Source organism: Flavobacterium aureirubrum (assembly GCF_038739835.1).
Taxonomy (GTDB): Bacteria; Bacteroidota; Bacteroidia; order Flavobacteriales; family Flavobacteriaceae; genus Flavobacterium; species Flavobacterium aureirubrum.
On the sequence record NZ_JBCGDO010000001.1, the window covers coordinates 346,029 to 403,699 of the forward strand.

The window sequence follows — 57,671 nt, forward strand, 5'->3', positions numbered from 1 at the left end:
GTTTTTCATTGGGTTACAAACAACTACTACAACAACTACAACACAACTAACCTAATAGTTTAACGAATAAATTTTATGATTCCAAAAGTAACCCAAGAAACAATCGATTTAGGCGATGGAAGAACCATCACAATCGAAACAGGTAAATTAGCAAAACAAGCCGATGGTTCAGTCGTAGTAAGACTAGGCGATTGTATGCTTTTAGCAACGGCTGTGTCAGCTAGAACATCTAATCCTAATGTTGACTTTTTACCTCTAACAGTTGATTACCGTGAAAAATTTGCAGCAGCAGGACGTTTTCCTGGCGGATTTTTCAAAAGAGAAGCGCGTCCAAGCGACAGCGAAGTTTTAACAATGCGTTTGGTTGACCGCGTTTTGCGTCCGCTTTTCCCTGATGATTACCATGCAGAAACCCAAGTAATGATACAGTTAATGTCGCATGACGAAAATGTTATGCCAGATGCATTAGCAGGTTTAGCAGCTTCAGCAGCTTTAGCTGTTTCAGACATTCCTTTTTATAACTTGATTTCTGAAGTTCGCGTGGCACGAATCGACGGAAAATTTATTATCAATCCGAGCAAAGCACAATTAGACTTGTCAGATATTGACATGATGATTGGTGCATCTTTAGACTCTGTTGCCATGGTTGAAGGTGAAATGAAAGAGATTTCAGAACACGAAATGGTCGAAGCTATCAAGTTTGCTCATGAAGCAATCAAAGTTCAAATTCATGCGCAATTGCGTTTACAAGAAGCATTTGGTAAAAAAGAAATTAGAACTTATGATGGTGAAAAAGAAGATGAAACTGTATATGCCAAAGTAAAAGCACATGCTTATGACAAATGTTATGCAATTGCTCAAGAAGCATCAGGAAAAAGTGAAAGAGGCGAAAAGTTTTCAGCAGTAAAAGCAGAATGTCAAGCGCTTTTTTCTGAAGAAGAGTACGCCGAAAATGCTGATTTAGCTGGTTTAGTTGGAAAATATTTTTACAAAACTAATAAAGAAGCTGTTCGCAACGTAATCCTTGAAAAAGGAATTCGTTTAGATGGAAGAAAAACAACCGAAATCAGACCAATTTGGTGTGAAATTGACTATTTGCCTTCTGTTCACGGTTCATCTCTATTTACACGTGGAGAAACTCAAGCTTTGGCAACGGTAACACTTGGAACCTCAAGAGAAGCCAATCAAATCGATTCACCATCAGAACAAGGAGAAGAAAAATTTTACTTACATTATAATTTCCCACCATTTTCAACTGGAGAAGCTAAACCTTTAAGAGGAACTTCAAGAAGAGAAGTTGGTCATGGAAACTTGGCTCAAAGAGCTTTAAAAAACATGATTCCTGCTGATTGTCCATACACCATTCGTATTGTATCTGAAGTTTTAGAATCTAACGGTTCGTCTTCTATGGCAACGGTTTGTGCTGGAACAATGGCATTGATGGATGCTGGAGTTCAAATGACGAAACCAGTTTCTGGGATTGCTATGGGATTAATTACAGACGGACAAAAATTTGCAGTACTTTCAGATATTTTAGGAGATGAAGATCATTTAGGTGATATGGATTTTAAAGTAACTGGAACAGCAGATGGAATTACAGCTTGTCAAATGGACATCAAAATTGATGGCTTGCGTTATGACATTATGGAGCAAGCTTTAAACCAAGCTCGTGATGGTCGTTTACATATTTTAGGAAAATTAACTGAAACAATTGCTACCCCAAGAGCGGATGTTAAAGTTCATGCTCCAAAAATTATCATGAGAACCATTCCAGGCAACTTCATTGGTGCTTTGATTGGACCAGGTGGAAAAGTAATTCAGGAATTACAAAAAGCTACTGGAACTACAATTGTAATCAACGAAGTTGACGAACAAGGAGTTGTTGAGATTCTTGGTACAGATCCAGATGGAATTGCAGCAGTTTTAGCTAAAATTGATTCTATCATTTTCAAACCAGCAATGGGAGAAGCTTATGAAGTGAAAGTGATTAAAATGTTAGATTTTGGAGCAGTTGTAGAATATACTGCAGCTCCAGGAAATGAAGTTTTATTACACGTATCGGAATTAGCTTGGGAAAGAACAGAAAATGTTACTGATGTTGTAAACATGGGTGATGTGTTCATGGTGAAATATTTAGGTGTTGATCCTAAAACTAGAAAAGAAAAAGTTTCTAGAAAAGCACTTTTACCAAGACCTCCAAGAGAAGAAAATAAAATTACTCCAAAATCGGAATAAATTAAATTTTTCAAATATATCAAACCCCAATTCATTTAGTTGAATTGGGGTTTTTGTTTTTAGAAAAAATTAAAAAAATACATATAGTTGATATTCAATTAGTTAATTTTATATAACAAACAAACTATAATTTTTTAAACAAGAAAATAAATTCATTCTAATTATATACAAAAATAAATTTTTATTTTTTTAAATTTTTTTAGCAAGATTTTTTTTTATTTTTCAATAATTATATATTTTTACAACTAACAAAATAATTTTTATATGAAACTAAAATTTTTATTTACACTGTATGCACTATTGTTTGTATCAGTATTCGCAACACAGGCTTCTTTTCCTGTTGAAAGAACGTCAACCATTACAACAACAAAAACCGCTGAGGTTAGAAAAGCAACTGAAGACTATTCTTCTCCAGCTGCAGCCGGAAGTGGTAAAAGTCAAGTTACAGCATTGATTTTAGTTGCTTTAGTTGGTGGTTTAGGGATTCACAGATTTTATTTAGGCTACACTTGGCAAGGAATTGTTCAATTGTTGACTTTAGGTGGATGTGGTGTTTGGTCTCTAATTGATTTAATTAGAATCATCACAGGAGATTTGAAACCAAAAAATGGAGCATACTCTAAAACACTGTAAAGAATTAAATGATAAGAAAAATTGTTTTTAAGATTAGAGTATGGACTACCATTCTTATACCGTTCATTCTCATATTACTTCCCGCTGATTTTTTTGATAGAGGTGAGACCGTTTGTCTTTCTAGACTTTTAGCTGGAATTGAATGCTATGCTTGCGGCTTAACGAGAGCAACTATGCACTTCATTCATTTTGAATTTTCAACAGCATGGTCATACAATAAACTTGTTTTTATTGTGGTACCAATGTTATTTCCACTTTGGGTAAAAGCATTTTACGAACTTAATGGAAAAACTTTACCAGGAATTTGGGGTAAGTTGACATAATTTTCAACAGTTTTCTTATTGAAAAAGTCACAATTTAAATTAAATTGTGACTTTTTTTATGCTGAATTTATTTAGTTTTTAATAATAGTAATAGATGTAGTCTCGCCTTTTTTCAAATTTGTAGTCAATTCAAAATTCCTATCCCCGTCAATTAACCTAATCATAGCCGTATTTAGGGTACGCTCACCTTCATTCAAAGCAACTATCTTAAATTTATTCTCATTCTCAATTAAATTTACCTTAATTGTTTTTTTCTTATTTGTTACTTCAATATTATCTAAAATACGTCTTGTATTATGGAATAAATCAATTCTATCACCGTCTTCGATTTTTGCATCCCAAACTTCAATTTCAATTTCGTTTGATGAAACAAAAATATTTAAATTCTGATTTTTTGTCAAACTATTAACTTTCAAACTATCTAGTATTGAAATTGGATTGAAATTATCTTTTATACTTTGTTCTACTTTTTTTGACTTTTGAATTTTCTCTTTAAATTTGGTTGCTATTTTTTCAATCTTTTTAATTCCAAACAACTCCAAACTACCATCAATACATTTCGATTTATTTTGAAAAAGTCCTTTGAAATTTCCTGACAACTTGTTATTATCATCAACAAGCTTGACTCTTCCAGCAAAATTTACAAAACAGAAGGAATCCTTACTCAATGGAGATTTTGTATATAAAATATTCTCTTCTTTAAACTGTATTTCTTTAGTTTTTGAATTATATGTTCCAGAAATTTTATTCTTTGTTTCATGATCACCCAAAAAATCAGTGATAGAAAACCCGTTAATTTTACCATTATTTACAGAAAAAAAAATCCTGTATGTTATTATAGTTTTTTTATCACCATTTAATTTAATCGCACCTATATACTCATAATTTTGTTGAGAAAAAGATAATGAAAAACTAAATACTAATAATAAAAGAATTTTTTTCATAGACAATTAAATTTAGGATGCAAATATATAAGTTATTACTACTATTTGAACTTGTTTAAATAAAAATTATAAAAATCCTAAACTAAAAAAAGAAATGAAATAACTGATTTAATTTATACATTCTGATTGAAAAATTAAGACTTAAAATAAATTATAAAAAAACAAAAAAATCAATTGACCTTTAATGAAGTTCATATACACAGAATTCAATTAAATACAATTATTCACAACTACCTTAATTAACTAAACCCACAATTAATAAAATATTATAATAAATATCTATTACCTGTAAGAATATTTGAAAATACATAATAACGTATTGTTGATATTAAAAAATTATTACCTTATTTGTAACTTTTTCATAATCTATAACGTATAACAACCTGAACACTTTAAAGTATAGGAGACAAAATACATGAGACAGCTTAAAATCACCAAGCAGGTAACCAATCGTGAGACCGCATCGTTAGACAAATATTTACAAGAAATTGGAAAAGTAGACTTAATCACTGCTGACGAAGAAGTAGAATTAGCACAACGAATTAAAGCCGGCGATCAACGTGCTTTAGAGAAATTAACCAAAGCCAATCTGCGTTTCGTGGTATCGGTAGCAAAGCAATATCAAAATCAAGGGTTAACGCTTCCTGATTTGATTAACGAAGGAAATTTAGGATTAATTAAAGCTGCGCAACGTTTTGATGAAACTCGTGGTTTTAAATTTATTTCATACGCGGTTTGGTGGATTCGTCAATCGATTTTACAAGCACTAGCTGAGCAATCTCGTATCGTTCGTTTACCATTAAACAAAATTGGTTCAATTAATAAAATCAATAAAATGTACGCTTTGTTAGAGCAATCTAACGAACGTCCGCCAAGCGCTGAAGAAATTGCAAAAGAACTAGACATGACAGTGAATGACGTAAAAGAATCGATGAAAAATTCTGGTCGTCACTTATCAATGGATGCACCGCTTGTGGAAGGAGAAGACTCGAACCTATATGATGTTTTACGTTCTGGTGAATCTCCAAATCCTGACAGAGAATTGATACATGAATCATTACGCACCGAAATAGAACGTTCATTAGAAACCCTAACACCAAGAGAAGCTGACGTAGTTCGTTTGTACTTTGGTTTAGGCGATCAACATCCAATGACATTAGAAGAAATTGGTGAAACTTTTGACTTAACTCGCGAACGTGTTCGTCAAATTAAAGAAAAAGCAATTCGCAGATTAAAACATACTTCAAGAAGCAAAATCTTAAAAACATATTTAGGCTAATCACCTATAAACGCAACAACAGTCTGATTAACTGTTTGTTTTTTGATTGATGATTGAAACTCCGGCTGATTACCGGAGTTTTGTTTTTTTAATCTGAACTCGTTTCAGATTCTCATGGAACTTGTTTCGAATTATTTAATTATAATTTACCTTTGTATCTAGAACAATTGCTGAAATATTTACAGAAAATCAGCATCAATACAACTAACTTTTTCAGCATTTTGTATGCTGAAGTAAATTCAGCACAAATGAAAAACACACTAATTGCGCCATCCATTCTCGCCGCCGATTTTGCCAATTTGCAACGAGATATCGAAATGATCAATACCAGCGAAGCAGACTGGTTTCACATTGACATCATGGACGGTGTTTTTGTACCAAACATTTCCTTTGGAATGCCAGTTTTAGAAGCAATTAAAAAACACGCAAAAAAAACAATCGATGTGCATTTAATGATCGTAGATCCTGACAGATATATTAAAACTTTTGCCGATTTAGGCGCAAATATCTTAACTGTTCACTATGAAGCTTGCACCCATTTACACCGAACATTACAAGCTATAAAAAAGGAGGGAATGAAAGCTGGAGTGGCATTAAATCCACATACGAATATACACTTACTAGAAGATATTATTAACAATATTGATATGGTGTGCCTAATGAGTGTAAATCCCGGATTTGGCGGCCAATCATTTATTGAAAATACGTATCATAAAATTGAAAAGCTAAAAGAATTAATCATCAGAAAAAATGCTTCAACCCTAATAGAAATTGATGGTGGTGTAACCGATAAAAACGCAAAGCAACTTATACAATATGGTGCAGATGTTTTGGTAGCAGGAAATTTTGTGTTTAAATCCGAAAATCCAATAAAAACAATTAGCGAGTTAAAGGCTTTATGCTCGTAACTTTTGCTGTCTAAGATTTAACATTCTGCCGACGTTTTCAAATAATTCAGGAAATTCGGTAGCAAACTGGTCTGGAGTTTCAAAATAATGTTCAATAATTACTGATATAAATTCAAATTGGTTGGTAAAGGCGTAAATTCTGAAGTAATTTGAATTTATCAGCCTTTCTTTATTTGGCAAATGAAAGACTTCTTTTAAAAGTTTTTCGTATTGTTTTTTAAAATTTAATGCCCCAGAGTCTTGACTTCGTAAACTATAGTGATGGATTACATGTGTAAACTCATGAATTCCTAAATTCAAATTATCATCACTAATCTCTTGTCCTTCTATAAAATGCTTCCACGAGAACACTACGGCTTTCAATCTTGGATTAAACTCACCTTTATGATTTTGTGTATTAATTTCGGAATAATATTCGTCGGGATAAATAATTATTTTATCAAAAACCGATACCAGATATCGCCGCATTCCAAAAGTTAACATTACATAAGTTGCCGCAATTATAGTTTTCATTTCATCAGTTATAACCAAATTTTCTCTCGGTATAAATTGATATCTATCAATAAATTTTACCAGTCGGTGATTGAAATACGTGCTTTGCTTGGCATTCAGCTTCGCATAAAAAGGCATGTTCTGCATTAAAATTGAACGTTGGGTTGAAGATATTTTCTTCGGATTTAGGTAGAAATGAACGTATAATGGTCTGTTTAAAAAAGCAATAGTTATATCATCAAGTAAGCTTAATAGAAATAAAAAAGCAAAATAAACTACTGTAAGTAGCAGCAATATTATAACTATTACTAGAATTATATAATCCATTTTTTAAAGATATAAAAAAAGCCCAAAATAAATTTGAGCTTTTGTGACCTCGGCAGGGTTCGAACCTGCAACCTTCGGAGCCGAAATCCGAAATTCTATCCAGTTGAACTACGAAGCCATTTTTTTTTAGCAAATAGTAAAAAAAAAGTTGCTCATCATTATTTGCAAATTACTTTTCACTAAACTAATAATTTTTTTACAATTGTAGAAATAGTTTTTCCCTCGGCTGTTCCGCCAAGTTGTGCTGTTGCTAATCCCATGACTTTTCCCATAGCTGCTATGCCTGATGCACCAGTTTCTGCAATAATTTTTGCAATTATGGTTTCTACTTCTGCTTCGCTCAATTGTGCTGGTAGAAATTTCTCGATGACCGCTATTTGCGCCAATTCTGGTTCGGCTAAGTCAGGACGATTTTGTGTAGTGAAAATCGAAGCACTGTCTTTGCGCATTTTTACCAATTTTTGAAGAATTTTGATTTCTTCAGATTCGGTTATTTCTTCTTTTGAACCACTCGAAGTTTGGGCTAATAGTAATTCTGATTTAATAGCACGAAGAGCTTCCAAAGCAACAGTATCTTTAGAACGCATGGCGTTCTTCATTTCGTCCATTATTTTAGTTTGTAAACTCATTATTATTGTAGAATTAATTAAAAATATTACAAATGCCTTTGCTTTTGTTTTTACAATTTTAAAGCCATGCGAAGATAAAAAAAATAACCCGAAAATTTCAATGAAATTTTCGGGTTAAGTATTTTAAAATTTATTGCAGACTAATCTACATTATCGTGCAAGAATGAATTGTTGTTACGAATTTGCAAATCATCGTTGCTATCAATACCTAATGACATTCTTGAGCTATTATTGCCGGTTTGGCTATTGTTTGACACATCAATACCAAGGCGCTTATACGCTGGTTCTTTTTCCATTTCGTCAACTCTAGAAGGATTATTATGGAATTTATAGTTAAACTCTTTTAATTTTCTTCTTCTCTCATCAGCTCTGTGTTTAAGTGTTTCTTCAATTGTCATTTCTACGGGAGAAACATCCTCAAAATGATTTACAGATGAAAGTGGTTTCTCTATTTCAACATTTTTCATCGTAATTTTTAACTCATCAGCGATTGGTTCCTCAACTACTTTTGCAACTGGCTTTGAATTTAATAGGTCGTTCTCTAATTCCATATATTCTTCCAAAGAATATTTGATTACACCTTCTTCATTTAACTCAGTAACAGGGACAAATTGAACTGCTTCGTTTACTTCGATATTGCGAGTTTCTGCTGTTAAATCAAAAATAATTCTGCTTTCTTCGGCTTCTGTAAGTGCTTCTGCTCTTTCGAAAGTGGGAGAAGCAGGCATATCAAATGTAAATGTAATTTGTTCGTCTACTTCAATGGTTTTTGGTTCAGCAACATTCATTTGCAATACTTCAGGCGTTGTTACGTTAAAATCGATATCGTTTATTGGCGATACAATTTCAAAAGTTACGTCGAGATTTCTTATAAAGTGATTCATAGCAATCAACTCATTTTGGTCGATGCTCGAAGTTACATTTGGCGCTTTAATTTCCTCATCAATTAATTCAAAAACAATTTTTTCTTCACTAACTTCTGCTGGACTTTCAATTTTAGTTTGGAAAATTTCGACTGGTTTTTGAGTTAAGTCACGTTCTAATTTATGTTCGCCATCAAGAGAATGGATGATTTTCGTGGCTTCGGTATTTACAATCCCGTTCTGTTGTTCAACATTAAAACCTGTAGCAATAATGGTCACTGCGATGGATTCCCCTAAATTTTCATCTTCACCAACACCCATAATGATGTTAGCATTGTGACCGGCTTCACTTTGAATGTGGTCATTAATTTCGCCAATTTCGTCGATAGTAATTTCGCTAGAACCAGAAACGATAAGCAACAATACGTTTTTAGCTCCTTTAATTTTATTGTCGTCTAATAGTGGCGAATCCAAAGCAGTAATAATTGCCTCTTTTGCACGATTTTCTCCAGAAGCAGTTGCAGAACCCATTATAGCTGTACCGCTATCAGAAAGTACTGTTTTAGCGTCTTTTAAGTCGATGTTTTGAGTATAATGATGAGTAATTACTTCTGCTATTCCGCGTGATGCTGTCGCTAAAACTTCATCAGCCTTCGAAAAGCCGGCTTTGAAACCAAGATTTCCATACACTTCTCTTAGTTTGTTATTGTTGATTACAATTAAAGAGTCAACTTGCTTTCTTAACTTTTCAACACCTAACATGGCTTGCTCGTAACGCACTTTTCCTTCAAACTGGAAAGGTTTTGTTACAATTCCAACCGTTAAAATGCCTCTTTCTTTTGCCAATTGAGCGATTACCGGTGCCGCACCAGTTCCTGTTCCACCACCCATTCCTGCAGTGATAAATACCATTTTAGTATTTGTATCTAACATTTTTTCGATGTCGCTTACGCTTTCTAATGCCGACTGCTGACCTACATCAGGATTTGCACCAGCACCAAGACCTTCTGTTAAGTTAACACCTAATTGAATTTTATTGGGCACAGGACTATTCTGAAGTGCTTGAGAGTCTGTATTACAAACTATAAAATCAACTCCATTTATTCCCTGTTTAAACATGTGATTGATAGCATTGCTTCCGCCGCCACCAACTCCGATTACTTTAATCACATTTGACTGATTTTTTGGTAAATCAAATGAGATGTTTCCAATTTCTGAGTTGCTTATCATACTATTTTGGTTTTATTTAATTTTATTCCGTTATTCTATTCTGCGTTGTCTAAAAAATCTTTAATCTTATCTACATAACGATCAAAAAATGACCTTCTTATTTTGTTTTCAGTTGTTTCTGTTTCTCTTTTCGCTTCTACTTCTTCATACACATTTGAAACTTCAACTTTTGGCTCAATAATAGGTTGTTGCACTACCTGCTTTGGCATTTCCTTTTCTACTTCTTTTAGTTCTATTTTGTAGGCACTATTTGAATTATTTTGAATACTATTCATAACTAATCCTACAGCTGTTGCATACAACGGACTAGAGATTTCTTCACCTGAATTTCCAGCTAAATGTTCGTTTGGATAGCCAATTCTAGTGTCCATTCCTGTAATATATTCTACTAATTGTTTGATATGTTTTAACTGCGAACCACCACCTGTTAAAACTATTCCTGCAATTAATTTTTTGCGCGGATCTTCGTGTCCGTATGCTTTAATCTCTGTAAAAACATGCTCTATAATTTCTACTACACGTGCGTGAATTATTTTGGATAAATTTTTTAAAGAAATCTCTTTAGGATCTCTTCCGCGCAATCCCGGAATTGATACTATTTCATTGTCTTTATTTTCACCTGGCCACGCAGAACCAAATTTAGTTTTTAACAATTCGGCTTGCTTTTCTATGATTGAACATCCTTCTTTAATGTCGTCTGTAATTACATTTCCACCGAATGGAACAACTGCAGTGTGACGAATGATTCCATCTTTAAAAATGGCTAAATCTGTAGTTCCGCCACCAATATCTATTAATGCAACTCCCGCTTCTTTTTCTTCTTGACTTAGAACTGCATCTGCCGAAGCCAAAGGTTCCAAAGTTAGTCCTGATAATTCGATCCCCGAACTTTGAATACATCTTCCTACATTTCTTATTGATGATGCTTGACCAACAACAACATGAAAACTCGCTTCCAATCTTCCACCATACATTCCGATTGGTTCCTTAATTTCTGATTGACCATCAATTTTAAATTCTTGAGGCAAAACATGAATTATTTCTTCACCTGGAAGCATAGCCAACTTATTCACTTGATCAATTAGCAACTGAATGTCTTTGCCGCTAATAACTTCCTCAGGATTTGCTCTAATAACATAATCTGTATGTTGAATACTACGAATATGTTGCCCAGCAATTCCGACCACAACATCATTTATTTTGTATCCAGAATTATTTTCTGCTTCGAGAACCGCTTGTTGGATAGATTGAATAGTTTGTGTAATATTATTAACAACGCCACGCGCAACTCCAAGACTCTTAGATTTTCCTACTCCCAAAATCTCTAGCTTGCCATACTCGTTTTTCTTGCCAATCATGGCAACAATTTTGGTTGTTCCAATGTCTAATCCAACGGCAATTTTTTCTTTTTCCATAATCAACTATTTAATGCAAACCACTTGCTTGGTAAACTTCAAATTAATCCTTTTGTATTTGTTCAATGTGCTATCCAAAATAGCATTCTGAAAAAATGCTTTATAATTTTTAAATTTTCTATCGATGTTAATAGCTTTTCCAAAATCGATTTGAAAATCGTAATTTCTATTTTTCATAATTAGACTTCCGCTTGGCAAAACTTCTACTCCAATGATATTTTTATTCAAAAAATCATCATGTATAATTTGCTTCAAAACTTCAGCTATTTTTTCTTTATCCAAAACCGCTATTTCCCCAGAAATCAAAGGCACTCTAGCCGAAAAATTCTCTGATAATGGCATCTTATTTCCCTCACTGTCAATATAAAAAGAACCTACTTCATTAAACACTCTTCCGATAGGTGATTTTTGTTCTACTACAGCTTTTAAAACCCCATCAACACTGACAAAAACATCAGCTTTTTGAACCACCTCTTGTCGGTTCACAGACTTTTCCAATTTGTTCAAATCTAAATCAACTTTATTGATTGTTTTTAGGTCTGTATTTTTTTCTATTAACAATTTATTAACCATTTCTTCCTTCAAAAAAAGAGTGTTTTTACCTTCAAAAACAACCACTGTTTTCTTAATTTTTCTCGTCTCATTTCGATGTGAGGTGAAGGAATACAAGAAAATTACCATCGCTATCATTACGATTAATCTAATGTTTATCCAACTAAAAAATTTCATAATAATGCTTCTTTAATTTTTGGAACTAATTCACCAATATCTCCAGCACCAATGGTCACAATTATTTTTGCATCACTTTTTAAAATTGCTGAAATTAAGGCGTCTTTTGAAACTAATTTCTTGTTGTTGTTTTCCATTTTTGACAATAACCAACTTGACGTTATTCCTTCCATTGGCAATTCTCTTGCTGGATAAATATCTAACAAAATCACTTCGTCAAATTGTGACAAGCTTTTAGCAAAATCATCTGCAAAATCTTTGGTTCTACTAAACAAATGTGGTTGAAAAACAGCCAACACTTTTTGGTTTGGATACAATTCTGAAACGGCTTGATACACCGCATTAATTTCGGTTGGATGATGTGCATAATCATCGATATAAACCAAATTATTCGACTTAATTTGATACGAAAATCGGCGTTGAATTCCTTTAAATGATGCCAAGGCTTTAGCAATGGACTCGGTTGGGGTACCATAAGTTTTAGCCATCGCTAAAGCCATCAAGGCATTCATTAAATTGTGTCTTCCTGGCAATCCAAATTGTAAATTTTTAATAATTTCTGAAGGCGTTTGTACATCAAAAACATAAAAACCATTTTCAATTCGGATATTGAAAGCTTTAAACGTGGATTCTTCCTCAATTCCAATTGTGAGTGCTTCGAGAGGCAAACCTTTTGGAACAAATAATTTAGTTTTATCTTCGACTTTGTCTGCAAATTCTTTAAAGGTGTCTTCTATTGCAGTGGCATCACCATAAATATCTAAATGATCAGCATCCATTGAGGTTATGCAAGCAATATTTGGATACAAATGCAAAAAGGAACGGTCAAATTCATCCGCTTCAACAACAGTGATTGTTTTTCCGCTACCAATTAAATTAGAATGATAATTTTCGACAATTCCACCAAGGAAAGCTGTTACATCAGCACCACTTTCATACAATATATGCCCAAGAATACTTGATGTTGTCGTTTTTCCGTGTGTTCCCGCAACTGCGAAACAAAAAGTATCTTTAGTAATAATTCCTAAGACTTCAGCACGCTTTTTTACTACATAATCCCTTTCTAAAAAATAATTCCATTCTAAATGCGAAACTGGAACCGCTGGAGTTATAATTACAAGCGTGTTTTCAACATAATATTCTGCTGGAATTAAACCAATATTATCTTCAAAGTGAATATTCATTCCGCCAGCTATCAATTCGTCTGTCAATGTTGTAGGTGTTTTGTCGTAACCCGAAACATTTTTGCCAATGTTTTGGAAATAACGAGCCAAAGCACTCATTCCGATGCCTCCAATTCCGATGAAATAAACGTTATGTATTTGGTTTAGGTTCACTTTATTTTATCAATTTTATTATTTGCTCAACTATATCTTTTGTAGCATTTGGCTTTGCCAATTTTTTCATGTTTTCACTTAGACTTTTTTGCAAATTTTCATCATGAATTAGTTGGTTAAAGACCGTTTCAAATTTTTCATCCAACTCACTTTCTTTAATTAGTAATGCGCCATTTTTATCCACAATTGCCTTAGCATTTTTGGTTTGATGATCTTCGGCTACATTGGGCGATGGAATAAAAATAGTTGGTTTTCCCACCAAACATAATTCCGAAACCGATGATGCTCCAGCTCTGGATATCACAAAATCGGCTGCGGCATATATCAAATCCATTCGGTCAATAAAAGCTACTACTTGTACATTTTCTTTTTCATTGAAATGTTTGTACTCTTCAAAATATAATTTTCCGCATTGCCAATAAATTTGAATTCCTGTTGACAAAAGAAAATCTAATTCTTTTTCAATTAATTGATTCACTCTTCTTGCTCCAAGACTTCCGCCAAGGACTAGTAGTATTTTTTTATTAGAATCTAATTTGAAATAGGAAATTCCCTCTTGCCTTTTATTTTCGATATCCAATAAATCTTGTCGCACTGGATTTCCTGTGAAAACAATTTTAGCTGACGGAAAAAATCGCTCTAAATTTTCATAGGCCACACAAATGGCGTTGGCTTTTTTGCTCAATAATTTATTGGTAATTCCAGGATAGGAATTTTGCTCCTGAATAACCGTTGGGATATCCATACTATTGGCTATTTGTAATAAAGGTCCGCTTGCAAAACCGCCAGTTCCTATAACCACATCGGGCTTGAAATTTTTTATAATTTGTCGCGATTTCCACAAACTACTTACTAGTTTCAAAGGAAACATTGCATTTTGCAGTGTTAGTTTTCTTTGCAAACCAGCAATCCACAATCCTTCGATTTTATAGCCAGCTTGCGGTACTTTTTGCATTTCCATCTTGTCTTTGGATCCAACGAAAAGAAACTCCGCTTCGGGAAAACGAGACTTTAATTCATTAGCAATGGCAATCGCAGGATAGATATGTCCTCCAGTTCCGCCACCGCTTAATATGAATTTCAGTTTTCTCATTTTTAATTTCTTTTTAAAATTGGTTCCAATGGGTTTGCTTTATCTTCAATAGAAAAACTTTCCTTCTCTGCTTCTTCGTCTTCTTTCAATTGCTTGTCAATCATTCGTTGCAATGCTTCATCCCGTTTTTTACTCTCGGCTTGTTCTTCGGCAATTTCTTCGTCTTTTTTGGTTACGCTTAAAATAATTCCAAGCGCAATACAAGTCATCCAGATAGAACTTCCGCCCGAGCTAATCAGTGGTAAGGTTTGTCCGGTAACAGGTAATAATTCTACGGCAACGGCCATATTGGTCATGGCTTGAAAAATAATGGGGAAACCCAATCCCACGACAACCAATTTTCCAAAAAGCGAATTGGCTTTATGAGCTGCAACCACAAATCGGAATAAAAGCAACAAATACATGCTCAATACCAAAAAACCACCAAAAAGCCCATATTCTTCGACGATGATGGCATAAATAAAATCGGATGAGGATTGTGGTAAAAAGTTTTTTTGCACGCTTTTTCCAGGACCAAGACCATAAACTCCACCCGACGCAATAGCAATTTTTGCTTTCTCTATTTGATAATCATCTTCATCAGGTTTATCCGTAGTAAAATTATCAATACGCGCGATCCAAGTATCCACGCGATTAGGGAAAGCATCAGGAAATGCTTTGGCTACCAAAATAAAAAACAGCAAGCCAATAATGCCGGCACCTAGAATAACCGCGATGTATTTTAAAGGATATTTTCCAATAAAAACTAACATAATTACCATGGAAAAAATGAGTGCTGCCGTCGATAAATTGGCCGGAAGTATAAAAAATATCGTGATGAAAACGGGAGTCCATAATTCCCATAATGAATTTTGAAAAGTGATAGGTGTATCTCGTTTTTTTGATAAATAGCGCGCCACGAAAACAAATAAAACTATCGCTGCCAAAGTGGATGTTTGGAATGTAATCCCGATAAACGGAATTTGTATCCATCTACTTGCATTTGCACCATCAATTATAGTTCCTTTTAATAAAGTATATGCCAATAAAATCCAAACTATTGGCAATACTATTTTTGAAATGGTCTTGAAATAGTGATAGGGTATTTTGTGTACTTTATAAATAATATAAAACCCGATGAGCACTTGTGCGCCGTGTTTTAACAAATAAGTTAAGGCATTTCCTGAACCATGACGCATGTAGGCTAAATTACTACTCGCGCTAAAAACAGGCATAAACGAAAATAGCGCCATCAAAGCGACGAATGCCCAAATGACTTTATCTCCTTTTAAACTTGTTATTAGTTCTTTCATTGTTGCTACTATATCTTAAATTTTCAATTTCAAATAGTGCTATTTCAATTTCAAATAGTGCTTTTTCAATTTCAAATAGTACTATTTCAATTTCAAATAGTGCTATTTCAATTTCAAATAGTGCTATTTCAATTTCAAATAGTACTATTTCAGTTTCAAATAGTGCTATTTCAGTTTCAAATAGTGCTATTTCAGTTTCAAATAGTGCTATTTCAATTTCAAATAGTGCTATTTCAATTTCAAATAGTACTATTTCAGTTTCAAATAGTGCTATTTCAATTTCAAATAGTACTATTTCAGTTTCAAATAGTACTATTTCAATTTCAAATAGTGCTATTTCAATTTCAAATTATAAATTTTGTACTGCCACTTTAAATTGATTTCCTCTGTCTTCATAGTTTTGAAATAAATCAAAACTGGCACAAGCTGGTGATAGTAGAACAGCATCACCTTTTTCGGCAATGTGTTTAGCAGTGATTACAGCATCACGCATATTGTCAACCTCAACCATCATATCAACCACATTTCCAAAGGCGTCAATAATTTTTTTGTTATCAACACCTAAGCAAATAATTGCTTTTACTTTTTCACGAACCAACGACATTAATTCGGTGTAATCATTTCCTTTATCAACACCACCAACAATCCAAACCGTGGGCACAGTCATACTGTCCAAAGCAAAGAAAGTTGCATTCACATTAGTTGCTTTGCTATCGTTGATGTACTGCACGTTTTGAATTTTCAATACTTTTTCTAAACGATGAGTAACACCTTGAAAATTGGATAAACTTTCACGAATAGTTTGCTTTCTGATTTTCATCAATTGGGCCACAGAAGCAGCTGCCATTGCGTTTTTCATGTTGTGTTTTCCCTCTAGAGAAACTTCTTCAGTTTTCATTTCAAATTCTTCGTTGTTGATGATAATGTCCATAGTGTCGTCGTTTTTTATAAATGCCCCATTTTCAAAAGTTTGTGTTAGTGAAAACGGAATTAGTTTTGCTTTTGTTTTATGCTGTTGTAACCAGATTGAAATTGCTTCATCGTCTGCATCGAAAATGAGGTAATCATTCTCTGTTTGGTTACTTGTTATTCTAAATTTTGATGCGATGTAATTTTCATATTTATATTCGTATCGATCTAAATGATCTGGACTTATATTGGTAATTAAAGCGATGTCTGGTCTGTATTTAAAACATCCGTCTAATTGAAAACTACTCAATTCTAGGACGTAACAATCATAATCCTCTTCGGCCACTTGCCAAGCGAAGCTTTTACCAATATTTCCTGCCAAACCCACATTTAATCCTCCAGATTTTAGCAAATGGTAGGTCAACATGGTTGTGGTTGTTTTACCGTTACTTCCTGTAATTCCAATGGTTTTCGCTTTTGTAAATTGAGCGGTAAACTCAATCTCAGAAACTACAGGTACTCCTTTTGCTAAGAGTTTTTGAACAATTAACACTTTATCTGGAATACCTGGACTTTTCATCACTACGTCAGCATTTAGAATTAAATCTTCTGTATGCTTTTCGTCCTCCCATTTGATATCATATTGTTTAAGAACGTCTTTGTAATTGTCTTTAATTTTTCCAAAATCAGAAAGAAAGACCTCGTAACCCTGCTTTTTACCTAAAATAGCTGTTCCAACGCCGCTTTCTCCACCACCAAGAATTACTAATCTCATATGAATTAAAAATTAAAAATCAATAGATAGTATGATCTACTTTTTACCTTTAAGGGTAATAATAATTTTTGCTAATATTCTTCAAACTTCGTCTGCTTCCTTGTAAATACTGTCAAATTCAATTTTTGAAATATATTCAGTTTCTTTTAGAAGTTTTAACCAGTATATTGTTTCTCTAGCTTCTTTATAGGAAATACTTAATTTTGCTAGAAAATCTTTTGCAGAATATCCACCAATTGATTCTTCAATATTAGCCCCAATAGATGTTCCACTTCTCAACAATTGTTTACTTAGAATAAATTCTTTTTTATTATTAATTAAATATTTGTAAAGGTTAATTATTCTTACTGCAAACTGAAAAGACTTGTCTTGAATAATATTATCTTTCATATTCTTAATTTTTAATTCTTGATTTTTGATTATCATTTTTTAATTATCGAAGCTTTAATGTTACAATAGAAACAATAGCCAGTATGATCGCAACAATCCAAAAGCGCGTCACAATTTTACTTTCGTGATAACCTTTCTTTTGATAATGATGATGTAATGGCGACATCAAGAAAATACGTCTTCCTTCGCCAAAACGTTTTTTGGTATATTTGAAATAAGAAACTTGAATGATAACCGATAAATTTTCAGCAAAAAAGATGGCACACAAAACAGGCAACAACAGTTCTTTTCTAACAGAAATAGCTAAAACTGCAATTATTCCGCCAATAGTTAGACTTCCGGTATCGCCCATAAAAACCGTTGCCGGATAAGAGTTATACCAGAGAAACCCAATTAAGGAACCCACAAAAGCCGATATAAAAACCGTCATTTCGCCTGAATTGGGAATGTACATGATGTTCAAATAATCGGAAAAAAAGATATTTCCGGAAACAAAAGTGAAAATACCCAGTGCCAAAACGGATATCGCCGAAGTTCCAGCAGCTAAACCATCTATTCCATCGGTAAGATTAGCACCGTTAGAAACCGCAGTGATAATAAAAATTACGATGGGAATAAATACTAGCCAAGCCCAGTTTTGATAATCATCTGTAAATGGTTCTAGAATTTTTGCGTAATCTAACTCATTGTTTTTTGTGAACGGAATAGTAGTCGTTGTTGATTTAAGTTCTCTCGGTGTTTGAGAAATTACATTTTGCGTTTGATTGTAAGTTAAAGGCACATTAGTTTTTTCTCTTACCGTTACGCCAGGATGAAAATATAATACTGAGCCCACAATTAGTCCTAAACCTACTTGTCCAATTACTTTGAAAATTCCTTTTAAACCTTGTTTATCTTTTTTGAAAATTTTGATATAGTCATCAATAAATCCAATGGTTCCCATCCATAATGTAGTTACAATCAAAAGAATAACGTAAATGTTATTTAATTTTGTTAACAAAATCACTGGAATCAAGGTAGAAATAATGATGATTAATCCACCCATTGTTGGTGTTCCTGCTTTTTGAGTTTGTCCTGCAAGACCAAGTTCGCGAACGGTTTCACCTACTTGTTGATTTCTCAAAAAAGTGATTATTTTTTTACCATAAATAGTTGAAATCATCAAGGATAAGATTATTGCTAAAGCAGAACGAAAGGTGATATATTGAAAAACTCCAGTTCCTGGAACATCCATTGTTTTATCGAGGTATTCAAATAAGTAGTATAACATATTGGTTATGTGTTAATTTGGTTATTTGCTTAATTGTTCTAAAAAATCTTTAACTATTTTCATATCGTCAAAATCATAGCGAACACCCTGAATTTCCTGATAGGTTTCGTGTCCTTTTCCGGCGATAAGAATGATATCATTTGGATTGGCCAATTGACAAGCCGTTTTAATAGCTTGTTTTCTATCAACGATTGACAAAGTTTTTTTATGATTTTGTGGTTCTACCCCTTTTTCCATATCGGCAATGATATCAATTGGATCTTCCGTTCGCGGATTATCAGAAGTTATAATGACCTTATTGCTCATGCTACTGGCAATATGTGCCATGATTGGTCTTTTCGTTTTGTCTCTGTCGCCACCACAACCTACGACTGTGATCAGTTGTTCGTTATTTGTTCTGATATTGCTGATGGTACTCAATACATTTTCCAAAGCGTCAGGCGTATGAGCATAATCAACAATAGCAGTGATTTTTGAATTAGAAACAATAAACTGAAATCGTCCAGAAACACTTTCTAATTCTGATAGTAATCGTAATACTTCTAGTTTATCCAATCCTAGTTCAACTGCTGTTCCAAAAATTGCTACTAAATTGTAAGCATTAAAAGTCCCTATCAACTTTACCCAAACCTCATTGTCATTGATTTTTAGCAATAATCCTGATAATTGATTTTCTAAAATTTGAGCTTTATAATCCGCATAGGACTTTAAGGCATAGGTCAATTTTCGCGCAGCAGTATTTTGCAGCATAACCAATCCATTTTTATCATCAATATTGCTAAGAGCAAAAGCTGTTTTGGGTAAAAAATCGAAAAATGATTTTTTTACATCGCGGTACTCGGCAAACGTTGGATGATAATCCAAATGATCGTGTGATAAATTAGTAAAAACGCCACCTGCAAACTGAAGTGCTTCAGTTCGTTTTTGATGAATTCCATGAGAACTCACTTCCATGAAACAATATTCAATCCCAAAAGCATTCATTTCTGCGAGGTAATAATTGATAGTCAACGAATCGGGTGTGGTGTGCGTTGCTTTATACTCTACATCATCAACCATTATTTTCACCGTAGACAACAATCCCACTTTATAGCCCGCTTTTTTAAATAATTGGTACAAAAGTGAAGCAATAGTTGTTTTTCCATTTGTTCCGGTAATTCCAACTAATTTTAGATTTTGAGATGGATTTCCATAAAAATTAGCAGCTAAATAGGCCAATGCTGAGTTGGTATCTTTGACCTGGATATAAGTTATTCCGCTAACAATTATTTCGGGAAAAGTATCGCAAACTATTACAGTAGCTCCAAGATTTATAGCTGTTTCAATAAAGTCGTGCCCATTGGAAACAGTGCCGCGAATAGCTACAAAAACATCGTTGTCTTGAATTTTACGCGAGTCAAAATCAATTTTATTAATTTCAATTTCGGTCGAGCCTTTTACAGCATCAATAGCTACTTTATATAATATGTCTTTAAGGATAATCACGATAATTCTAGTATAATTGTTTTGCTTTTATCTAAGGCTTGTCCTGCGGCAATCGATTGTTTTTTTACTTTACCAACGCCAATGACTTTTACTTTTACTTTCAAATTTTCCAAAAGTGCTACTGCATCCATTCCTGCCATTCCTTTTAAATTTGGAACGACTTTTAACTCTGATTGTGAGTTAGCATAAAAGGCATTGAATGATTTCTCTTGCGCATTAATTTTTTTATTGAGATTTTTAATTTCATTAGTCGAAGGCGAGTCGGTAAATATTTTTTGGGCAATACGTTTGAAAACAGGTCCAGCAACATCAGCGCCATAATAATTATTTCCAGATGTATTAGGCTTGTGAACTACAACTATGCACGAATATTTTGGCGTATCAGCAGGAAAATATCCAACAAATGATGAAATATAGTGCTTATCTGCACCGCCATTTTTGCCGTAATTAGCTTGAGCCGTTCCTGTTTTTCCGGCCATAGAAAAATCTTTAGAATACAACTTTGACGCTGTTCCTCGTTTGACAACATTTTCTAAAATTGCTTTAAGTTTTTTATTAGTTTCTGCTGAACAAATCTTAGGATTGATAACTTCCTTGTTGTACTTTTTTACGATTCTATTCCACTCTTTTATTTCGGAAACAAATTGTGGTTTCACCATTTCACCATTATTGGCAACAGCATTATATAAGGTCAATGTTTGCAATGGTGTTATCGAAACGCCGTAACCAAACGCCATCCATGGTAACGAAATAGCACTCCAATTTTTATCTTCAGGTTGCGGAATATACGGCTGTCCTTCTCCTTTAAAGGGCAATCCCAGTGGCTTATTCAGTCCCATTCTGTCAATTCTATCTACAAACTCCGTTGGATTATTTTTATAATTTTCATAAACTGCTTGAACCAAAACAGTATTTGAAGATACCTCAAAACCTTTGGCTAACGAAATTCTACCATAACCGCCTTCTTTGGAGTCTCTAACTTTTTTTCCTCTGTAATCAATAACGCCGCCATTACTGTCATACACTTTGCTTGTATCTACTTTATTGTCGTCGAGTAATGCAATCATGTCGACTAATTTGAAAGTAGATCCTGGTTCATGCGACTCTTTAATTGCGTAGTTTTCGGTTTCAAAATAAGTGGTATCGGTTGCTTTCAATTTACCAAGGTTGGAAATTGCTTTAATTTTTCCTGTTTTGGTTTCCATCACAACAACACAGCCGTGGTCTGCTTTAAATTCTTTGAGTTGTTTTAACAAAGCATGATGCGCAATGTCTTGAATGTAAACATCAATTGTTGAAATCACGTCATAGCCGTCTTGTGGTTCCACTTCATTGATATCGCGAATAGGCTTCCATTGTCCTTTGGCGATTTTTTGTTTCAGCACTTTACCATCTTTACCGTTCAAATATTTTCTAAACGACCATTCAATTCCTTTTCCGTCTAATTCGCCATCTGGTTTCACACGCTCGTAACCAATAGTTCTCTCCGCAATTTTTCCAATTGGATGTTCTCTTACTGTCTTTTGCTCCACAATAATTCCGCCTTTATTTGCACCTAAATTAAAAAGCGGGAAACTTTTAATTTTGATGTATTGCGTGTAACTTAAATCACGAGCTATTAGTAAATATCTGTTTTTGTTGGTTCTGGCAATGTTTAGTTGCGAATGATAAAAAGAATAGGGTTTTCCTAAGAGTTTTGATAACGAGTCGGCTAATGGTTTTACATTTTTTTCAAAAGCCTCATTTTTAGGAGCAACAGCATCAAATCGGATATTATAATTTGGGATTGATGTAGCTAACAAACTGCCATCCGCTGAATAAATATTTCCTTTATTGGCAGGAATCAAAAAACTCTTAACCGTTTCTTTTTTGGCCAACTCACGAAGTCTTGGTCCTTCTACTATTTGAATTTTTGACAGCTTAAAAGCAATAGCCACAGCCATTATAAAGATGCAAAATGCAACTAGATAAATTCTGTTCGAGATATGTTTATCGTCTACTGCCATATTTTTTGAAAAAATGATTTTTCTATAGGTTTTTTTACTTTTATTTTCTTCGGTGGTGTTTGTGAAGGCACTATTTGTCTCTTCTTCATTTTCTCCGAAACGGTTGACTCCATTTTTAATTTCATCAACTCTGACCGCTTGTCCACAAATTCTGAACGTAATTCTTTAACTTCCCCTGTCAATTCAGCTATTCGAAAAACTTTTTGTTCAAAAGTGTGTGTATTGGCAATCATCAAAATGGCAAGAATTATTACAAAAACTATAAACTGCCAATTTTTTGATGCATCTTCATTTACTAAAAATCGAGCTTTTAAAATGCTATAAACTCCTTTTTTCATAGTTTCTCGGCAATTCTTAACTTGGCGCTTCTGGCTCTATTGTTACTCTTAATTTCAACTTCATCTGGAACTATTAATTTGCCAACTAATTTGAAAGGCACAGTAAAATTTCCAAAAAAATCACGCTCTGGTTCCCCTTCAAATAGACCATTTTTCATAAAACGTTTTACCAACCTGTCTTCTAAAGAATGATAAGAAATAACACTTAATCTTCCTTCTGGCTTTAATATTTCGAGAGACTGTTCTAAAAATTCCTTTAAAACATCCATCTCTTGGTTTACTTCTATTCGAATGGCTTGATAGATTTGAGCTAATATTTTATTCTTAAATTGTTCAGGCAAAAACTTAGTCAAAACCGTTTTCAATTCTTCAGTTGTACTGATGGTTTTCTTTTCTCTAGCTTCTATAATTGTTCTCGCTAAAGCTGGAGCCACTTTCAACTCACCATAATCGAGAAACACTCTTTTTAAATTGGCTTCATCATATTCATTAATCACTTTGAAAGCGTCCAAATCATTTTTCTTACTCATTCTCATGTCTAAATCGGCATCAAATCGCGTAGAAAAACCTCTTTCTGGAACATCAAATTGGTGTGATGAAACCCCTAAATCAGCCAAAATTCCGTCAACAGTTTTTATACCGTGAAACCTCAAAAACCGCTTGATGTATCTGAAATTTTCTTCGATTAATGTAAATCTTTCATCTTTCAAAGTATTTTCCCAAGCATCTTCATCTTGATCAAAACCAAATAATTTTCCATTTGGACCTAATCTTTTTAAAATTTCTTTGGAATGACCACCGCCACCAAAAGTCACATCAACATAAACTCCGTCGGGTTTAATATTTAATCCGTCAACGGTTTGTTTTAGCAAAACAGGGCTATGATACTCCATCGTTGTCATCATTACTATTTCCCATTACATCTTCGGCTAAATCTGCAAAGTCAATATCATCGCCTGCAATCGATTTTTCATACAAATCTTTATCCCATATTTCAACAATGTTTACTGCAGACGAAAGAACTATGTCTTTTGAAATATGACTAAAAACAACCAAATCTTTCGGAATTAACAATCTTCCTAAATCATCCACTTCAACAACCTTTACACCAGCTGTAAATCGACGAATAAAATCATTATTCTTTTTCACAAAACGATTGAGTTTATTGATTTTTTGCATCATCAAATTCCACTCCGTCATAGGATATAACTCTAAACAAGGTTGAAAAACGGAACGCTTCAAGACAAAGCCATCTTGAATCGAATTAGCAAGTTGCTTTTTTAAAGCCGATGGAATCAGTAGCCTTCCTTTGACGTCAACTTTACATTCATATGTTCCAACTATGGAGTTCAATTGTTTTTTGGTATTGGTTAGTAGCAAAAATATAAAAATATTTACCACAAAATACCACTTAATACCACTTTGTTAATAAGTTTTACCACTTTATCACATTTTAGTGGCGAAACCGAAAGAAAACAATCGAAATAATTGTTTCACATCCATTAAGAAATGTTGATTACTATATTTTGCTATTCAATAAAAAGTTACTTTTTGGTGGTATTATAACTTAGCTTCAAGTGTTTAAGCAACTTGAAAGCAATTTGTACATATTTTTCTGAACGCTTACAATACCCGAACAAAAGGCAAATTGTAGGCAATTATTTTAAATTAAAACAACAACCAAAAATGATTTTTAGGTATAAAATCATATATTTGCTTCCGATGTAAAAGTCAAAAAACATATGGAATCAAATTTTAAAAAAGAAGGACGATACTCTTATTATGAAGCGGGCGAAGGAACGCCAATTCTTGTCTTACACGGTTTGATGGGAGGATTAAGCAATTTTAATGACGTTGCCGAGTATTTTTCGGCAAATGGTTACAAAGTTATTATTCCTGAACTACCTCTTTACTCACAAAATATTCTGAAAACCAATGTCAAAGCTTTTGCAAAATATGTTAAAGATTTTATCACCTTTAAAGGGTTTGACCGAGTGATATTGCTGGGCAATTCACTAGGTGGTCATATTGCTTTATATCATTCAAAAATGTATCCCGAAAAAGTAGCTGGACTTGTAATCACTGGAAGTTCAGGCCTTTATGAAAGCGCTATGGGTGATAGTTATCCAAAAAGAGGCGACTATGAATACATCAAGAAAAAAACGCAAGTTGTTTTTTATGACCCAAATGTGGCGACGAAAGAAATGGTAGATGAAGTTTTTTCGATTGTAAATGACCGTATTAAAGTCATTAAAACGTTAACAATAGCGAAAAGTGCTATTCGTCATAACATGGCCAAAGATTTACCAAAAATGCATGTAAAAACATGTATTATTTGGGGCAAAAACGACCAGGTAACGCCACCAGAAGTAGCCGAAGAATTTCACAAATTGATGCCTAATTCTTCTTTGTATTGGATAGACAAATGTGGACATGCAGCTATGATGGAACATCCGGCTGAATTTAATAGGTTGTTGCACGAATGGCTTAAAGAAGTACATTTATTAACAAAGTCCTTCTAGGACTTTTTATTTTTAAGAAATCCATGAAAATTGATTCAGCCGAATTTATTATCAGCAATTCAGATGTTAGTAAATGCCCATTGGAGCGTTTACCAGAATATGCGTTTATTGGTCGTTCCAATGTTGGAAAATCATCACTAATTAACATGTTGACCAATCATAAAAATTTGGCTAAAACTTCCGGAAAACCTGGAAAAACGCAACTAATTAATCATTTTAAAATTAATTCCAACTGGTTTCTCGTTGATTTACCTGGTTATGGTTATGCTCGAGTTTCCAAAAAAACAAAAGAAATATTTCAGGATTTTATAACTGATTATTTTGAGAAAAGAGAACAATTGGTTTGTGCCTTTGTACTTATAGATATTCGCCTTGAAGCGCAAAAAATTGACCTAGAGTTTATCGAATATTTAGGAGAAACTGAAGTCCCTTTTTGTATTATTTTTACTAAAGCTGATAAAATTAGTAGAGGAAAAGTGGACGCTCATGTTGCAGCTTACCGAAAAGCTTTATTGGCTAATAACTGGGAAGAAATGCCACAATATTTTGTAACCTCAGCCACAGAAGGTACAGGAAAAGATACCGTTTTAGACTTTATTGACCTCATTAACGAAGAAGTTTTTAAAGATTTAAACCAGTTTTAGAATGAAAAAAACAACGCTATTGTTGCTATTATCTTCCTTGTTATTTTCATGTAATTTACCGAGCTACGTTTTTACAGACAATGCAGTGGCAACTGGATTGGATTTTAGAGAAGGCAAATGGCTTTTAAATGAAATTGTAGATCCAACAACTTCTCGCAGTACTGCCAAAAATCTCGTAGTAAAAAAACTGAAAGATAGACTGGGTAACAGATTGATTTATAGTAATGATAGTAACAGCTTATTGCTCCCAAAAAATATAAAATCCAATCCCACGAAGGAAATTTTAAAAGATTTAAAGAAAGGCAGTGGCGTTGATTTTTTTATCAATGTAAAAATTAATGTGATAAGCAATTCGTTGTCAGACATTAATTTGACTAATCATCGATTTAATGAAAATTTATCAAAATCGGTGGAAGTACTATTTGAAGTTTATGATTTAAACATGCCCAATATTATTTATTCTAAAAAAGTACTTGGAAGAGTTAGTATTGCAGAAAATAATAACAGTGATGTCAATTTTAGTGCCTCAACTACAAAATTAGTACTTGGATGTCTAAATAAAATTTTACGAGACATCGAAAAAAAATCGATAAAGTAATTTTTTACTTTTTCAACTCCAGTTTTTCTGCAAAATAATCACAAAAATCCTTCATCGTATTAGCCATTTTTTCATCGGCAGTCGCACGTTGAAACGTATCAGCCATAGCTACTAGGGTTTGATGAAAAAACAGCTTCATTTCGTCTACAGGCATATCTTTTGTCCATAAATCTATACGTAATGTTTCTTGGGCATTGCTATCCCAAATAGAAAGCATCATAGCCTTAGCTTCTTCTGCTTCAACTCCGCCATCTTGTGCTGTCCAAGTTAGTTTTTCGGGAACACGATTGGCGTCTAATTCGATATTGAACTTGATTTCGGATTTTATAATTTCACTCATGATTTCTTTGGTTTGTATTTTGATCTTTCAAATAATTGTTTTGCATCCATTTTAAGCATATCCTGCAAACTTACTTCATTGTTATTCATAAACGAACGAACAATTTGCCAACCTACCCATTGCCCAACTCTTCCAGGAGATTCGTTATCTATTTCGAGGTAGAACTTAGAAAATGGGGCTAAATTTATAAAGCGATTTGCCAATCTTGAGTCGGATTCGAAAAGCAGATTTTCATCAATAAAAAACCGCCACATATAACTTTCGTTTTCTACGCACCACGTAATTTGCTCAGGTTGGTAGCCAATTTTTTCTGCATCAGTATAATTAGGAATAAGAACATCTTTTAGATACAATTCTTTTCCTGCATAAATCATGTTCGACAATAAAGTATTATCGGCTGGTGGCACGGATTTTCTCAAATAAAAACTCGAAACGATATCGGGCATCATTTGTCTTTCCTCAAAATTTTGTTTCAAATATTCGGGAAATTGGTAAAATTTGTGTTGCTTGCCCAAATACAATTCTAGTGCAATAATTAATTTATCATTGGCATAAATGGCCTTGTTATTATAATCCATTTCAGCAATTACAGTATATACTTTTGGAACAACAGTTTTTGGAAAATAATACTTAATGTGTTGAAATAAATCTTCAATTTCTTGCGTTTGCTTGTTAAAATCAGGAAACTTATTTTGAACTTCTTGATATAAATCACGCCAATCTTTATTCTCCATTTTTTCAATCCAAACGCTATCTGACACACCTTCAGGAAAGAAAAAAGGGTAAATTGCCTTGAGGTTTTGTAAATCCTTAGGTTTGGTTTCAAAAAAAGCTTCGTCAAATCGTTCGACTTTAATTTCAATTGGGATTTCCTCCACTTCTTTTTCAACTTTAGATTTTTGATTGCATGAAACTAGGGAAAACGCAATCAGTATACCTAGAATATATTTTGTCATTTTAAGAAATTTATAGGAATTTATTAAAGTTTATAACCTAGCGATTTATTTACATTTGCAAATATACATTGGAGTGTTTAAAAAAAATCATAAGAAATGGCTAAAAAAAGTAACATCAAAGTAAAAGAAACAAACGATTATATTGTTTCATGGTTAAAAGAGTATGCCAAAAATGCTAAAGTCAATGGTTTTGTCATTGGTATTTCGGGTGGTATTGACTCTGCTGTAACCTCAACACTATGTGCACAAACGGGATTAACTACTCTGTGTGTTGAAATGCCAATTCATCAACATGCTAGTCAAGTTTCTCGCGGGCGAGAACACATTGCGCAATTAAAAAAACGTTTTTCTAATGTAAAAAGTGTTGAAAGTGATTTGACTTCGGTTTTTGAAACTTTTCAAAAAGTTGTACTTAGTATAGAAGATGATAAAAAAGTTGATTTGTCTTTAGCTAACACAAGAGCACGATTACGAATGACCACATTATATTATTATGCAGGAATTTATGGATTGTTGGTGGCAGGTACAGGAAACAAAGTGGAGGACTTTGGTGTAGGTTTTTATACAAAATATGGTGATGGTGGTGTTGATTTAAGTCCAATTGCTGACTTAATGAAGAGCGATGTTTATGCTTTAGGAGAATTTTTAGAAATTCCAGTTTCAATTCAAAATGCAGCTCCAACAGATGGTCTCTTTGGGGACTCAAGAACAGATGAAGAACAGCTTGGCGCAAGCTATGACGAGTTGGAATGGGCAATGACTGTATCTGAAAGTAATAGTAGTCATGATCGTTTTTCGGAAAGAGAAAGAAAAGTTTTTGAAATTTACTCCTATCTAAATGCAGTAAATCAACATAAAATAAAACCAATTCCAGTTTGCGAAATTCCAGAATTTTATAAAAAAATTTGATTAATGTTAAAATATTACTAAAATGTTCTTAACTTTACATCATATATCTATTAATTTTTATCAAAAACCACTAATATGATAAATGTATGTGTAGCAGACAACTTTCCAGTTGTTCATTTTGGAATAAAAGCGTATTTTAAAGATCATCACGAGATTAGTATTGCTTCAAACGTTGGGAATTTTTTCATGGTGCCTGATGCGCTAAGAAACAAAGAAATTGACGTTTTAGTTATTGATTTAGAACTTGACGGTCTGAAAAGTATCTATGAACTAAAATCAATTATTAAGAATTTCCCGAAAACAAAGGTAATTGTTTTTAGCGCCTTATCAGAACATGTTTATGCCCCAAACGCTATTAAAGCTGGATGCGCTGGATATGTTCATAAGACTTCTAAACTCGAAAATTTGGGAATTACAATTGTCAAAGTAAGTCAAGGACAAATCATCCTAAATGATGAAATCAAAAAAAGTTTAGCTTTAATTGCTAAACAAAACAAATCGGAACGTTTGTACAGAAAACTTTCAAATAGAGAAATTGAAGTACTGCGTTTTCTAAGCGATGGAAAGAAAAATAATGAGATTGCAAAAATTTTAAATCTTAACGAAAAAACAATTAGTACTTACAAACTTAGGCTTTTAACAAAGCTTAACGTAACAAATCTTGTTGATTTAGTTAATAAGGCAAGAACTTTAGAAATCGTTTAAATGTTAAAAACCTCGTCCTGCTTCTTCGAGACGAGGTTTTTTTATAAGTATGTAGATCGTATTCTTCCTATTTTATTAGTTAAGTTCACTTTCAATTTGTTATAATCATTGATAGTAGACATTAGTTCTTCAAGGGAATTTTCATTTTCTTTATCAAAACTGTTCATCATATCCATGATTAGCTTGTTTATGAGATATTCCCTCAATGACACTATTGTTTCAGAAACATATTGACTTACATTTTGCGTTTTTGTTTTTACATAAATATGTTTGACTTCCCAATTATGCAATAACTCTTTTTCTTCAGACATTAAGATATCAGTGACTAACTGGGAATGTTCTGGTGTCAATTTCATTAAATAATGTTCGATATTAAAACTTTCGTTTTGGTTGTAATAGTCAATTAAATCATTGTAAATATCTTTAAAAAAAGGATTAGCTAATTCTACTTCATCTTCTTGTAAACTTAAATAAATTCGTTCAAAAACTTTTACTTTTTTCACTTCCTTTTCTTCAATCATTTCTCCTTCATCATTGGATTTTAATATATAGTCTTCAAAATCAGCCTCTAAACTTCCGTACAACAAAAGCATCTCAATTATTTTTCTTTCGAGTTCATAAATAATATTGACGCTATCTGGTGAAACTTGCGTATCATTTTTTACAATTTCGAGCGAATTACTATTGCTGATTGACGCTTCTTGATTTTTAAGTTTTTTTCCAGCTTCTGCAATGTCTTTTTGAACTAGCTGAGCTAAAGTATTTTGTAAAACTTGCTCGGAAATATCCATGATGCGCGAACATTCTTGAATATATACTTCCCTTTTTATTCTGTCTGGAATTTTGGAAATACTTACAACCATATCCCTAATTAAATCGGCCTTTTTAATTGGGTCGTTTTGCGCTTCGTTCATTAAAAGAGACGCTTTAAACTGAATGAAATCTTTAGCATTATTTTCTAAATAATGTACTAAATCATCATAAGAATTTTTTCGCGCAAAACTATCGGGATCATCTCCATCAGGAAATGTACACACTTTTACATTCATTCCTTCTTCGAGAATCAAATCAATTCCCCGAATAGAAGCACGAAGTCCCGCAGCATCGCCATCAAAAAGAACAGTAATATTTTTGGTCAAACGATTAATCAATCGAATTTGGTCAGGAGTTAAAGCTGTTCCCGATGAAGCGACAACATTTTCAATTCCGGCTTGATGCATTTGAATCACATCAGTATAGCCTTCAACTAAATAACAATTGTTCTGTTTAGCAATGGCTTGTTTGGCATGAAAAATACCATATAAAACCTTACTTTTATAGTAAATTTCGCTCTCGGGTGAATTGAGATATTTGGCAGCTTTTTTATCATTGGTTAAAATTCGTCCTCCAAAACCTAGATTTCTTCCCGATAGACTCTGAATAGGAAACATAACTCGTCCTTTAAAACGATCAAAGTGTTTGCCGTCTTCGCGAACAATGGTCAAACCTACTTTTTCGAGATAATTTAACTGATATCCTTTTGACAAGGCTTCTTTTGTAAAAGCGTCCCAAGTTTCGGGTGAATAACCCAAACCAAATTTAGCAATAGTATCTGTTGTAAATCCTCTTTCTTTGAAATAAGTTAGGCCAACAGCTTTACCTTCTTCTGAATTTAAAAGTATATCCTGAAAATAGGATTTAGCAAATTCTGAAACCAGATACATACTTTCTTTTTCATTAGCTTCTACCTTATCTTCAATAGAAACTTCGGTTTCTTCTATTTCGATGTTGTACTTTTTTGCTAAATAGCGAATGGCTTCTGGATAGGTAAAATGTTCGTGTTCCATCAAAAAAGTGACAACACTTCCGCCTTTTCCTGAACTAAAATCTTTCCAAATTTGCTTCACCGGAGACACCATAAAAGATGGCGAACGTTCATCAGAAAATGGACTCAAACCTTTATAATTACTTCCTGCACGCTTGAGTTGGACAAAATCGCCAATGACTTCCTCTACGCGAGCAGTTTCAAAAACTTTATCTATGGTTTCGCGAGTAATCACAATATTGGTTTTGGGTATAAAGTTACAAAGTTTTTCTCAGTAAAAAACCCTGTCAGAGTTTCAAACTCTGACAGGGTTAACAACTAACCGAACTAAATTAATTAAAGTCGAAACGAACACCAAGTGAAATGTTGTTTTGCTTTACTGCATTATCCTGAAACATCGGATTTAAATCATATTTTATATACAAACTGGTTTCTTTATATCCAATGTAAGTGCTGACTCCATAAATAAAATCATTCACATTGAAATCGCCTTTTTCTTTTGTTGAAATATCATTTCCGTCAATTTCATAACGCAACTTTTGTTTCGATTTTACCCGCAAACCTGCGTAACCACCAATTCCTAAACGAAAACTTCTGTGTGTTTTGAATATATTTTTCCCGGTATCGTCGATTTTTTTCTTAGTAAAATCAAATTCGAGATGCACTGGCGCAGTTATAAACACGTTTCTTAATCGTGATTCTTCAAGATTAATAGCGCTAGTTTCAAGAATAGTTTGATTTCCATTTGTCACAAATAATCTATTATCAGTTGGACGAAGATTATTGTACATCACTGAAAAACCATATTTAAAATGCAATAAATTATCATTTTTAAAAACTCGAGTGTTGGATGTAAAACCCCATTCGTAGAAATGTGAACCCCAATATCTGTAGTCAGAATTGGCTACACTTTCATTGGTAACCAAATTGTTAAGTCCAGCTGCAAAAACAAACTGCGATGTAGTTCTTCGTTCACCTCCAGTTTTTTTCTTAGCGAACGATTTTTTCATTCCTTTTAAGTCAATATAGATACTATCCGTAATAGTGAAAGTAGTTTCATCTATTTTGCCATCCACTTTTTGTTGTACCAAATCTTCTAATTTAGATTGCTCAACAGCAACACGTGTTTCAATATTTTTAGAACGTGTGTCAGCAAATACTAATTTCTTTGCGTCAGCTTGTTCTTTTGTAATTGTTCCTGCTTCCAACTCTTTATTAATAGCTTCGATTTCTAGTTTTAAAGCTGCTTTTTCTTCTTTGGTAATACTTTCGATTTTATCTGCAATAGCTTTTGCTTGCGACTCAAAAGATGGTTGTATTTTTTCGACTTTAAAAGGTTTTTCTTGTGCCACTAATTGAGTTGCTACTAGTGAAAATGCCATGGCGATGTACATAGTAAAATTTTTCATGTGTTTTTGATTTAAATTTGATTAATGATTGAAACTCTATTATTGATTATTTCTATTGGCCAAAGCCACTTTAACTTCTTGATAATTCTTGTTTATTTTTGATAAAACTTTTTCTCTAAAACTTTGCTCTACTTCCCCATCAACCTCCGAAAGTAGGCTTTTTACATCCACCTTGATAGCTACTTGTTTATCGGACTTCTTTTTTACTGGGTATTTTAAATTAGCTACCAAAAAATCATCGAGCACTACACTTTCTTCTTTAAAGGTTATAGTTGTTTTTGTATCAACAACTTTTGGTATGTCTTTTTGAGCAACGTTTTGATGAAGTAAATACTCAATTTCTTTATCACGATTGATAGCTGGATTTTTTGCTTGCGGGTTGCGAATTATAAGCTGCGAGTTGCGGGTTGCGGGTTGTGCATTTTTTGAAATAACAACAACTTGCTTTGATGCACTTACTTTCGCAGGTACTTGAATTGACGTTTCGTTATTAGAATTTGAATTTTTTGTTGTTGAATCCACTTTTGTTTCAGTTTCCACAACCGTATTATTGAGTTCTATTTCACTTCCTTTTTGATTGAACAAAAACAGACCAAGTGTTACTAAAACCAATACGCTGGCAGCAATTCCAATATATGTAAAAGAGAAAAAAGAACGCTTTGTTTTTTTTTCTTCGGCAACGGTTAGCATGGCATCCAATCGATCCCAAGCTTGATTAGAAGGCTGAATTTCTCTCGAATTCAACTTTTCTCTGATTTGATTTTCTATATTATTCGGTTCCATTTTAATTCGTTTTTAATATTGTTTTTTTTTGTCTCATTGAATTCGCTAAGCAAATAATTCATTATAGATTCCTTTTCGATACGCTCATTTCATAATTTTTTAATTTTAAAACATTGTCCTGAAGCATTTTTCGAGCATGAGACAATTGTGATTTTGAAGTTCCTTCACTTATTCCCAGCATCGAAGCAATTTCCTGATGCTTATAACCTTCTATACAATAAAGATTAAAAACCATTTTGTAACCATCGGGCAAATTGTCTATCAAAAACTGAATGTCTTCAACTGAAAACTGGCTTTCTATATTGTTTGCTTTTTCCTCAACAAAGTTTTCGTCTTCTAGAAACTTTACTTTCTTTTGAACTCTGATGAATGAAATGCATTCGTTAATCATTATTCGTCTAATCCAACCTTCAAAACTTCCTTCGTGTTTGAAATGGTGCAAATTGGTAAACACTTTCATAAAAGCAGTTATCATTATATCTTCCGCCTGATGGACATCTTTAATATATTGACGGCAAACGCTTAGCATTTTTGGAGCATATTTAGAATAAATCTGATGTTGTGCATGACGATTATTTTCGACAGCCATTTCGATTACTTCCTTTTCCTCTTTATGTAAGTTGATTACTTTCATTTAAAATTTCAAATTCAATTTCAAATCTCAAAATTCAATTTTAAAAATATGACATTGAAATTGTCGTTGATTTTTGATATTGGTTAAGACTTCTATTAGCATAGACGACTGTCGATGGAAAATGGTTGCATGACACAATTAAAAATTTTGAATTAAAGTTAAAAAATAATTCAAATCACTAATTATCAGTGTGTTTTTTATTTAAAAAAATTGAGATTTCTACGGAATTACCAACTGTAAAGAAAAGTATTAAATTTAACTTGAATTAGGAGATTCCTACGGAATGACAAAGTTTACGTTAAACTATTGCAATTGAAATTGACTTTTGAAGTTGATTTTCTATTTTTTTCTATCGATAACATAGTTAACCATTAAAATCAGACTTTCTTTATAGGTAGAATTTGGAAAATCTTGAAGTAATGAGAGTGCTTCTTGTTGGAATTGTGCCATTTTTTGTTCAGCATATGTTAGTCCGTTTTTGTCTTTTACAAATTGGATTACTTCTTTTACGCGTTTTTTATCTTTGTTGTGATTTTTAATAGAATTGATGCACCAACTTTTTTCTTTTGGTGAACAATTATTTAACGCATAAATCAATGGCAATGTCATTTTTTGTTCTTTGATGTCAATTCCGGTTGGTTTCCCAATGGCATCATCGGTGTAATCAAAAAGGTCGTCTTTAATTTGAAAAGCCATTCCGATGAGTTCACCAAAAAGTCTCATTTTTTCTACTAAAATTGCATCTTCGGAAACTGATTTTGCTCCAAGCGCACAGCACGAGGCAATTAAAGTGGCTGTTTTTTTCCGGATAATTTCATAATAAACATCTTCAATTATGTCTAATCTTCGTGCCTTTTCTATTTGAAGTAATTCGCCTTCACTCATTTCGCGAACGGCTACGGATATTATTTGAAGTAAGTCGAAATCGCCGTTGTCAATGGAAAGCAATAATCCTTTTGACAATAAATAATCACCAACTAAAACGGCAATTTTATTTTTCCACAACGCATTAATAGAGAAAAATCCGCGACGCCGATTACTATCATCCACAACATCATCGTGAACCAATGTTGCTGTGTGAATAAGTTCGATTACACTTGCTCCACGATAGGTTCGTTCGTTTACTTGATCAGAATCAGAGAGCATTTTGGCAACCAAAAAAACAAACATCGGTCGCATTTGTTTTCCTTTTCGGTTAACGATATAATAGGTAATTCTGTTTAACAATGCCACTTTTGAGGACATTGACTCAAAGAACTTTTTCTCGAAAAGTTCCATTTCCTCTTGAATGGGTTGTTTTATTTGGGCGGTGATGTTCATTTACGAATACAAAAATAGGAGTTTTGCTCGAAGTAGCGTCAGTGTTATAATAATCTTAACGGTATTCTAGTTCTAATTTCTAGATATACTTTGTATTTGTCACCAAGTCGCAAAGAAAATTATATTAGATACTAAATTTATCCAATACAGAAACTGAATTAGCCCTGATTATCTCACTTTATTAATAATTTTCATAGGAGTTCGATGAATTTCATTTGCAATGAAAATCCTTTTATGAATTGCGACGGGTTTAAACGTGGCAATTCATAAAAGATTGAACTGGAAAGCAGGAAAATGGTGGATTACAATGCGCAAACGTATCGCTCCAAATAATTTAAAATTTATGATTTATTGGCTAATTGTCCACAAGCAGCATCGATGTCTTTTCCGCGACTTCTTCTTACTTTTGCAACGATGTCATTTTGCTCTAACGCTTTGATATAGTTTTCGATAGATTGATCAGAAGCTTGTTGGAATTCGCCATCATCGATTGGATTGTACTCGATTAAATTGACTTTGCACGGAACGTATTTGCAGAATTTTACCAAAGCATCAATCGACGCTTTATCGTCATTAATTCCTTTCCAAACCACATATTCGTAGGTGACTTTGCTTTTGGTTTTTTGATACCAATATTGCAAAGCTTCTTTCAATTCGGGCAATTGGAAGTTTTTGGTAAACGGCATAATTCGATTTCTAGTTTCTTCAATAGCAGAATGTAATGAAACCGCTAATTTGAATTTTACCGCATCATCAGCCATTTTTTTTATCATTTTTGAAACTCCCGAAGTCGAAACCGTAATTCGTTTGGGTGACATGCCTAAACCTTCTTCCGATGTAATCATGTCAATGGCTTTCATCACGTTGTTGTAATTCATAAACGGTTCGCCCATTCCCATAAAAACGATGTTAGAAAGCGGCCGATTGTAATACAAACGGCTTTCTCTATCTATTGCCACGACTTGGTCGTAGATTTCGCCAGGTTCAAGATTTCGCATTCGTTTTAATCGAGCCGTAGCACAAAAACTACAATCCAAACTACAACCCACTTGACTAGAAACACATGCAGTAGTTCTGGTATTTGTTGGAATTAAAACACTTTCTACAATAAGTCCATCGTGCAAACGAACCGCATTTTTAACCGTGCCATCTTCGCTACGTTGCATGGTATCAACCTTGATATGATTAATCACGAAGTTGTTTTCGAGCATCGTTCGCGTTTCTTTAGAAACATTGGTCATGTCATCAAAACTATGTGACGCTTTACTCCATAACCATTCATACACTTGATTGCCACGAAAAGCTTTGTCACCATTGGCCACAAAAAAATCGCGCAATTGCTCTTTGGATAAACTTCGGATGTCTTTTTTCTCGATTTCCATAGCGCAAATTTAGGGTATTTTGATTAGTTGTTAATTTGTATTTTTGTGAAAAGATTCAATAAATGAAAAAATTACTACAGTCGTTAATTTTACTTTTTTCTTTAACTTGTTTTAGTCAATACGATTCTATATCAGTTGTTGATAATAAAAAAGTTACCAAATCGTATAAGCTAATGAATAATGGGAAATGGGAAAAATTTGCAAGAACAGATGATTATTTTGTAAGTCATTGTGAAACATTCAAAGACGAGAAAAACACTTTTCTTGAATATAGAAAATTGGATCCTAATAAAATAGTTTTTACAAACGGTTCTAAATTAAATTTAAAAAGTTTAAAAGAATTAGATTTAGAATTTTTAGATTATTTAAATAAAAATGATATTGAAATAGTGGCTAAAGTGATTGGACCAGAAAAAAATTATTATCTATATAAATTGAAAAAAAAATCAAAATTAAAACCCGACGAGAAAATATTAATAAATTACTTATTAGGTGTAAAAAATAAATTTGAATATAGATTTGCTCTCTATAATTATGATTTAGAAATTGAAAATTCATTTGATTTTTTAGCCAATTTATTTAATCAAAAATAACGTTATGAACTTCATTTCCGACGAACTAGATATTTATGTAACCAATCATTCTGAAAACGAGCCTGAATTATTGGCGCAATTGAATAAAGAAACCCATCAAAAAATTCTGCAACCACGTATGTTGAGTGGCCATTTTCAAGGAAGAGTACTGAGTATGCTTTCTAAAATCATTCATCCGACAAACATACTTGAAGTAGGTACTTATACTGGTTATGCTACACTTTGTTTAGCCGAAGGTTTAGCCGAAAATGGCACCATCGATACCTTGGACATTGAAGAGGAACTTTTTGATTTTCAAAGAAAATATTTTGATAAAAGCCAGTGGAAAGCCCAAATCATTCAACATCTAGGTAATGCATTGGAAATCATTCCGACTTTAAATAAAAAATATGATTTGGTTTTTATTGACGCTGACAAGGAAAACTACATCAATTATTTTCATCTAATTGTACCAATGATGAACAAAAGTGGAATTATACTTTCGGATAATGTGTTGTGGAGTGGAAAAGTTTTAGAAGAAGTAAAACAAGGCGATATTACTACCGAAATTCTGCTGGAATACAACCAACTATTAAAAAACGACTCTCGAGTAGAAACTGTATTGTTGCCTATCAGAGATGGACTGACAGTTTCGAGGGTAAAATAAATATACGAAGTACAATTTACGAAGTACGAAGAATATACCTTCTATACAATTTAAAACAAACCAATCCCATCGAAGCGCCAAACGCATAACCTGCCAATATATCTAGAGGAAAATGCAATCCTAAATAAATTCTACTGTAGGCAAAGATTAAAGGAAACACAAATAACCAATAACTGTGTTTATAAAATTTTCTTAAAACCATAAAAGTAAAAACAGTTGTTGCCATAGAGTTTGTGGCATGTCCTGAGAAAAAACTAAACGATTTACTAGATTTTACAATTCTTATAATTCCTTTTAACTCTTCATCGTTACAAGGTCTTAATCTCTCAAATCCGTTTTTAAAGAGATTGGCTGTTTGGTCGCAAACAAGAATTAAAAGAGCCGTAAAAAGGATATAAAACCCGAAGTTTTTCCAGCCTATTTTTTTTTGTAAAAGATAAAAAATCAATAAAAAAAACGGCGCCCAATTCCATTGTTTTGTAATCATCAACCAAAGTCCATCAAAAGATTCCGAACCTAATCCGTTTAGAAAAACGAAAAGCTCTTTATCTAGTTGAATGATTTTTTCGAGCATTACATTTGTCTTTTTATTGGACCTGTTATTTCCTCGATGTCCTGCGTAGCTTTAGTTACTGGATTGGTTAAATTAGCATCTAAACCTTCTTTTACCTTATCAACTTCTGAAGTGAATGAAGAAGTCAAATCTTTTAGCGACGTATCAATTCCGTTAGATTCAGCACCTTTTTGAATTTCGCTTTTAATTTCGTTGGTAGCATTTTTCATTTGTGCCATAACTTTCCCTAAAGTCCTTGCTATTTCTGGAATTTTGTCAGATCCAAAAAGCATCAATGCTATAAAAATAATGAATATTAATTCGCCTCCACCTATTCCGAACATAGTTTTGAATTGCTTTATTTAGATTTGCAAAGTTACAAACTTCTACTAGTCAAATTTTGATTTTTCTTCTGTTTTTGGCCACGAATTATTAGATGTATCAATATCTGCTGTTTCCAATTTTGGGTCTACAAGAATTTTCGAAACCGCTTTTTGAGTGGCAAACGTTCTGCTTACTTCTTGGTCATTTTTTCTCCAAATTTGTGCCGGAAAGTAATGGTTTTCAGTGGTGCCATCTTCAAACGTAAGCTCCACAATAATTGGCATTACTAATCCGCCGGGTTTATTGAAAGTAACTTGATAAAAATATTTTGGTTCGCTCAATTTTGCTTTTTCTTCGGCGGTAAAATTTTCATTTACATAGTCAGCTAGTGCTTTGTAATCTACAATTTTAAATGGTTTATTCATTTCAGGTTTAAAATCTTCGCTCCCTTCGGCAACCATATAGACCATTGCGCCAGGCTTTGTATCACGACGACGTCTATTTTTCATGAACTCGGCCACTTCTTTTGTAGGCTCATTACTTACAAAATACTTTTTTACCTCTTTTACTCCAATATCAGTATAATCCGTCGTATAAAACCAACCGCGCCAAAACCAGTCTAAATCAACTGCTGAAGCATCTTCCATAGTTCTAAAAAAATCTTCCGGTGTTGGATGTTTAAATTTCCAACGATTAGCATAGGTTTTAAAAGCATAATCAAATAACTCGTGACCCATGATGGTTTCGCGCAGAATATTTAATCCTGTTGCTGGTTTTCCATAAGCGTTGTTTCCAAATTGACGTATACTTTCGGAATTGGTCATAATAGGTTCTAATCCTTTTTGGTCACCACTCATGTAGGGAACAATATTTTTAGCTGGTCCGCGACGCGCAGGAAATTTTGGATCAAAAGTCATTTCGGTTAAATATTCTAAAAAGGTGTTCAATCCTTCATCCATCCAGGACCATTGACGTTCGTCGGAATTAACAATCATAGGAAAATAATTGTGTCCTATTTCATGACAAATTACACCTAACATGCCATACTTAGTTTGGTCAGTATATTTTCCAGTTTCATCAGGACGACCATAATTCCAACAAATCATGGGATATTCCATTCCTTGATCTCTTGCATTGACTGAAATTGCTTTTGGATAAGGATAATCAAAAGTATAGCTAGAATAACTTTTTAAAGTATGTGCCACCATTCTTGTAGAATATTCTTCCCACAGCGGATTTCCTTCTTTTGGATACAAAGAAATAGCCATAGATGTTGTATTTCCTGTTTTCACTGCCATGGCATCATAAATGAATTTTCTTGAGGTAGAAATCCCGAAGTCACGCACATTTTCTGCTTTAAATTTCCATGTTTTTTTGGCGGTTGAAAATCCTTTTTCTCTCGCTTCGGCTTCGGCTTGAGTAGCAATAATTACCGGCTTATCAAATGTTTTTTCAGCCAATTTATAGCGTTGTAACTGTTCGGCTGTAAAAACTTCGCTTCTATTTAATAATGTTCCCGTTGCTTCTAGAATATGATCGGCTGGAACGGTGATGTTTACCTCAAAATTACCAAATGGCAAAGCAAACTCGCCTGTTCCCCAAAATTGCATATTTTGCCATCCTTCCACATCGTTATAGACTGCCATTCTTGGATAAAACTGCGCAATCACATATAAATTATTTCCGTCTTTATCAAAATGTTCGTAGCCAGAACGACCGCCATCAATTAAATAATTATTGATATTATACCACCATTTTATGGAAAACGAAATCTTTTCGCCATGTTTTAATACTTTGGGCAACTCCACTCGCATCATGGTTTGGTTAATCGTGTAAGTCATCGGTTTACCTTGTGAATCGTTGACATATTCAATATTAAAGCCACCATCAAAATCTTGCTCTAAATATTTTCTCGAAAATGCTTGAGTTGTAAATGCAGGATCGGTTTTATTGTTTTCAACTAAGGGAGAATTAGAATTTCTGGCTTTTTCGTTTTGGTCTAACTGCAACCATAAATAGTCTAGCGACTCTTTAGCATTATTGGTATAAGTGATGGTTTCTCTACCATATAATTTTTGATTCTTATCATCTAATTCAATATCAATCTTGTAGTCGGCTTGTTGCTGATAATATTCTGGTCCTGGTGCGCCAGAAGCTGTACGATACATATTGGGCGTGGCCATTATATCATACATCTGTTTGAACTTATCCGGATTTCTATATTCTAAATTGGTTGTTTTTGATACTTCTTGTGCAAGATTTATGCTTGTAAAAATCAAAAATAAAAAAGTTACTATTTTAGTTATTAGTTTCATAGCCTTATTTTAACGAATGTAAATGTAAAATTATTTTAGTTGTGGTAATGAAAGGAACATCATTTTAACATTCCTTTAATTGTGTCGCCTGATAACAACAAACTTTTTTTGTTCCCGTTATCATTAAACTGGATAATATTTTGCTGTTCTGGATGTATCTCAACGATGACTGAATTTTCTATTTCAAGCGTGTTTAACTTCGATATATCTTTGATATTTAAATAACAAACTACTACATCGTCTTCAATTTCCTTACTTAAATAATTCATCGCGTGAAATTTTCCGTTGATTGATAATTTGAACTTATCTGCAAAATATTTTTTCATTAATTCAATATCTTGAGCCGACTCTTTATCAGTTCCCAAGTAGGTGTTTTTATGGAACTGATTTTTTAGTGCATTATTTAAATCATCAACAAAAATACGAGTGGTAATTTGCACCATTTTTTTGGGTTGAACATAATTTATTTGAAAAATAGCCGTATAGAAACGATGCGCTTTAAACGATGTAAATTCAAATAATAAGGTGCAACACAAAAAAAGTATGCCTATTTTTTTCATCTTCCAAAAGTAATAAAACTATTTGCTTTGTGAATGGAGTAATTCCAAATATTTTGTGGCCAATTCAGCGAAAATAAATTTTGACATGGCTTTATTTCTAGCATTAATTTCTGCCACTAATCGCGGTTCTTCAATGGCAAAATACCAAAATCCTTTGACGTATTCTTGAGGAATATTTAAATCATTGGTAAAAAATTCCAAATCAAACTGATATTCGATTTTTTTTAAGAGCATTTCCTTTTTCTCTACTTCAAGTTCCTTTTTCAGCATTGCCGTTCTGCCACTTATAGCATTTATCAAACCGTCAACACTCATTCCTCCTAATGGTATTAACAACGGACTGTACCAATGAAATTCTCCCGCTGCGGCAAGCCTTCTTTCGGCTGGCGTATATTTTTTTGCAGGTTTTTCTAATATCCCTAGCGAAACAGCATTAATATTAGGATACGTTTTAATTTCAACATTTTCCAGTGGAATAACTTTAGGAAACAAGGTAATGGTTACTATTTTTTTTGAAAGGTCTTCTTTCGAAATTTCAACTGTTTTTGTGTCTACTGCCAATCCGCGAAAAACAAGTTTGTCGCCTGTTTTCACAAACAATGAAAAGTTACCATTGCTTTCGGGATTGACGATACTTTGCGAACGTTGATTTTCGATAATGACCGAACTCAAATCGATATTTTCACAAATAACTTTTCCCCTCATAAAATGTAGTTCATCCTCTTGAGCAATGACTAAACTGTAACATAATAAAGAAAAAAATAGGAGAAAATGCTTCCTCATTGTTTACTAATTTGAAGATATTCTTTTGACAATTTAACCAATACAAATTCGATTTTTGTTTTATTTTTTGTCGGCAAAACCTTTTTTAATTCCTCACTATCTGAAACATAAAATAAAAATCCTTTCACATAGTCACTGGGAATTTTTAGTTTTTCAATAAAAAAAGTATCGTTGTATAGTATTTCAATGTTTTTGATAACAGCCTGTTTACGCTCAATTTCGAGGTCTTTTTTTAACGCTGCTGTTCGTCCTGATATAGCATTAATTATTGGGTCAATACTAAAAAAAATATTGGGCACCATAATTTCATAAAAACCCACATCAAAATCCTTTGCTACTTTTAATTTTCTTTCGGCTGGCGTATATTTTTTTGCTGGCTTTTCTAAAATTCCTAGCGACACCGCGTTGATATTTTTATAGTCAATAATCGTTACTTCGTCCAAAGGAATAGCTTGTGGCTCGAGATGTAAAACCAACAATTTTTTTGACAAATCGGCTTCATGAATGACATGATTTTTTGTTCTGGTTTGCCAACCCGAAAATTGTAAGGTATCGCCAATTTTTACAAACAAGGAGTAATTCCCATTGTCGTTTGTAATTGTGCTATTTTGCGAACGAAGGTTGATCACATTTATATCTTTAACTTCTTTACTGGCACTAATGACTTTTCCTCTCAAAAAAACTAAGTCCGACGATTGAGAAAACCCAAAAATTGGCACATTTAAAAATAAAACCATCCATATTAGTTTCATCATAAGAAAATAAATTCCCGATACCCAAAATTGACTAAATTTTTAATTATAGTATTGTAAAAATATGTTAAATTAAAATGAGTAAAAACTGTACTTTTGATTTACTAAAAAATCAGTGATGAAAAAACTTATTATTGCCAGTACGTCAACTTTACATGGCGGAAAATACCTAGATTATCTTTTACCTGTTTTAGAGCAACATTTTGCGGCATGCGAGGAAATTTTATTTATTCCCTATGCTCGTCCTGGAGGAATTTCTCATGATGATTACACCGAAAATGTTCGTTTGGCTTTCGCCAAAATAAACAAAAGTGTAAAAGGTTTGCATGAATTTGATAATCCTATTGAAGCAATTCAGAGCGCACAAGGACTTTTTACCGGTGGTGGAAATACTTTTTTACTGGTAAGTCAATTGTACGGAAATAAAGTAATGGATGTTTTGGCAAAAGTTATTGAAAACGGAACACCTTATTTGGGTTCAAGTGCAGGAAGCAATATTGCGGGTTTGACGATGCAAACTACCAATGATATGCCTATAATTTATCCGCCAAGTTTTAAAACACTGGGCTTACTGCCGTTTAATCTAAACCCGCATTATCTTGATGCTGATTTGCAAAGCAAACACATGGGCGAAACACGCGAAACTAGGATAAAAGAGTTTCATAATTTTAATACCATTCCTGTTTTGGGCTTGCGCGAAGGAAGTTGGCTCGAAGTTACTGGCGAAAAAATAATTTTAAAAGGAAATCTGTCAGCTAGAATTTTTAGACAAAATGAAACCCCAACGGAAATTGAACCAGAAAATGATTTAGCTTTTCTAGGAAAATAAAAAACCTCAAACTTTCGTTTGAGGTTTAGAGCGGAAGACGAGGCTCGAACTCGCGACAACCAGCTTGGAAGGCTGGAGCTCTACCAACTGAGCTACTTCCGCTTTTGTGAGTGCAAATATATGTAATTTGTTTTCTTAGGTGCAAATTTTTTTATAAAAAATTTGTTTGCAGCTTTGCAACAAGTTAACCTAAACAAGACCACTGTGTTAAACATAAATTGTACCATGATAACAGTAAAAGGGATTGCCGTTTCACAAACCTACGAAGTTAGACAACCCGTTTTGCGACAAGGAAAACCAATTGAAAGTTGCTTTTTTGAAGGAGATGATTTACCAACAACATTTCATTATGGATTATTTGAAAACGAGAAAATTCAAGGAGTAATTTCGGTTTATGAGAATGAAAATATTCTTTTTGAAGAAAAAGAACAAATACAAATTAGAGGTATGGCTGTGTTAGAAAAAAATCAAAGAAAAGGTTTCGGTCAACAATTAGTAGCTCATTGCGAAATGGAAATGATGTCTCAAAATAAAAAGCTAATTTGGTTCAATGCCAGGGTAACCGCGGTTGGATTTTATGAAAAAATGGGTTACTCAATAATAGGAAATTCATTCGACATCAAAGACGTTGGGTTACACTTTGTAATGTACAAAAAACTAAGAAACTAGTTTGGTTAAAATTTGTTGCTTCGCAGAAGGATGATAAATAAACAAACACGATTTATCTTTAATTACTTCAATAATCTTGTTATTCATTTCAATGGGAACTGCTGGACAACCTTGGCTTCTTCCTAACCGTTTGTTTTGTTTGATAAACGACTCTGAAACATACTCAGCACCGTGAATAACAACCGCTCTTTCTCTGGCTTTATCATTTAAACCTTTTTCTAAACCATCAAGTTTTAAAGATTTACCGTGCTTTCCGGTATAAATTTCAGCGGTAGCATAAAATCCTACACTACTTTGATACGATTCTGCTTTATTCGAAAACTCCTTGGCATATTCTTCACCTGTATTTCTACCATGAGCCACTAAAGTTTGAAACAAAACTAAATTTTTATCTAAATCAATAACCCACATTCTTTTTGCGTTTGATGAAAGGCTAAAGTCAACTAAAGTCAAAATATTCTTTTGAATTAATCCCTTTTCTTTCAGAAGATAAAAACCGTTCAAAGCAATACTAAAACTCTCTAAACTGGGAAGTTGAAAAGTATTTGGATTTAATTGATTGTATACAATCACACTCTTAGAAACAGTATTTTCATCTGCTTTAATTGCCGGGATTGCTGTTATTGTTTTATCAGGAAAACTACTGAAAGACATCAGCAAAAGAAAAAACAACGCGTAGAAATGTTTGTAATTCATTGGTTTCAATAGGTTTAAAATAGCTTTGGTTGAGGCAAATATATCATCCTAATGTACCGATTCAAAATATTTTTCACTTTTTTAAGTAAAACTTAATTAATACAAAAAAAAAAAAAAAAGGTTTTGGTTCATCACGTAGACTTGTAAATATCAATTAAATAGTTATTTTTGTTTCCGCAATTTACTATTACATGCCCAAGTATTCTTACCTTTTTTTCTTTTACGCGCTACTCTTTTCGGGCACTGTTTGTAGTCAGAAAAAAACGCTGCAAGCTATAAGGATTGATAGTAAGATAACCATTGACGGAAAATTTGATGAAAGTGCATGGCAAAATGTTCCTGTTGCCAAAAATTTTGTAGAGTTATTTCCAGATAATGGAAAGCTAATCCCAGACAATAAAGACACCGAAGTTAAAATTGTTTACACCGATGAAGCAATTTTTGTAGCCGCCTTCATGCGTGATGATCAACCGAAAGAAATTCTTTCCGAATTTACTTTACGCGATGATTTTGCCACTGCCGATCATTTTGGTATTTTTTTAAATGGTTTTAATGATGGTCAACAAGAATTCCGGTTTTTTGTAAGCGCTGCAGGAGTTCAACAAGATGGTGTTTATACTGAAACTACTGGCGAAGATTTTACTTGGGACGCTATTTGGGAAAGCAAAGCCAGAATTACAGATAAAGGTTGGGTTGTGGAGATGAAAATTCCTTTTGCAGCACTGCGTTTTCCTGAAGCTCAAAAGCAAGTATGGGGTTTAAATTTTTATCGGGAAGTAAGACAAGATCGCAGCCAAAATACATGGAGTTTAATCAGTAACCAAATTACAAACGAAAGTATTCAGGCGGGAATATTAGAAGGAATTGAAAACATTAAAACTCCTACCCGTTTATTTTTGATTCCCTATGCCTCTACTTATTTATCTGGAAATGCTTCCCAAAAAACAATTGGTGAATTCCGCGGTGGTCTAGACATAAAATATGGCTTAACAGATGCTTTCACTCTTGATGCTATTTTAGTGCCCGATTTTGGGCAAGTACGATTTGATAATGTCATTTTAAATTTAACCGCTTTTGAACAACAATTTGCGGAAAACCGTCCGTTTTTTACGGAAGGAACCGATTTGTTTAACAAAGGAAATCTTTTTTATTCCCGACGAATTGGCGAAGTTCCTGCTTTCGACATTGCGGATAACGAAACTGTCATTGAGAACCCAAGTGCCATCGGATTAATTAATGCCACTAAAATTTCTGGACGAACTAAAGGCGGTTTAGGTATTGGAGTTCTCAACGCAATGACTGAAAACACTAATGTCATCATCAGAAATGAAGACACAGGAGAAACGAGAGTAAAGCAAATTGCGCCATTCACCAATTTTAATATAATGGTATTGGATCAACGATTTCGTAAAAATTCTTCCATCGCTTTTGTTAATACTAATGTTGTTCGGAATGGCGATTTTCGAGATGCTAATGTTTCTGCCTTAGTTTGGGACTTAAATACAAGGTCTAACTCCTATAATATCGCTGGAGATTTTAAATACAGTTATGTTAACGAAGAACCCAATCTTGAGGATAAAAAAGGAATGAGTTCTTATTTCAATTTTGGAAAAACAAAAGGAAAATACCGTTTTAATACTGGTGGTGTTTATGTCTCAAGAGATTATGATAATAACGACTTTGGAATAAATTTTCAAACAAATTATCATGGACTTTATCTCAACCAAAGCTATAGAATTTTAAATCCTACCAAAGTTTTCAATTCTTTTAGTGTCAACTTTAATAATTATATCGAGTTTGACAACAGAACGGGAATGTTGCAGCAAAATAACACAAGGATTGGAGCCGATTTAACCACTAAAAAAAATGATTATTTCGGTTTTGGTGTCAGATCGCGACCATTAGAAGTGGCTGATTTCTATGAACCTCGTGCCAACAGCGAAGGAAGATTTGTAATGTTTCCCGGTTCAGCTGGCGGTTTTGTTTACTTTTCATCTAACTTCAACAGGAAATTTGCCATCGATTTAAATCCTTATGTAACCAAATTTTTTGAAAAAGATTGGATTAACTATGGCTTTTTGATTAATCCTCGTTACCGTTTCAGTGATAAATTTTCGTTAGTTTATAATTTTACTTACGACCGAACCAATAATGATGTGGGTTGGATTGCCTTTGACGAAAACGATAATTCTATTTTTGCTCGAAGAAAAAGAATAACAATTGAAAATACCATTCAAGGTAAATTCTCGGTCAATGAAACCATGAACTTTAACCTCAACTTGCGTCATTACTGGTCATACGCCATTAATGATGCTATTTTAACGTTACAAAATGACGGAAGTTTACTGCCAAATAACGACTTTACCACAAACCGAAATACAAATTTAAATCTATGGAATTTAGACTTTTCCTATGTTTGGTGGTTTACTCCTGGCAGTCAGGTTACGGTTTTATATCGAAATAACTCGCAACTATTTAGTAGAAATTTTTCAAGAGAGTTCAACTCCAATTTTAATGATGCCGTCAATTCACAAAATCTGAACCACATTTTCTCCATCAGTGTTCGTTATTTTATTGATTATAATTCATTAAAAAAATTACAACTTTCTAAAACATTTACTAAGCCTTCCACAAGACAGCGTTTCTAAAAAACAAATTTTAGCCTTAACTTTGTTCAAAATATGTACCAATGAACAAAAAAGTTATTCTAATGATTTTGGACGGTTGGGGAAAATCACCCGATCCCAAAGTTTCTGCTATTGACAACGCCAATGTCCCTTTTATAAATAGCCTTTATACAAAATATCCCAATGCGCAACTAAGAACTGATGGTCTCAACGTAGGTTTGCCCGAAGGTCAAATGGGAAACAGCGAAGTAGGTCACATGAACCTTGGCGCAGGTAGAATTGTGTACCAAGATTTAGCCAAAATCAATTTGGCTGTCGCCAATAAAGCCATGAACAACGAAAAGCCCTTGCTCGATGCTTTTCAATATGCGAAAGACCATAACAAAGCGGTTCATTTTTTAGGATTGGTTTCTGATGGTGGCGTACATTCACACACTTCACATCTTCGCGGATTAATTGATGCTTCGCAGGATTTTGGTTTAAAAAATGTGTTTGTACATGCTTTTACTGATGGTCGAGATGTGGATCCAAAATCGGGTAAAGGATACATTCAAGATTTAGAAAATTATATTCAAAATACTTCTGTTAAAATTGCTTCGGTCATTGGTCGATATTATGCTATGGACAGAGATAAACGATGGGAACGTGTAAAATTAGCCTATGATTTGGTCGTTAACGGAACCGGAAAACCTACTACTAATCTCGTGGAAAGCATAGCGACTAGTTATGCTGAGGATGTAACCGATGAATTTATTCAGCCATTAACTGCTGTTGATGCAAACGGTAAACCATTGGCTACTATTCAAAATGACGATGTGGTGATTTTCTTCAACTTTAGAACCGATAGAGGACGCGAGTTGACGGAAGCGCTTTCGCAAAAAGATTTCCATGAATTCAATATGCACAAACTGAATTTATACTATGTCACCATGACCAATTATGACGATACGTATCAAAATGTTCATGTGATTTATGACAAGGATAACCTAACGGAAACGCTGGGAGAAGTATTAGAAAAACACCATAAAACGCAAATTCGAATTGCTGAAACCGAAAAATATCCGCATGTTACCTTCTTCTTTTCTGGCGGTAGAGAAATACCTTTTCAAGGAGAAACACGCATTTTGAGAAACTCTCCAAAAGTGGCTACCTATGATTTGCAACCCGAAATGAGCGCTTTTGAATTAAAAGACGCTTTAGTTCCTGAACTTAAAAAAGGAGAAGTTGATTTTGTTTGTCTCAACTTTGCCAATGGCGATATGGTAGGACATACTGGCGTAATGGCAGCCGCTATCAAAGCGTGTGAAGCCGTAGATGTTTGTGTGAAAGCAGTGGTAGAAACCGCTTTAGAAAACAATTATACTACTATCATCATTGCCGACCATGGCAATTGTGAAACGATGATTAATCCTGATGGCTCACCAAACACGGCGCATACCACCAACCCAGTGCCGATTATTTTGGTTGATAAAGACCAGATTAGAGTGCAAGATGGCGTTCTGGGCGACCTTGCTCCTACTATTTTAGAACTAATGGGCATTGAAAAACCCGTTGTAATGACTGGGAAGTCACTTTTAGTAGGATTGTAAATATATAAACATCAAGTAAAAGTATTTTTTATTATTAAACGCAGCGCGTTTACCTTCCCGCGAACTAAATTGGAGCTAGACGCGGTGCGTTTACCTTCCCGCGAACTAAATTGGAGCTAGACGCAGCGCGTTTACCTTCCCGCAAAATCAATTGGAGCTAGACGCAGTGCGTTTACCTTCCCGCGAACTAAATTGGAGCTAGACGCAGCGCGTTTATCTTCCCGCGAACTAAATTGGAGCCAGACGCAGCGCGTTTACCTTCCCGCAAAATCAATTGGAGCTAGACGCAGCGCGTTTACCTTCCCGCAAAGTCAATTGGAGCCAGACGCAGCGCGTTTACCTTCCCGCAAAATCAATTGGAGCTAGACGCAGCGCGTTTACCTTCCCGCAAAATCAATTGGAGCTAGACGCAGCGCGTTTACCTTCCCGCGGATTATATTGGGGTTGAAAACTGAGTATGTGGGTTAAACCGAAGTCAATTGGAGCTAGATACTGAGTATCTAAATTGCCGAGTGAACTTTTGAATTTATATACTCAGTATTTATTGTAAACCCAGATAACGGGGATTTGCAATTTATTCCAATAACGGTCAACAATCAAATATCAGATAAAACTAAAAAAAGCTATATCTAATCTGGTTTTTTTCTATACAAAAATCACAAATGCACTATCAGATTACCTTCTCAAAAAGTCTCTGTACTAAAATTCCTTTGATAAAGTTTATTATTTCAACATATCATAATACGCCTTTTCAATACTTTCTTGATGGTTAGGATGTGCAATTTTAATCATTTCGGCTGTGCGTTGTTTTAGTGTTTTACCATATAAATCGGCTATACCATTTTCGGTAATGATGTATTGCACATGAGAACGCGTGGTCACTACACCTGCGCCTTGTTTCAAATAAGGAACAATTCGGCTTTCCCCTCTTTTGGTAATTGATGGTAAGGCGATAATGGCTTTTCCGCCTTCGCTTAATGAGGCTCCACGAATAAAATCCATTTGTCCGCCAACGCCAGAATACATTTTTGCACCAATAGAATCGGCACAAACTTGTCCTGTGACGTCTACTTCTATCGCTGAATTGATGGCTACCATTTTGGGATTTTTACGAATACGTGCTGTATCGTTCACCATGGAAGATTCTTTCATTTCAATAAACGGATTGTCGTTCACAAAATCATACAATCGTTTTGAACCTATCAGAAATGTGGCTAAAATTCTTCCTCGCAGTGTGCCTTTATAATTGCAATTGATCACATCGCTTTCTATTAAATCAATCACACCATCTGAAAACATCTCGGTGTGTAATCCCAAATCTTTATGGTTTTTTAATTGCGCCAACGCTGCATTTGGAATCGACCCAATTCCCATTTGCAACGTGCTTCGGTCTTCAATTAACGAAGCCACATATTTACCAATTTGCTCTTCCTCTTTGGAAAAGGGCAACTCTTCGTGAGCAAAAATGGGCACATCAACTTCCACCAAATAATCTATCTCGGAAACGTGAATAATACCATCGCCAAAAGTTCTTGGCATTTGCGGATTGACTTGTGCAATGACAATTTTTGCGTTTTCAATCGCTGCCACAGTAGCTTCAACAGAAACGCCAAGAGAACAATAACCATGTCTGTCTGGCGGCGAAACATGGATAAATGCTACATCTAAAGGCACCACATTTTTACGAAATAAAGAGGGCAATTCGCTTAAAAATACAGGCGTATAAGAACCATTTCCTGCGGTAAGCGTATGACGCACATTGGCGCCTATAAAAAAAGAGTTAACATGAAAACTTTCGGCTAAATCTGGATTGGCATAAGGCGCATCACCTTCGGTATGCAAATGGCAAACCTCAACATTTCGCAATTCGGCTGCGCGTTCTGTTACTGCTTTTGTTAGAATGGAAGGCGTTGCCGCTGCGGCTTGCACATAAATTCTGCTATTTGACTTAATAACTTTTACAGCCTCTGCTGCGGTGACATATTTACTCATAACTAAACAATTTGTATTCAAAAATAATGCGAAAGTTAATGTAAAAACATGACATTTCTCATGATTAAAAAATTCAAATAAAAGTTAAAGTTTCAGAACTAAAAGTTAAAGTATTAATGTTAATAGTATTACTATTATATTTTTACAACCAATTTCAAAAGCAGACTAGCCGAACACTGTGTAAAAGGTAGGCATTAAAAAACTTACAACTATGAATGCAAAAAAAATTATTCTAGGATTAGCTATCACTTCTGCAGTATTAACGTCGTGTAATCAAGCTTCGCAAAAAGTTCAAGACGAGGCTGATAAAATTGTTTCAAAAACCAGTAGCGATGTTCAAAAAGTAATTGATGAATTAGGATTAGTATATGTTGAAGAAGGCGCGCAAACCATTATTACTTATGACGAAGTAAATGCTGCACAGCAAGCGTGGTGCGACGCTTTAGTAAAAATTGGAAAAATTAAAGAAGAAGGTGGCGACTATAAAGCGTTTGCCAATCAAGTTTTATCTGAGGCTTACAACTATGATTTTGGGAAAGTGTTTTTTAAACCTACACTAGCCTATGGAGACCAAACTTTTAGAAATGATAAAAAAGGAGCTTTGGCTTACTTCGTTGGTGGTGACCCCAATTATCCAAATGACAAAGGTTTTGCCTTGACACCTTGGGTAAAAGCAAGATATGATAATGCTGGAAAAAACAATGAAGGTATTCAAATTTATGGTTCTATAGCGATAACGATGGGTAACGTTTGGGTTACTGATAAAAATGGAAAAGAAGTTATGGTGGATAAAACGTGGGTTTTCAAAAAAGGGAAAGATGGAAAGTTGCGGATTATAGTGCATAAATCATCTCTGCCTTTTTCTCCAAAATAGTTTAAATTAGGGCTGAAAACTTTCAGCCCTTTTTTTCTAAATCTACTTTTTATGAAAATTAATTTACTACTAATGCTACTTTTATGTACTTCGCTACTTGAAGTACAAGCTCAAAACACACGACTGAATGACAATAACACCATTGGTTGGTATAATTATTTTGGAACATTCAAATTAAATGAAAAATTCAGCATCCATTCGGAATATCAGTGGCGCAGAGACAATCTCATCACTGATAAACAACAAGGGTTATTGCGTGTTGGTGTCAACTATCAAATAAATCCAAAAATACAACTAAGATTAGGTTATGCGTGGATAGAAACCTATCCTTATGGTGATTATCCTATTAATGGTTTTGGCAAAGATTTTACAGAACATCGTGCCTTTCAAATGATCACAATAACTGATAAAATCTCAAAATTTGATTTGTCGCATCGTTTCATGCTCGAACAACGATTTGTTGGAAGATATACCCAACCAACATTAACAGTAGAAGATGATTACTTGTTTCTAAACCGTTTGCGCTACATGTTTAGAGTTCAAATGCCACTAAAAGGTAATGAAATAAAAGATAAAACAGCCTACTTAGCCGCTTACAATGAATTATTTATTGGATTTGGAAAAAATGTAAATGAAAATGTTTTTGATCAAAACAGGATTGGACTATTACTTGGCTATCGATTTGATTCTACCCTAAGAATTGAAGCGGGTTATTTAAATCAAACTTTACAACTAGGAAGAGAAATTGACCAAAGAAATGTGTTTCAGAACAATCATGGATTTATCATTAACACCAACTTTAATTTTGATTTAACGAAAAAAAAATAACCTTTTGTAAACGACAAAATGGAACTACTGCCAGTTGAAACAATAGTAATAAACCAAGGGAAACTAAACGAAATTAATCGCATCGTAAAATCAATTTACAGATTGATTATATATAGTAGATTTCATTTAGACGATGATCTTCTTGATATTTACATGGAAGGAATGCATAATTTAAAAGAGCTTTTAAGTATAAAAAACGCTCAAATGGAAGCACAAAACGAAGAGGAAGTAGCAGAGTATTTAAAAAACTTAAAGCTATCGCTCGATTTTGTTATCGGAGAAATTATTGTACATAATAATTTTGAAAAAGAAATTCAACTATTTCAACTACTTCGATTAATATCGCCAGCAACCAATAGCGTTCATCCCAATAGTTATAGAAAAACTACCGTTCAAATTGGTGCACATATTTGTCCAGAACCCAATAAAGTTGGTAGTCTAGTTTCGGAATTGTTTTATAAACTAGAAACTATTAAAACACCGATAATCAAAGCCATCTATTTTCATCACGAATTAATTAGAATTCATCCATTTGTTGACGGAAATGGTAGAATAACAAGAATTGCAAAAAATTGGATTTTAATGTATGATTTATATCCTCCTATATTTATAAATGATGTTCACGAAAAAAAAGAATACATCACTACACTAGGAAAAAGTTTTAAAGCACTTGATAAAAATCCAAAAACATGGAACGAACACACCGCACAATTTTTTGAACAAGAACTCGACCGATTATTAGTTAATGCTAAACTCCTTTATAATAGCATCAACGAAATTGGCAAATCAAGAGAAAATTTACAGGACAATACAGAATAGTTTGTTTTACTTTTGAACAGGTTACAAATCGACAATTTTAATATTATAAATCTATGTTAAAATAAAAGTTTACTGTTTATTTTTAATAGTAACACTATTATCTTTGCGTAGTGAAATTCTAAAATTAAAATCATGAAATGTATTGTTCTAATTATAACCTTTTTCATATTAGGCAATACATCAGTTATTGCACAAATAGAAAATGTGCCAAGCACCAATAAATTTTTCAACTTAAATGAAGCACTATTAACACCAGAAAAGGTAATTAGTCTTGACCTAAGTAACCAAAATATAGTTCTAAAAGACATAAACTGGGAAGTTTTTACCAATTTGGAGTATTTAAGTCTAAAAAATGACAATTTAAATTCAATTCCAGATGGAATATCTAAATTAAATAAATTGAAGATATTGGATTTGAGTGGAAATAATTTTAAGACTTTACCAAAAACCATGAAAGGTTTATCTAAACTAGAAGTTTTATACCTTAATGACGAGAAACAATTTGATTTGGAAAAAAACATCGATATACTTGCCAGTCTTCCTCGTTTGAAGGAACTGCATCTGGAGAATGATAATTTAAAATCATTACCAAAAAAATTTGAAAAATTAAATTCACTTGAATTTTTATATTTAAACAACAATCAATTAAAAGAATTACCCAAACCTATCATGAGTTTGCAACATTTGCAATATCTAGACCTAAAAGATAACCTTGTAAACCCAAATCTTCCAGAATTAAATAACGTAAATTTTGGTTTTCAAATCAATTTAAAATAAACATGACAGAAGTTTTAATCCCTCTATTATCCCTTATTGCGTTAGAAGTTATCTTAGGAATTGACAACATCATTTTCATCTCTATTTTAGCCGATAAATTACCAGAAAGTCAGCGAAACAAGCTCCGTTTTTATGGTATTGGATTAGCAATGGTCATGAGATTATGCCTTCTAGCTGTTATTACTTGGATTTTAAAACTGGATAAAACTTTATTTACGGCCTTTGAAATCGATTTTTCAGGAAAAGGACTAATTCTTATTGTTGGAGGTTTATTTTTAATTTATAAAAGTACAAAAGAAATACATCATAAAACCGAGGTTGCTAAATCACACGAAGGCGAATTGCCCAAAAAAGGAACCTTTGGTAAACTTTTACTTGAGGTAATCATTTTAGATCTTGTTTTTTCTGTAGACTCAATAATCACCGCTGTTGGAATGGTCGATGAACTTTGGATTATGTATACTTCAGTAATTGTTACTGTATTAATAATGCTTGTAGCTTCAAAACCCATAAGCGAATTCATTTCAAAACATCCCTCTTTTAAAATTTTAGCATTATGCTTTTTAATGATGATTGGTGTTTCGCTGATTGCCGAAGGATTTCATTTTGAAATTCCAAAAGGATATATTTACTTCTCCATGGCATTTGCATTTTTAGTTGACGTGATACAAATGAAAACAATCAAACCCAATAATACGGTTTCCTAAAAATCAAAATGAAGAAGATTATTTTTTTTCTTTTCGCTGTCTGCACATCCTTTGCTCAAAACGATCTTGGTTCATGGAATATACTCAATATAAACATGAAAATAAATTCGAAATGGAGTGCTTTTACCGAAGGTCAAATTAGAAGTTTATCTTTTTATGATAATTTTCACTATCAAGAATTAAAGGTAGGTGTAAGCTATAAAATTAAAACTAATTTTTCGGTTACCACTGGAATTGGAGATTACAACACCTATAGCGAAGGAGGAAATTTTGTAAGACCAATGCAGAATAACGAAATTAGAACTTGGGTACAAGCTAATTTAAAAAACCCCTTTGATTATATCATTTTTGAACATCGCTATCGTGCTGAGCAGCGATTTACATCCAATGGTTATAGAAATCGTTTTAGATATAGATTATCAGCAGTCGTGCCACTGCAAGGAAAAAAAATAGAGCCGAAAACTTTTTATCTATCGGCGTGGAATGAGATTTTCTTTACTGACAACGAACCTTTCTTCGAAAGAAACCGTTTATTTATAGGTGGCGGTTATGAATTTTCTGAAAGTTTTGCTGTGCAAACAGGCTATATTCATCAGTTTGATTACAAAATTAATGACGAAACGGGTCGCGCCTTTTTTAACATAGCGCTATTATATAGTTTTGATTTAAAGAAAAAAGAAGCGCATGATTTTCATCCATCAACAAATGACTAATTAAAATATGAATCATTTACTATTATCATTGAAGATTCAAGTCAACGAAAAAATTTATGTAAAAGACCCTGAGACATCAGTACTTGGCAGAAAAATTATTCAAGAAAGTATTGTTTTAATTGATGAAATAGGGTTTGAAAACTTTACATTTAAAAAATTAGGAGAACGAATTGCCTCAAATGAAAGTTCTATTTATCGCTATTTTGAAAGTAAACATAAATTATTAGTTTATCTTTCGGCGTGGTATTGGAGTTGGATTGAATATAGGATGGTATTTGAAACAAATAACATTGAAAATTCATTCGAAAAGTTAAAAAAAGCAATAACTATCGTAACCGAAAAAATAGAAGATGACAAAGATACCGATCATATAAATGAAGCGGTACTGAACAAAATTATTATTTCAGAGTTTACTAAAACATTATATACAAAGGAAATAGCAGAAGAAAACAAAGAAGGTTTTTTCCTTATTTATAAAAGATTAATTAACAGATTAGTAACTATGATAGAAGCTGTAAATCCAAGTTATGAATTTTCTAAAAGCTTAGCGTCATCAATAATTGAAGGTGCATTACATCAGCACTTTTTAAAAAATAATCTGACATCTATTACAAACTGTAATCAAAATGTTTCTCCCACTGCCTTTTACATTGATTTAGTTTCAAAAACTTTAAATTCGCCATCATGACATTATCACCATTAAACCGTTTAACAAACTTACTAAAGCTAGATAAAAAAGATGTTTATCAAGTGTTTTTTTACGCCATTTTTGCTGGTTTAGTGAGTTTATCATTGCCTTTAGGAATTCAAGCTATTATCAATCTCATTCAATCAGGAAGAGTTAGTGTTTCGTGGATAGTTCTAGTTTTTCTAGTTGTAGCTGGTGTTGCACTTGTAGGCCTTTTATCGCTAATGCAACTTCGTATAACAGAAAATTTACAACAAAAAATATTTATTCGTTCCTCGTTTGAATTTGGTTATCGATTACCCAAGATTAAGACTGAAGAATTATATGATCAATATCCGCCAGAGTTAGCCAATAGATTCTTTGATACATTGACAATTCAAAAAGGAGTTTCAAAACTTTTAGTAGATTTTTCAGCTGCCATTCTTCAGA

58 protein-coding genes and 2 tRNA genes (1 of these 60 only partly in view) are annotated in these 57,671 nt (G+C 33.4%); 25 read left to right on the forward strand and 35 right to left on the reverse strand.

Annotated elements, in window-relative coordinates:
• Window positions 1–75: 75 nt before the first annotated feature.
• From WFZ85_RS01555 to WFZ85_RS01565, 3 genes are all read left to right on the forward strand, one after another.
• On the forward strand, window positions 76–2,235 hold the full coding sequence (locus WFZ85_RS01555) for a polyribonucleotide nucleotidyltransferase (RefSeq protein ID WP_342694523.1): 2,160 nt from the start codon (window positions 76–78) through the stop codon (window positions 2,233–2,235).
• Between the two features lie 264 nt (window positions 2,236–2,499).
• A complete protein-coding gene (locus WFZ85_RS01560; protein WP_288110652.1) occupies window positions 2,500–2,868 on the forward strand; it encodes a TM2 domain-containing protein in 369 nt (122 codons plus the stop codon).
• A gap of 8 nt (window positions 2,869–2,876) precedes the next feature.
• Window positions 2,877–3,191 (forward strand): DUF2752 domain-containing protein, encoded by a 315-nt coding sequence (locus WFZ85_RS01565; protein WP_342694524.1) that lies wholly within the window; start codon window positions 2,877–2,879, stop codon window positions 3,189–3,191.
• A 71-nt stretch (window positions 3,192–3,262) separates the two neighbouring features.
• Here the strand turns inward: WFZ85_RS01565 and WFZ85_RS01570 are convergent, their stop codons facing one another.
• Window positions 3,263–4,135: a hypothetical protein gene (locus WFZ85_RS01570; RefSeq protein WP_342694525.1), complete on the reverse strand. Its 873-nt coding sequence runs from the start codon at window positions 4,133–4,135 to the stop codon at window positions 3,263–3,265.
• A gap of 415 nt (window positions 4,136–4,550) precedes the next feature.
• Here WFZ85_RS01570 and WFZ85_RS01575 point away from each other — a divergent pair, with 415 nt between their 5' ends.
• Window positions 4,551–5,414 carry a sigma-70 family RNA polymerase sigma factor gene (locus WFZ85_RS01575; protein ID WP_007804760.1) on the forward strand — a complete coding sequence of 288 codons (864 nt, stop codon included), beginning with the start codon at window positions 4,551–4,553 and terminating at the stop codon, window positions 5,412–5,414.
• A gap of 248 nt (window positions 5,415–5,662) precedes the next feature.
• Entirely contained in the window at window positions 5,663–6,322 is a 660-nt protein-coding gene (rpe, locus tag WFZ85_RS01580) for a ribulose-phosphate 3-epimerase (protein ID WP_342694526.1), read from the forward strand.
• Here rpe and WFZ85_RS01585 read toward each other — a convergent pair.
• From WFZ85_RS01585 to WFZ85_RS01625, 9 genes are all read right to left on the reverse strand, one after another.
• On the reverse strand, window positions 6,311–7,141 hold the full coding sequence (locus WFZ85_RS01585) for a zinc-dependent peptidase (RefSeq protein ID WP_342694527.1): 831 nt from the start codon (window positions 7,139–7,141) through the stop codon (window positions 6,311–6,313). The genes rpe and WFZ85_RS01585 overlap by 12 nt on opposite strands.
• A gap of 44 nt (window positions 7,142–7,185) precedes the next feature.
• Window positions 7,186–7,259, reverse strand: a tRNA-Arg gene (locus WFZ85_RS01590).
• Between the two features lie 61 nt (window positions 7,260–7,320).
• Window positions 7,321–7,770, reverse strand: a complete 450-nt coding sequence (locus WFZ85_RS01595) for a GatB/YqeY domain-containing protein (protein ID WP_342694528.1) — start codon at window positions 7,768–7,770, stop codon at window positions 7,321–7,323.
• 140 nt (window positions 7,771–7,910) lie between these two features.
• Window positions 7,911–9,863 carry a cell division protein FtsZ gene (gene ftsZ, locus WFZ85_RS01600; RefSeq protein WP_342694529.1) on the reverse strand — a complete coding sequence of 651 codons (1,953 nt, stop codon included), beginning with the start codon at window positions 9,861–9,863 and terminating at the stop codon, window positions 7,911–7,913.
• A gap of 35 nt (window positions 9,864–9,898) precedes the next feature.
• Window positions 9,899–11,278 carry a cell division protein FtsA gene (gene ftsA, locus WFZ85_RS01605; protein WP_342694530.1) on the reverse strand — a complete coding sequence of 460 codons (1,380 nt, stop codon included), beginning with the start codon at window positions 11,276–11,278 and terminating at the stop codon, window positions 9,899–9,901.
• Between the two features lie 6 nt (window positions 11,279–11,284).
• Window positions 11,285–12,007 (reverse strand): cell division protein FtsQ, encoded by a 723-nt coding sequence (locus WFZ85_RS01610; RefSeq protein WP_342694531.1) that lies wholly within the window; start codon window positions 12,005–12,007, stop codon window positions 11,285–11,287.
• Window positions 12,004–13,344 (reverse strand): UDP-N-acetylmuramate--L-alanine ligase, encoded by a 1,341-nt coding sequence (gene murC / locus WFZ85_RS01615; protein ID WP_342694532.1) that lies wholly within the window; start codon window positions 13,342–13,344, stop codon window positions 12,004–12,006. Before murC ends, WFZ85_RS01610 begins: the two co-directional genes overlap by 4 nt.
• A gap of 1 nt (window position 13,345) precedes the next feature.
• Window positions 13,346–14,437 (reverse strand): undecaprenyldiphospho-muramoylpentapeptide beta-N-acetylglucosaminyltransferase, encoded by a 1,092-nt coding sequence (murG, locus tag WFZ85_RS01620; RefSeq protein WP_342694533.1) that lies wholly within the window; start codon window positions 14,435–14,437, stop codon window positions 13,346–13,348.
• A 2-nt stretch (window positions 14,438–14,439) separates the two neighbouring features.
• Window positions 14,440–15,729: an FtsW/RodA/SpoVE family cell cycle protein gene (locus WFZ85_RS01625; RefSeq protein ID WP_342694534.1), complete on the reverse strand. Its 1,290-nt coding sequence runs from the start codon at window positions 15,727–15,729 to the stop codon at window positions 14,440–14,442.
• Here WFZ85_RS01625 and WFZ85_RS01630 point away from each other — a divergent pair.
• Window positions 15,711–16,109, forward strand: coding sequence for a hypothetical protein (locus WFZ85_RS01630; protein ID WP_342694535.1), 399 nt, complete (start codon window positions 15,711–15,713; stop codon window positions 16,107–16,109). The genes WFZ85_RS01625 and WFZ85_RS01630 overlap by 19 nt on opposite strands.
• Here WFZ85_RS01630 and murD read toward each other — a convergent pair.
• The 8 genes from murD to WFZ85_RS01670 form a co-directional block, all read right to left on the reverse strand.
• On the reverse strand, window positions 16,079–17,413 hold the full coding sequence (murD, locus tag WFZ85_RS01635) for a UDP-N-acetylmuramoyl-L-alanine--D-glutamate ligase (protein WP_342694536.1): 1,335 nt from the start codon (window positions 17,411–17,413) through the stop codon (window positions 16,079–16,081). The genes WFZ85_RS01630 and murD overlap by 31 nt on opposite strands.
• A gap of 81 nt (window positions 17,414–17,494) precedes the next feature.
• Entirely contained in the window at window positions 17,495–17,803 is a 309-nt protein-coding gene (locus WFZ85_RS01640; RefSeq protein WP_342694537.1) for a four helix bundle protein, read from the reverse strand.
• 43 nt (window positions 17,804–17,846) lie between these two features.
• Window positions 17,847–19,073: a phospho-N-acetylmuramoyl-pentapeptide-transferase gene (gene mraY / locus WFZ85_RS01645; RefSeq protein ID WP_342694538.1), complete on the reverse strand. Its 1,227-nt coding sequence runs from the start codon at window positions 19,071–19,073 to the stop codon at window positions 17,847–17,849.
• A 21-nt stretch (window positions 19,074–19,094) separates the two neighbouring features.
• The gene (locus WFZ85_RS01650; RefSeq protein WP_342694539.1) at window positions 19,095–20,558 is read right to left on the reverse strand and encodes a UDP-N-acetylmuramoyl-L-alanyl-D-glutamate--2,6-diaminopimelate ligase; all 1,464 of its coding nucleotides are present in this window, start codon (window positions 20,556–20,558) and stop codon (window positions 19,095–19,097) included.
• Entirely contained in the window at window positions 20,555–22,564 is a 2,010-nt protein-coding gene (locus WFZ85_RS01655; protein WP_342694540.1) for a penicillin-binding protein, read from the reverse strand. Before WFZ85_RS01655 ends, WFZ85_RS01650 begins: the two co-directional genes overlap by 4 nt.
• A complete protein-coding gene (locus WFZ85_RS01660; protein ID WP_342694541.1) occupies window positions 22,555–22,902 on the reverse strand; it encodes an FtsL-like putative cell division protein in 348 nt (115 codons plus the stop codon). The genes WFZ85_RS01655 and WFZ85_RS01660 overlap by 10 nt, the downstream gene beginning before the upstream one ends.
• On the reverse strand, window positions 22,899–23,807 hold the full coding sequence (rsmH, locus tag WFZ85_RS01665) for a 16S rRNA (cytosine(1402)-N(4))-methyltransferase RsmH (RefSeq protein WP_342694542.1): 909 nt from the start codon (window positions 23,805–23,807) through the stop codon (window positions 22,899–22,901). Before rsmH ends, WFZ85_RS01660 begins: the two co-directional genes overlap by 4 nt.
• Complete coding sequence (locus tag WFZ85_RS01670; RefSeq protein ID WP_342694543.1) at window positions 23,782–24,255, reverse strand: division/cell wall cluster transcriptional repressor MraZ; 474 nt, start codon at window positions 24,253–24,255, stop codon at window positions 23,782–23,784. Before WFZ85_RS01670 ends, rsmH begins: the two co-directional genes overlap by 26 nt.
• A 389-nt stretch (window positions 24,256–24,644) precedes the next feature.
• Here WFZ85_RS01670 and WFZ85_RS01675 point away from each other — a divergent pair, with 389 nt between their 5' ends.
• The 3 genes from WFZ85_RS01675 to WFZ85_RS01685 are packed head-to-tail and all read left to right on the forward strand — an operon-like array spanning window position 24,645 to window position 26,666.
• On the forward strand, window positions 24,645–25,424 hold the full coding sequence (locus WFZ85_RS01675; RefSeq protein ID WP_342694544.1) for an alpha/beta fold hydrolase: 780 nt from the start codon (window positions 24,645–24,647) through the stop codon (window positions 25,422–25,424).
• Window positions 25,425–25,447: 23 nt separating this feature from the next.
• Entirely contained in the window at window positions 25,448–26,068 is a 621-nt protein-coding gene (gene yihA, locus WFZ85_RS01680; RefSeq protein ID WP_342694545.1) for a ribosome biogenesis GTP-binding protein YihA/YsxC, read from the forward strand.
• Between the two features lies 1 nt (window position 26,069).
• The gene (locus WFZ85_RS01685) at window positions 26,070–26,666 is read left to right on the forward strand and encodes a hypothetical protein (RefSeq protein ID WP_342694546.1); all 597 of its coding nucleotides are present in this window, start codon (window positions 26,070–26,072) and stop codon (window positions 26,664–26,666) included.
• A gap of 4 nt (window positions 26,667–26,670) precedes the next feature.
• Here WFZ85_RS01685 and gldC read toward each other — a convergent pair whose 3' ends face one another.
• Both gldC and gldB read right to left on the reverse strand, forming a co-directional pair.
• Window positions 26,671–27,006 (reverse strand): gliding motility protein GldC, encoded by a 336-nt coding sequence (gene gldC, locus WFZ85_RS01690; protein ID WP_342694547.1) that lies wholly within the window; start codon window positions 27,004–27,006, stop codon window positions 26,671–26,673.
• The gene (gene gldB, locus WFZ85_RS01695) at window positions 27,003–27,962 is read right to left on the reverse strand and encodes a gliding motility lipoprotein GldB (RefSeq protein ID WP_342694548.1); all 960 of its coding nucleotides are present in this window, start codon (window positions 27,960–27,962) and stop codon (window positions 27,003–27,005) included. Before gldB ends, gldC begins: the two co-directional genes overlap by 4 nt.
• Before the next feature lie 96 nt (window positions 27,963–28,058).
• Here gldB and nadE point away from each other — a divergent pair, with 96 nt between their 5' ends.
• Together nadE and WFZ85_RS01705 are read left to right on the forward strand one after the other, a co-directional pair.
• Entirely contained in the window at window positions 28,059–28,871 is an 813-nt protein-coding gene (gene nadE / locus WFZ85_RS01700) for an NAD(+) synthase (RefSeq protein ID WP_342694549.1), read from the forward strand.
• Between the two features lie 75 nt (window positions 28,872–28,946).
• A complete protein-coding gene (locus tag WFZ85_RS01705) occupies window positions 28,947–29,576 on the forward strand; it encodes a response regulator transcription factor (protein ID WP_342694550.1) in 630 nt (209 codons plus the stop codon).
• 41 nt (window positions 29,577–29,617) lie between these two features.
• On the opposite strand, the gene dnaG is transcribed toward WFZ85_RS01705, so the two are convergent.
• From dnaG to rlmN, 6 genes are all read right to left on the reverse strand, one after another.
• On the reverse strand, window positions 29,618–31,615 hold the full coding sequence (gene dnaG, locus WFZ85_RS01710; protein ID WP_342694551.1) for a DNA primase: 1,998 nt from the start codon (window positions 31,613–31,615) through the stop codon (window positions 29,618–29,620).
• Window positions 31,616–31,712: 97 nt separating this feature from the next.
• Window positions 31,713–32,789: a hypothetical protein gene (locus tag WFZ85_RS01715; RefSeq protein WP_342694552.1), complete on the reverse strand. Its 1,077-nt coding sequence runs from the start codon at window positions 32,787–32,789 to the stop codon at window positions 31,713–31,715.
• A gap of 39 nt (window positions 32,790–32,828) precedes the next feature.
• Window positions 32,829–33,572, reverse strand: coding sequence for a hypothetical protein (locus WFZ85_RS01720; RefSeq protein ID WP_342694553.1), 744 nt, complete (start codon window positions 33,570–33,572; stop codon window positions 32,829–32,831).
• 61 nt (window positions 33,573–33,633) lie between these two features.
• Window positions 33,634–34,206, reverse strand: coding sequence for an RNA polymerase sigma factor (locus WFZ85_RS01725; RefSeq protein WP_342694554.1), 573 nt, complete (start codon window positions 34,204–34,206; stop codon window positions 33,634–33,636).
• A gap of 339 nt (window positions 34,207–34,545) precedes the next feature.
• Window positions 34,546–35,526, reverse strand: coding sequence for a polyprenyl synthetase family protein (locus WFZ85_RS01730; protein WP_342694555.1), 981 nt, complete (start codon window positions 35,524–35,526; stop codon window positions 34,546–34,548).
• A 341-nt stretch (window positions 35,527–35,867) separates the two neighbouring features.
• Complete coding sequence (gene rlmN, locus WFZ85_RS01735) at window positions 35,868–36,908, reverse strand: dual-specificity RNA methyltransferase RlmN (protein ID WP_342694556.1); 1,041 nt, start codon at window positions 36,906–36,908, stop codon at window positions 35,868–35,870.
• 62 nt (window positions 36,909–36,970) lie between these two features.
• On the opposite strand from rlmN, the gene WFZ85_RS01740 reads away from it, so the two are divergent.
• Complete coding sequence (locus WFZ85_RS01740) at window positions 36,971–37,501, forward strand: hypothetical protein (RefSeq protein WP_342694557.1); 531 nt, start codon at window positions 36,971–36,973, stop codon at window positions 37,499–37,501.
• 4 nt (window positions 37,502–37,505) lie between these two features.
• Entirely contained in the window at window positions 37,506–38,147 is a 642-nt protein-coding gene (locus WFZ85_RS01745) for an O-methyltransferase (protein ID WP_342694558.1), read from the forward strand.
• A 16-nt stretch (window positions 38,148–38,163) separates the two neighbouring features.
• On the opposite strand, the gene WFZ85_RS01750 is transcribed toward WFZ85_RS01745, so the two are convergent.
• The 6 genes from WFZ85_RS01750 to WFZ85_RS01775 are packed head-to-tail and all read right to left on the reverse strand — an operon-like array spanning window position 38,164 to window position 43,437.
• Window positions 38,164–38,721: a phosphatase PAP2 family protein gene (locus WFZ85_RS01750; RefSeq protein WP_342694559.1), complete on the reverse strand. Its 558-nt coding sequence runs from the start codon at window positions 38,719–38,721 to the stop codon at window positions 38,164–38,166.
• The gene (locus WFZ85_RS01755; RefSeq protein ID WP_342694560.1) at window positions 38,721–39,044 is read right to left on the reverse strand and encodes a Sec-independent protein translocase subunit TatA/TatB; all 324 of its coding nucleotides are present in this window, start codon (window positions 39,042–39,044) and stop codon (window positions 38,721–38,723) included. The genes WFZ85_RS01750 and WFZ85_RS01755 overlap by 1 nt, the downstream gene beginning before the upstream one ends.
• 45 nt (window positions 39,045–39,089) lie before the next feature.
• Window positions 39,090–41,339, reverse strand: a complete 2,250-nt coding sequence (locus WFZ85_RS01760; protein ID WP_342694561.1) for a M1 family metallopeptidase — start codon at window positions 41,337–41,339, stop codon at window positions 39,090–39,092.
• 59 nt (window positions 41,340–41,398) lie between these two features.
• Window positions 41,399–41,899 carry a DUF6702 family protein gene (locus tag WFZ85_RS01765; protein WP_342694562.1) on the reverse strand — a complete coding sequence of 167 codons (501 nt, stop codon included), beginning with the start codon at window positions 41,897–41,899 and terminating at the stop codon, window positions 41,399–41,401.
• 18 nt (window positions 41,900–41,917) lie between these two features.
• On the reverse strand, window positions 41,918–42,682 hold the full coding sequence (locus WFZ85_RS01770; protein WP_342694563.1) for a hypothetical protein: 765 nt from the start codon (window positions 42,680–42,682) through the stop codon (window positions 41,918–41,920).
• Window positions 42,679–43,437, reverse strand: a complete 759-nt coding sequence (locus WFZ85_RS01775; RefSeq protein WP_342694564.1) for a hypothetical protein — start codon at window positions 43,435–43,437, stop codon at window positions 42,679–42,681. The genes WFZ85_RS01770 and WFZ85_RS01775 overlap by 4 nt, the downstream gene beginning before the upstream one ends.
• A 115-nt stretch (window positions 43,438–43,552) precedes the next feature.
• Here WFZ85_RS01775 and pepE point away from each other — a divergent pair, with 115 nt between their 5' ends.
• Entirely contained in the window at window positions 43,553–44,263 is a 711-nt protein-coding gene (pepE, locus tag WFZ85_RS01780; RefSeq protein WP_342694565.1) for a dipeptidase PepE, read from the forward strand.
• Window positions 44,264–44,292: 29 nt separating this feature from the next.
• On the opposite strand, the gene WFZ85_RS01785 is transcribed toward pepE, so the two are convergent.
• Window positions 44,293–44,365, reverse strand: a tRNA-Gly gene (locus WFZ85_RS01785).
• Window positions 44,366–44,488: 123 nt separating this feature from the next.
• Here WFZ85_RS01785 and WFZ85_RS01790 point away from each other — a divergent pair.
• Window positions 44,489–44,932, forward strand: coding sequence for a GNAT family N-acetyltransferase (locus WFZ85_RS01790; protein ID WP_342694566.1), 444 nt, complete (start codon window positions 44,489–44,491; stop codon window positions 44,930–44,932).
• On the opposite strand, the gene WFZ85_RS01795 is transcribed toward WFZ85_RS01790, so the two are convergent.
• A complete protein-coding gene (locus WFZ85_RS01795; protein WP_342694567.1) occupies window positions 44,921–45,628 on the reverse strand; it encodes a murein L,D-transpeptidase catalytic domain family protein in 708 nt (235 codons plus the stop codon). The genes WFZ85_RS01790 and WFZ85_RS01795 overlap by 12 nt on opposite strands.
• Before the next feature lie 191 nt (window positions 45,629–45,819).
• On the opposite strand from WFZ85_RS01795, the gene WFZ85_RS01800 reads away from it, so the two are divergent.
• A complete protein-coding gene (locus WFZ85_RS01800; RefSeq protein ID WP_342694568.1) occupies window positions 45,820–48,276 on the forward strand; it encodes a DUF5916 domain-containing protein in 2,457 nt (818 codons plus the stop codon).
• 41 nt (window positions 48,277–48,317) lie between these two features.
• Window positions 48,318–49,844: a 2,3-bisphosphoglycerate-independent phosphoglycerate mutase gene (gpmI, locus tag WFZ85_RS01805; RefSeq protein WP_342694569.1), complete on the forward strand. Its 1,527-nt coding sequence runs from the start codon at window positions 48,318–48,320 to the stop codon at window positions 49,842–49,844.
• A gap of 723 nt (window positions 49,845–50,567) precedes the next feature.
• On the opposite strand, the gene WFZ85_RS01810 is transcribed toward gpmI, so the two are convergent.
• A complete protein-coding gene (locus WFZ85_RS01810; protein WP_342694570.1) occupies window positions 50,568–51,836 on the reverse strand; it encodes an acetyl-CoA hydrolase/transferase family protein in 1,269 nt (422 codons plus the stop codon).
• A gap of 211 nt (window positions 51,837–52,047) precedes the next feature.
• On the opposite strand from WFZ85_RS01810, the gene WFZ85_RS01815 reads away from it, so the two are divergent.
• The 8 genes from WFZ85_RS01815 to WFZ85_RS01850 form a co-directional block, all read left to right on the forward strand.
• On the forward strand, window positions 52,048–52,710 hold the full coding sequence (locus tag WFZ85_RS01815; RefSeq protein WP_342694571.1) for a hypothetical protein: 663 nt from the start codon (window positions 52,048–52,050) through the stop codon (window positions 52,708–52,710).
• Window positions 52,711–52,761: 51 nt separating this feature from the next.
• Complete coding sequence (locus WFZ85_RS01820; RefSeq protein ID WP_342694572.1) at window positions 52,762–53,538, forward strand: DUF2490 domain-containing protein; 777 nt, start codon at window positions 52,762–52,764, stop codon at window positions 53,536–53,538.
• 18 nt (window positions 53,539–53,556) lie between these two features.
• Window positions 53,557–54,357, forward strand: a complete 801-nt coding sequence (locus WFZ85_RS01825) for a Fic family protein (RefSeq protein ID WP_342694573.1) — start codon at window positions 53,557–53,559, stop codon at window positions 54,355–54,357.
• A gap of 132 nt (window positions 54,358–54,489) precedes the next feature.
• A complete protein-coding gene (locus WFZ85_RS01830) occupies window positions 54,490–55,134 on the forward strand; it encodes a leucine-rich repeat domain-containing protein (protein ID WP_342694574.1) in 645 nt (214 codons plus the stop codon).
• 2 nt (window positions 55,135–55,136) lie between these two features.
• Complete coding sequence (locus WFZ85_RS01835) at window positions 55,137–55,841, forward strand: TerC family protein (protein ID WP_342694575.1); 705 nt, start codon at window positions 55,137–55,139, stop codon at window positions 55,839–55,841.
• Between the two features lie 8 nt (window positions 55,842–55,849).
• On the forward strand, window positions 55,850–56,554 hold the full coding sequence (locus WFZ85_RS01840) for a DUF2490 domain-containing protein (RefSeq protein WP_342694576.1): 705 nt from the start codon (window positions 55,850–55,852) through the stop codon (window positions 56,552–56,554).
• A gap of 7 nt (window positions 56,555–56,561) precedes the next feature.
• The gene (locus tag WFZ85_RS01845) at window positions 56,562–57,242 is read left to right on the forward strand and encodes a TetR/AcrR family transcriptional regulator (protein ID WP_342694577.1); all 681 of its coding nucleotides are present in this window, start codon (window positions 56,562–56,564) and stop codon (window positions 57,240–57,242) included.
• Window positions 57,239–57,671, forward strand: partial view of a peptidase domain-containing ABC transporter gene (locus WFZ85_RS01850; RefSeq protein ID WP_342694578.1) — the beginning only. Its footprint extends 1,232 nt past the window's final position; the window shows 433 of its 1,665 coding nt (coding positions 1–433); it begins with the start codon at window positions 57,239–57,241; its stop codon lies beyond the right edge, outside the window. The genes WFZ85_RS01845 and WFZ85_RS01850 overlap by 4 nt, the downstream gene beginning before the upstream one ends.

Bases quoted from the DNA above. Each gene is read 5' to 3' on its own strand.
- WFZ85_RS01555 (WP_342694523.1), top strand. From the start codon at position 76: ATGATTCCAAAAGTAACCCAAGAAACAATCGATTTAGGCGATGGAAGA.
- WFZ85_RS01560 (WP_288110652.1), top strand. From the start codon at position 2,500: ATGAAACTAAAATTTTTATTTACACTGTATGCACTATTGTTTGTATCA.
- WFZ85_RS01565 (WP_342694524.1), top strand. From the start codon at position 2,877: ATGATAAGAAAAATTGTTTTTAAGATTAGAGTATGGACTACCATTCTT.
- WFZ85_RS01570 (WP_342694525.1), bottom strand. From the start codon at position 4,135: ATGAAAAAAATTCTTTTATTATTAGTATTTAGTTTTTCATTATCTTTT.
- WFZ85_RS01575 (WP_007804760.1), top strand. From the start codon at position 4,551: ATGAGACAGCTTAAAATCACCAAGCAGGTAACCAATCGTGAGACCGCA.
- rpe (WP_342694526.1), top strand. From the start codon at position 5,663: ATGAAAAACACACTAATTGCGCCATCCATTCTCGCCGCCGATTTTGCC.
- WFZ85_RS01585 (WP_342694527.1), bottom strand. From the start codon at position 7,141: ATGGATTATATAATTCTAGTAATAGTTATAATATTGCTGCTACTTACA.
- WFZ85_RS01595 (WP_342694528.1), bottom strand. From the start codon at position 7,770: ATGAGTTTACAAACTAAAATAATGGACGAAATGAAGAACGCCATGCGT.
- ftsZ (WP_342694529.1), bottom strand. From the start codon at position 9,863: ATGATAAGCAACTCAGAAATTGGAAACATCTCATTTGATTTACCAAAA.
- ftsA (WP_342694530.1), bottom strand. From the start codon at position 11,278: ATGGAAAAAGAAAAAATTGCCGTTGGATTAGACATTGGAACAACCAAA.
- WFZ85_RS01610 (WP_342694531.1), bottom strand. From the start codon at position 12,007: ATGAAATTTTTTAGTTGGATAAACATTAGATTAATCGTAATGATAGCG.
- murG (WP_342694533.1), bottom strand. From the start codon at position 14,437: ATGAGAAAACTGAAATTCATATTAAGCGGTGGCGGAACTGGAGGACAT.
- WFZ85_RS01625 (WP_342694534.1), bottom strand. From the start codon at position 15,729: ATGAAAGAACTAATAACAAGTTTAAAAGGAGATAAAGTCATTTGGGCA.
- murD (WP_342694536.1), bottom strand. From the start codon at position 17,413: ATGAGATTAGTAATTCTTGGTGGTGGAGAAAGCGGCGTTGGAACAGCT.
- WFZ85_RS01640 (WP_342694537.1), bottom strand. From the start codon at position 17,803: ATGAAAGATAATATTATTCAAGACAAGTCTTTTCAGTTTGCAGTAAGA.
- mraY (WP_342694538.1), bottom strand. From the start codon at position 19,073: ATGTTATACTACTTATTTGAATACCTCGATAAAACAATGGATGTTCCA.
- WFZ85_RS01655 (WP_342694540.1), bottom strand. From the start codon at position 22,564: ATGGCAGTAGACGATAAACATATCTCGAACAGAATTTATCTAGTTGCA.
- WFZ85_RS01660 (WP_342694541.1), bottom strand. From the start codon at position 22,902: ATGAAAAAAGGAGTTTATAGCATTTTAAAAGCTCGATTTTTAGTAAAT.
- rsmH (WP_342694542.1), bottom strand. From the start codon at position 23,807: ATGATGACAACGATGGAGTATCATAGCCCTGTTTTGCTAAAACAAACC.
- WFZ85_RS01675 (WP_342694544.1), top strand. From the start codon at position 24,645: ATGGAATCAAATTTTAAAAAAGAAGGACGATACTCTTATTATGAAGCG.
- yihA (WP_342694545.1), top strand. From the start codon at position 25,448: ATGAAAATTGATTCAGCCGAATTTATTATCAGCAATTCAGATGTTAGT.
- WFZ85_RS01685 (WP_342694546.1), top strand. From the start codon at position 26,070: ATGAAAAAAACAACGCTATTGTTGCTATTATCTTCCTTGTTATTTTCA.
- gldC (WP_342694547.1), bottom strand. From the start codon at position 27,006: ATGAGTGAAATTATAAAATCCGAAATCAAGTTCAATATCGAATTAGAC.
- gldB (WP_342694548.1), bottom strand. From the start codon at position 27,962: ATGACAAAATATATTCTAGGTATACTGATTGCGTTTTCCCTAGTTTCA.
- nadE (WP_342694549.1), top strand. From the start codon at position 28,059: ATGGCTAAAAAAAGTAACATCAAAGTAAAAGAAACAAACGATTATATT.
- WFZ85_RS01705 (WP_342694550.1), top strand. From the start codon at position 28,947: ATGATAAATGTATGTGTAGCAGACAACTTTCCAGTTGTTCATTTTGGA.
- WFZ85_RS01715 (WP_342694552.1), bottom strand. From the start codon at position 32,789: ATGAAAAATTTTACTATGTACATCGCCATGGCATTTTCACTAGTAGCA.
- WFZ85_RS01720 (WP_342694553.1), bottom strand. From the start codon at position 33,572: ATGGAACCGAATAATATAGAAAATCAAATCAGAGAAAAGTTGAATTCG.
- WFZ85_RS01725 (WP_342694554.1), bottom strand. From the start codon at position 34,206: ATGAAAGTAATCAACTTACATAAAGAGGAAAAGGAAGTAATCGAAATG.
- WFZ85_RS01730 (WP_342694555.1), bottom strand. From the start codon at position 35,526: ATGAACATCACCGCCCAAATAAAACAACCCATTCAAGAGGAAATGGAA.
- rlmN (WP_342694556.1), bottom strand. From the start codon at position 36,908: ATGGAAATCGAGAAAAAAGACATCCGAAGTTTATCCAAAGAGCAATTG.
- WFZ85_RS01740 (WP_342694557.1), top strand. From the start codon at position 36,971: ATGAAAAAATTACTACAGTCGTTAATTTTACTTTTTTCTTTAACTTGT.
- WFZ85_RS01745 (WP_342694558.1), top strand. From the start codon at position 37,506: ATGAACTTCATTTCCGACGAACTAGATATTTATGTAACCAATCATTCT.
- WFZ85_RS01750 (WP_342694559.1), bottom strand. From the start codon at position 38,721: ATGCTCGAAAAAATCATTCAACTAGATAAAGAGCTTTTCGTTTTTCTA.
- WFZ85_RS01755 (WP_342694560.1), bottom strand. From the start codon at position 39,044: ATGTTCGGAATAGGTGGAGGCGAATTAATATTCATTATTTTTATAGCA.
- WFZ85_RS01760 (WP_342694561.1), bottom strand. From the start codon at position 41,339: ATGAAACTAATAACTAAAATAGTAACTTTTTTATTTTTGATTTTTACA.
- WFZ85_RS01765 (WP_342694562.1), bottom strand. From the start codon at position 41,899: ATGAAAAAAATAGGCATACTTTTTTTGTGTTGCACCTTATTATTTGAA.
- WFZ85_RS01770 (WP_342694563.1), bottom strand. From the start codon at position 42,682: ATGAGGAAGCATTTTCTCCTATTTTTTTCTTTATTATGTTACAGTTTA.
- WFZ85_RS01775 (WP_342694564.1), bottom strand. From the start codon at position 43,437: ATGATGAAACTAATATGGATGGTTTTATTTTTAAATGTGCCAATTTTT.
- pepE (WP_342694565.1), top strand. From the start codon at position 43,553: ATGAAAAAACTTATTATTGCCAGTACGTCAACTTTACATGGCGGAAAA.
- WFZ85_RS01790 (WP_342694566.1), top strand. From the start codon at position 44,489: ATGATAACAGTAAAAGGGATTGCCGTTTCACAAACCTACGAAGTTAGA.
- WFZ85_RS01795 (WP_342694567.1), bottom strand. From the start codon at position 45,628: ATGAATTACAAACATTTCTACGCGTTGTTTTTTCTTTTGCTGATGTCT.
- WFZ85_RS01800 (WP_342694568.1), top strand. From the start codon at position 45,820: ATGCCCAAGTATTCTTACCTTTTTTTCTTTTACGCGCTACTCTTTTCG.
- gpmI (WP_342694569.1), top strand. From the start codon at position 48,318: ATGAACAAAAAAGTTATTCTAATGATTTTGGACGGTTGGGGAAAATCA.
- WFZ85_RS01810 (WP_342694570.1), bottom strand. From the start codon at position 51,836: ATGAGTAAATATGTCACCGCAGCAGAGGCTGTAAAAGTTATTAAGTCA.
- WFZ85_RS01815 (WP_342694571.1), top strand. From the start codon at position 52,048: ATGAATGCAAAAAAAATTATTCTAGGATTAGCTATCACTTCTGCAGTA.
- WFZ85_RS01820 (WP_342694572.1), top strand. From the start codon at position 52,762: ATGAAAATTAATTTACTACTAATGCTACTTTTATGTACTTCGCTACTT.
- WFZ85_RS01825 (WP_342694573.1), top strand. From the start codon at position 53,557: ATGGAACTACTGCCAGTTGAAACAATAGTAATAAACCAAGGGAAACTA.
- WFZ85_RS01830 (WP_342694574.1), top strand. From the start codon at position 54,490: ATGAAATGTATTGTTCTAATTATAACCTTTTTCATATTAGGCAATACA.
- WFZ85_RS01835 (WP_342694575.1), top strand. From the start codon at position 55,137: ATGACAGAAGTTTTAATCCCTCTATTATCCCTTATTGCGTTAGAAGTT.
- WFZ85_RS01840 (WP_342694576.1), top strand. From the start codon at position 55,850: ATGAAGAAGATTATTTTTTTTCTTTTCGCTGTCTGCACATCCTTTGCT.
- WFZ85_RS01845 (WP_342694577.1), top strand. From the start codon at position 56,562: ATGAATCATTTACTATTATCATTGAAGATTCAAGTCAACGAAAAAATT.